Here is a 56,577-nt window from a genome sequence, read left to right as displayed (position 1 = left end):
GGCTGGGCGGCTGGCAGCTCCTCGTCCCGCAGGCCCTGATGGGGGTCGCCACGACCGCCGTGCTCTACGCGGCGGTCCGCCGCCACTTCGGCCCGGCCGCGGCCCTGCTCAGCGGCACCGTCTTCGCGCTGACCCCGGTCGCCGCGCTGATGTTCCGCTTCAACAACCCCGATGCGCTGCTGACGCTCCTGCTGACCGCCACCGTGTACTGCGTGCTGCGCGCCCTCGACGGCGCCCGCACCGGCTGGCTGGCGGCCGCCGGGGCGGTGGCCGGCCTCGCCTTCCTGACCAAGACCCTCCAGGCGTTCGTGATCCTGCCGCCGCTCGCCCTCCTGTACGCCGTCTGCGCCCCGACCCGGCTGCGCCGCAGGCTCGGGCAGCTGTCGGGGGCCGGGGCAGCCATGGCGGTGGCCGGCGGCTGGTGGGTGGCGGTCGTCGAGCTGTGGCCCGCCTCCTCGCGCCCGTACGTCGGCGGCTCGCAGACCAACTCCTTCCTGGAGCTGACCCTCGGCTACAACGGCCTCGGCCGGATCAACGGCAACGAGACCGGCAGCGTCGGCGGCGGCCGACCCGGCGGTGGCGGCTGGGGCGAGACCGGCATCGACCGGTTGTTCTCGGCCAATGTCGGCGGTCAGATCTCCTGGCTGCTGCCGGCGGCCCTGGCCATGCTCGCCGCGGGACTGGTGATCACCTGGCGGGCGGCCCGCCCGGTGGCCTCCGTGGAGTCCGCGGCCCGCGCCGCCTTCCTGGCCTGGGGCGGCCCGCTGCTGCTCACCGCGGCCGTCTTCAGCTCCATGCAGGGCATCTTCCACGAGTACTACACGGTGGCCCTGGCCCCGTTCACGGCCGCGCTGGTCGGGATGGGCACCGTCCTGCTGTGGGAGGAGCGGGGCAGCACGGCGGCAGCGGCCGCCCTGTCCGGCACGCTCGCCCTGACCGCCGGGTGGTCGTGGGTGCTGCTCGGGCGCTCCCCGGACTTCGTGCCCTGGCTGCGCTGGGCCGTGCTCGCCGCCGGTCTGGCGGCGGCCGCCGGTCTGCTCGTCGGCGCCCGCGCGGGCATCCGGTTCACGCGGGGCGCGGCGGCGCTGGGGCTCGGCGCGGCGCTGGCCGGGCCGTTCGCGTACTGCCTGGCCACGGTGGCGTCCCCGCACACCGGATCGATCGTGACGGCCGGCCCGGCGGTGGCCGGGGCAGGCCCGGGGGGCCGGGGGGCCTTCGAAGGCGCCGGCCTTCCGCCCGGCGCCGGCCCTCAGGGCGCCCTGCCGCCCGGGTGGCAGGGCATCGTGCCGGGCCGGGACGGGCGGCAGGCCCCCGGCCGGATGCTCCCCGGCGGCCAGGACGGTGCGCCCGCGGGTCCCGGAGGTCCGGCGGGCGGCGCGGGCGGGCCGCAGGGCGGCGGCCCCGGCGGCCCGGGAGGCGCGGGCGGCCTGCTGAACGGGACGAAGCCGAGCACGGAGGCCGTGGCGGCCCTCCGCGCGGGCGGGGACGCGTACACGTGGGCGGCCGCCGTCGTGGGGGCCCAGAACGCGGCGGGCTACCAACTGGCCTCCGGCGAGGCGGTGATGCCGGTCGGAGGGTTCAACGGCAGCGATCCCTCGCCCACCCTGGAGCAGTTCCGGCAGTACGTGCGGTCCGGCAGGATCCACTACTTCATCGCGGGCAGCGCAGGCCCCGCCGCCGGGGAGGGGGCCGGGGGCCGGCGCGGCGGCGGCCCGGGCGGCGCCACCAGCAGCGCGATCACGGAGTGGGTGGAGGCGAACTTCGCCGCCACGACGGTCGGCGGGGCGGTCCTCTACGACTTGACGGCCCCGGCGGGAGCCGCCTCCGGCGCGTCCTGATCCCGCCGGGACGGCCCGGCGCCCCTGCCAGTGCTGTGGCCGGGAGGGTTTGCCGGGTCGCGGTGTCCGGTGCGGTGCACCGCGAGGCGGAGGACTGCGGCGCGTACTGGGCATACGTGCGCGGTCCGACGACGCGGCGAGGTGCCGTGCCGGGCGCCGTGCCCCGGTGAACCTTCCCGGTCACAGCACTGGCATCGCGAGGGCGGCCGGGCGCCTACGGGCAGGGCCCGCCGCTGTGAGGAGGTGCCTCGTGGAGACCGCGGCCGAACCCGGCGACGACCGGACCAGCGTGTGGCTTTCCGGCAGACCGGCCGTACCCGCGCGGCGCCGCGGCGGGGGCGCGGCCGCCCTGGGCCGGGAGCGGATCACGGCGGCAGCCGTCGAGCTGCTGGACGCCGACGGGCCGGCCCGGTTCTCGTGCGGCGGCTCGCGGCCGGGCGCGGCGTCACCGCGATGTCCCTGTACCGGTACGTCGACACCAAGCGCGACCTGCTCGAACTGGCCCTGGACCGGGCGCTGGGCTGGGCTTGCGATGTCTCCCGGTCCGCATCCGCAGGGGCGTGAGGACTGGCCGGACCGGCTGCGGGCGCTGGCGTGCGGCTACCGGAAGGTGCTCGCCGACCATCCGTGGGTGGCCGCGCTGGCGGCCGCGTACCCGAACGCCGGCCCGCACGCCCGCGCCTTCGACGCGGCCCTGCACCGGCTGCCGGACTCCGCGGGCCTGGACGGGGCCGGCCGGGCCGGAGCCCATCTGGCCGTAAGGCAGTTCCTGCACGGCTGCGGCGGCCCCGTCCGGCCGGTTGCGGACGGGGACTTCTCCCGGGCCCTCGACGTGCTGATCGCGGGGATCTCGGCGACGGCCGCCGCGCCGCGGCCGGGGTCCGGGCCCGCCGCCGGGTAGCGGACGCGGCGGCATCCGCCTGCGTCGGCCCCTACTTCTGGGCGGCTGCCGCCGAACGGTCCCGCGCCGGGCCGGACTTCAGCGCGACCTCCTTGATGAACACGGCCAGGAGCAGCGCGAGGAGGGCCGAGGGGGCCGCGTACAGGAACACGTCGCCGACACCGTGCCCGTACGCGGACTCGATGACCGCGCGCAGCGGCGCGGGCAGGGCGTCGAGGTCGGGGATGCCTCCGCCGGCGGTGCCGCCGTGGCCCATCGCGGCCGCCTTCGGGCCGAGCGCGGCCAGCCCCTCCTCGACGTAGTGGCTGACCCGGTGGGCCATGACCGCGCCGAGCGCCGAGACGCCGACGGCGCCGCCGAGGGAGCGGAAGAAGGTGACGACGGAGCTGGCCGCGCCGAGGTCGCCGGGCGCCACCTGGTTCTGGGTGGCGAGGACGAGGTTCTGCATCATCATGCCGAGGCCGAGTCCGGTGAGCGCCATGTAGACGGCGATGTGCCAGTACGGGGTGTCGTGGCGCAGGGTGCCGAGGAGTCCGAGGCCCGCGGTCAGGAGCACGCCGCCGGAGACGATCCAGGCCTTCCACCGGCCCGTCCTGGTGATGACCTGGCCGGAGACGGTGGAGGAGACGAACAGGCCGCCGATCATCGGGATGGTCAGGATGCCGGACATCGTGGGGGACTCGCCGCGGGCCAGTTGGAAGAACTGGCTGAAGAAGACCGTGCCGGAGAACATCGCGATGCCGACGAACAGCGAGGCGGCCGAGGCGAGGGCGATGGTCTTGTTCCGGAAGAGCCGCAGCGGGATGACCGGGTCGGCCGCGTGGCTCTCGGCGAGGACAAAGAGCAGGCCGAGGACGGCGGCGCCGCCGGTCATGGCCAGGGTGGTCCAGGAGATCCAGGCGTAGGAGTCGCCGGCCTGCGTGACCCAGACGAGCAGCAGCGAGACGGCCCCGCTGACGAGGACCGCCCCGAGCCAGTCGACCTTGGCGTCGGCGCGGCGGACGACGGGCAGCCGGAGCGTCTTCTGCAGGACGACGAGCGCGATGACGGCGAAGGGGACGCCGACGTAGAAGCACCAGCGCCAGCCGAGCCAGTCGGTGTCGGTGATGACACCGCCGAGCAGCGGCCCGCCGACGGTGGCGACGGCGAAGACGGCGCCGAGGTAGCCGCTGTACCGGCCGCGCTCGCGCGGGGAGATCATGGCGGCCATCACGATCTGCGCGAGGGCGGACAGGCCGCCGACGCCGATGCCCTGGACGACGCGGCAGGCGATGAGCATGCCGGTGTTCTGGGACAGCCCGGCGACGACCGATCCGAGCACGTAGACGACGAGAGCGAGCTGCACCAGCAGCTTCTTGCTGAACAGGTCGGCGAGCTTGCCCCACAGGGGGGTCGCGGCGGTCATCGACAGCAGGGCGGCGGTGACGACCCAGGTGTAGGAGGACTGGGTGCCGCCCAGCTCGCTGATGATCTGGGGGAGGGCGTTGGAGACGATCGTCGACGACAGGATCGCCACGAACATGCCGAGCATCAGCCCGGAGAGCGCCTTCATGATCTGCGGGTGGGTCATCGGCACGGGCGCGGCGTCTGAGGGCGCCTGGTCGGACGGGGCCTGCGACGGGCCGCCTCCCTTCACCCGGGCGGGTGTGGTGGTGGTCATGGGGGGTTCCTTCGTCTAGGGGCTCTGCCGGAAGCCCGTTCGGACGCTCGTCCGGAGCCGGGCCAGCAGCGAGCACAGGGCGTCGACGTCGTGGGCGGACCAGTCGTCCAGGGCTCCGGCCAGTGCGCCGGTGTACCGGGCGGCGACCTCGGCGAGGAGGGCCGAACCGGCGGGGGTGAGCCGCAGGATGCGGCAGCGGCCGTCCCCCGGGTCGGCGTCCCGGGTGATCCAGCCGCGGTCGGCGACGTGGGTGACGTGGCGGCTGGTCACGGAGATGTCGATGCCCATGAGCTCGGTGAGGCGGCTGAGCCGCATCTCGCCGTGGCGGTCGAGGATCGTCAGGACGGCTGCGCAGGCCGGGGGGCAGTCCGGCGGGAGAAGGCGGGCGAGGTCCCGTTTGACCGCGCCGATGCTCCCGAGCTGCCGGGCCAGTTCCTCGTAGCGGTCCGCCGGGGCGGTCTGCGTCGGCACCTGGCCGCTCCTCCTCCGTTTGTCGTTGCTTCAGGCAACCATAGAAGCGCTTGGTTGCTACAGGCAAATGAATTGGGGGGTTCCGGCGGTAAAGGAATCCCAAAAGCCGCTAGGGTCCCCGCCATGTCTTCGCACCAGGAATCTCCGGCCGACGCCCCGCAGGACCCGGCGGCCAGTACCCAGATGTTCCGCGCGTTCGTCGAGGAGGGCGCCCGCGACCCCAAGGCCCCCGGCACTCCCGGCGCCGGAGGCCGGCGCGGCGCGGAGCGCCCGTCCAGGGGCGGGGGGAACCTCGCCGCGCTCGCCGCCGGGTTCGCCGCGGTCCTCGCCGCGGCGCTCTGGATCGTCCTGCGCTGACCGTACGCCGACACCCGCACCGGGTGCCGGCCGGGCGGCTCAGCTCCAGGCGGCGGCGGCCCGCCGGGTCTCCACGTGCATGCCGAGCGGGACCCGCCAGGCGTCCAGGCAGACCGTGTGCGTCTGCGTCCGCGCCGTGCCCGCGGCCAGCGGGGCGGGCAGGGGCCGGCTGGTCCTGACGGTGGCCCAGTCGATCCCGAGGGCGCCGATGACGTGCGTCTCGAAGGTGACCGTCCCCGAACGGACCTCCGTACCGCCCGTGTTGGCGATGCGGACGGTCACCTGCTCGCACCAGCGGTCCGCCGCCGGCGCGCGGACCGGGCTGCCCACGGTGACGTACGCCGGCCCGGGCGCGGGCGGCGGCTCAGGAGGCGGCGTGGTGCCCGGCGCCGGGGCGGGCGTGGCGCCCGGGGGGCTCCCGGGCGCCGTGCCGGAGGGCGCGGGGGCGGGCGGGTCCTGGCCGCCGGGAGTGCCGGGCGGCACGGCCTGTCCGCCGCTCCCGCCGGGTGCGCCCGCCCCGGGCCCGCCCGGGCTCCGGGCGCCCGGAGCCCCGGCTGCCGTACGGGCCGGTGGCGCGGGCCCGTCTCCGAGGGGCGGATCTTCGAGCTGGCGGAACTCGACCGGCCCCCGCGGGGCGACGTTGTCGCCGGCGCGCCGCTCCGGGCCGGGAGCCGCTGCCCCGGCGGCTGCGTAGCCTCCGGACGGGGTGCCGGCGCAGCCGGCCAGGCAGGCCGCTGCCGCGAACAGCGCGAGCAGCGCCGCGGCCCGCCCTCCGGGTGCGGGGCCGGGAGTGCGGGTGGGGCCGGGGCCGGGACCAGGGCATCCGTCGGGCACGCGCCGCAGTGTGGCTGACGTCCCCTCACATGTAAACCCCGCCGGCGCACACACGTGCGGCCGCCGGATCCGGCAGGAGCCAGGATCCGGCGGCCGCACGCGCGAGAAGCGCCAGTCCCCGATCAGTCCCCGATCAGTCCGACACGGAGCTGCGCGAGCGTGCGCGTCAGCAGCCGCGAGACGTGCATCTGGGAGATGCCGACCTCTTCGCCGATCTGCGACTGCGTCATGTTGGCGAAGAAGCGGAGCATGATGATCTGCCGCTCGCGGGGCGGGAGTTTGGCCAGCAGCGGCTTGAGGGACTCGCGGTACTCGACCCCTTCGAGCGCGGTGTCCTCGTAGCCGAGCCGGTCGGCGAGCGAGCCGTCGCCGCCCTCGTCCTCCGGGGAGGGCGAGTCGAGCGAGGAGGCGGTGTACGCGTTGCCGACGGCCAGTCCGTCGACGACGTCCTCCTCGGACACCCCGAGCACTGCGGCGAGTTCGGGCACGGTCGGGGAGCGGTCGAGCCGCTGCGCGAGCTCGTCGCTCGCCTTGGTCAGGGCCAGGCGCAGCTCCTGGAGGCGCCGGGGGACCCGGACCGACCAGGAGGTGTCCCTAAAGAATCGTTTGATCTCGCCCACGACGGTCGGCATCGCGAACGTCGGGAACTCCACGCCCCGCTCGCAGTCGAACCGGTCGATCGCCTTGATCAGGCCGATCGTGCCGACCTGGACGATGTCCTCCATCGGCTCGTTGCGGCTGCGGAAGCGGGCGGCGGCGTACCGCACGAGCGGGAGGTTCAGCTCGATCAGGGTGTCGCGCACGTAGGCCCGTTCGGGGCTGTCCGGGTCCAGGGCGGCGAGTCGCTGGAAGAGGGAGCGGGAGAGGGTGCGGGTGTCGATGGCTTCCGAGCGGTCGGTCACCGCGGGTGCAGTCGGCGCATCGCTCTTGACGAGCGTGAGCACCTTGGAGCTGCCCTGGTCTTCGGACATGCCACCCCCTTGAGGTCGCGGACGGTCGCGTACGGCGCGCCCGTCGGAGGAACGCAGCCTCAACCTGAATACCGGAGCCGGGGCTGCGGCAAACGCGGTTCCAGCAGAATGTCACATGTCGGCAACGCGCTGTAGCGCCAAGTCGACATATATCTCCAGCGATAGAGCGGATTGCGCCGGTTCTGTCGGGAAATCGCGCGGCCGGTATCACCCGATCCGGTTATGCCTCGATCCTGTTTGCGGATCGGAGTCGAGCGAAGCTCCGGGCGAGCAGCCGGGACACGTGCATCTGGGAGACCCCGAGCTCCGCGCTGATCTGCGACTGCGTCAGGTTGCTGTAGTACCGCAGCAGGAGGATCCGCTGCTCGCGCTCGGGCAGCTGGACGAGCAGGTGCCGGACGAGGTCGCGGTGCTCGACGCCGGCCAGCTCGGGGTCCTCGTACCCGAGCCGGTCGAGCAGGCCCGGCAGGCCGTCGCCCTCCTGGGCGGCCTCCAGCGAGGTGGCGTGGTAGCTGCGCCCGGCCTCGATGCAGGAGAGCACCTCGTCCTCGCTGATCCGCAGCCGCTCCGCGATCTCGGGGGTGGTGGGGGTGCGGCCGTGGAGGGTGGTGAGGTCCTCGGTGGCGGCGTTCACCTGGACCCACAGCTCGTGGAGCCTGCGCGGCACGTGCACGGTGCGGACGTTGTCGCGGAAGTATCGTTTGATCTCGCCCACGACGGTCGGCATGGCGAAGGTCGGGAACTGCACCCCGCGGTCCGGGTCGAACCTGTCGATCGCGTTGATCAGGCCGATGGTGCCGACCTGCACCACGTCCTCCATCGGTTCGTTGCGGCTGCGGAAGCGGGCGGCCGCGTACCGCACCAGCGGCAGGTTCGCCTCGATGAGGGCGCCGCGGACCCGCTCGTGCTCGCGGCTGCCGGGCTGAAGGCCCTTCAGCTGCCCGAAGAGGACCTGGGTGAGCGCCCGGGTGTCCGCGCCCCGGCTCTGCGGCCTGGCGGGCGCCGGGGCCTGCTCCTGGCCGTGCTGGGGGTCCTGCTGGGGTGGCACCTGAGGCGCAGTACTGGCCGGCACGGTCACGCCACCCCTTCAGGTCAACCACATCGACTCATCTGTCAAAAGCGGTCATAGCATCACAACACATGTGCACTGTATGCAAGCACCGTATATCGCCGTGTTGAGGGCAAGTTGGGCATAATGGGGCGTTCTTGGAGAAGTTGCCACGAGGGCGGGGAACACAAAAACCCCCACCCGTAGGAGTGGGGGGCCATTCGGCTTGGGGCCGCCTCGGCTTACGGGTTTCAGGTCACCAGTTCGGTCATGAACGCGCCGATGCCGTGGGCGGCGTCCGAGATGCCCTGGAAGCCGATCTTCACTATGTCGGCGGCCTTGACCGGCTGGGTGATGATCACGAAGAGCGCGAAGACGACAAGCCCTCCCGTGATCATCTTCTTGGTCTCCATGAGCGGTGTCGGCCTCCCCAACCGGTCCTGCCAGGTCGGGTGAGTCTATCGGGTCGGCCCGGCGCGCCGGCCTGCTCTTCGGGACCAATGGCCCCGCCCCGCGGGCCCTTTGCCGCACCGCACTCCGGGCGCGGCCCCGCAGGATGGAGGCGGGTCCGCCGGCTGCGGCAGGAGCCGGCGGCTCCTGCCCGGTGGGGCCGCCGCGGGCCGGGACCGCGCCTCCCCTGACTGCGTCCCGGCCCGCGGCCCCGCCGTGCGCTACTGGATCGCGCCGAGCAGCCCCAGGACCGGGGCGGCGGGCGCGACGACCGGCTCCAGGTGGTTCGGGAGCTCCGCCAGCTGGTTCAGCTCGTTGAGCTGCCCGCCGATCTCCTGGACGGAGCCCGGTGCGGCCCCCTCCGGCATCCCCGCGGGACGCGGCAGGTCCGGAAGGGTGAGGAGCGCCGGGGTCGCGGCGGAGGCGGCGGGCGCGGCGAGTCCCGCGGCCGCCCCCGCGAGGGCGATGGCGGCGAGCATGCGCTGGGTCTTGGTCATGCCGTGACAACGCCCGGCGGGCGGCACGGTCACGCGGCGGGCGCCGCGGGCGTCCCGCGCTCACCGGTGCGGAGTACGGGCCCGGGGCGCGGATCCGCGGAGTTTCGCCGCCGGTACGGGGCCGTGCCACCCCGGAAACCGCCGAGAGCCCCGGCCCTTGCGGGACGAGGCTCTCGATCGGAGCGGTAGCGGAGGGATTTGAACCCCCGATGGGTTGCCCCATACTCGCTTTCGAGGCGAGCTCCTTCGGCCACTCGGACACGCTACCGAGAGAGATCCTAGCCCAAGGTCGGCCCAGTTCCGAAATCCGCTTCCCGGACGGTCCCGCCGGAGGGGCTCACAGCTCCCGGAAGAAGTCCGTCAGCTGCCGCGCGCACTCCTCGGCGAGCACGCCGCGGACCACTTCCGGGCGGTGGTTGAGCCGGCGGTCCCGTACGAGGTCCCACAGGGAGCCGGCGGCGCCCGCCTTCTCGTCCGCCGCGCCGTACACGACCCGGGCCACCCGCGCCTGGACGAGCGCGCCCGCGCACATCACGCACGGCTCCAGGGTGACGACCAGGGTGCACCCCGGAAGCCGCCACTCCCCGAGCCGGGCGGCCGCCCGGCGCAGCGCCAGCACCTCGGCGTGCGCCGTCGGGTCGCCGGCGGCCTCCCGCTCGTTGTGCCCGGCGGCGAGCAGCTCCCCGTCCGGGCCGAGCACGACGGCGCCGACCGGCACGTCGCCGGCCGGCACCGCCCGTGCGGCCTCCCGCAGCGCCAGGCGCATGGGGTCCCGCCACGGGTCCCGTACGGGATCGGGGGCGGGGCCGGACCCGGAGGGGTGCGCGGGATGGTGCTCGGTGATCACTAGCGGACTGCCTCCAGCACCTCGGTGGCGCCGAGGGACTCGGCGATCTCCGAGAGGGCGTCCCCGTCGAGGGTCATCAGCTGCTTGTGGGTCACCCCGAGGTCGTCGAGCAGGCGGGGGTCGCCGAGCGGGCCGGCCGGTACGGGCTCGGCGACGGAACCGGCACCGTCGTCCCCGTCGTCCGCCCCGCCGTACGCGGTGATCGGCTCCTCCTCGCCGTCCTCGGTGCCGTCCAGGTCCAGTTCGTCGAGTTCGTCGTCCTCCTCGTCGCTGCCCAGCAGCTCGTCGGTCAGCATCGAGCCGTAGGAGCTGCGGGAGGCCGCGGCGGCGTTCGAGACGAAGTACCGCGGGTCCTCCTCGCCGTCCACGCGGACGACGCCGAACCAGGCGTCCTCCTGCTCGATGAGGGCGACCACCGTGTCGTCGTCGACAGCGGCGGCACGGGCGAGATCGATCAGATCACTGAGGGACTCGACGCCGTCGAGTTCCATGTCGCTCGCTTCCCACCCGTCTTCGGTGCGCGCGAGCAGTGCGGCGAAGTACACCGTGACTCTCCCACTGGTCATAGGCGTGCCGGTTGGAGGTCCCCCCGGCCGGAGGTGGGGAGGGTTGGAACGGCCGTGCTGCTCGCCGTTTCGTGCCCCGCCCAATCGGCATCGTGGCAGAAACAGCGGCTTTGCGAGAGGTCTTCCGCGCTTGCGTCGTGCCGTGCCGCCCACCGCGGCGGGCGCGGGGCGCCCCGTCGGCCGCGGCGCCGCGGGGCCGCGGGCGGTCCGGCCGACGCCGGGCGGGGGTGCGCGGCGTACGGCCGACCGGCGGTCGCCCGTGCGCGCGGCCCTGCCCTGGCCTGCGGGCGCGGCGTATTCCGCCTGGTGGTCACGGGCGCCACAGGGGTCCCTCCCGCCGCAGGCGTCACCGGCGGCGCGTGCGCGTCACCAGCGGAATGTGCGCATCCGCATCTGTTGGCGCATGCGCGCGGCGCGGGCCCGCCGGGGTTGGACGCGGTCGCGCAGGGCGCGCGCTTCCATCAGGTCGCGCAGGAACTGCGCGCGGCGCGCTCGGCGCTGCGCCGCCGTTTCGGGCGCGTCGTCCTCGCCGCTGTCACGGCTCGGCTGCGTGTCGGGCATCGGCCACCACCCACCCCGGCTGGTCAGGTCTTTCTCCTCCGCCGGTACGGAGGAAACCCCTCCGCACCCACCTTCCCCCCGCCGGCCCTCTTGACGCCACCCCCGTGCAGGTCAGACGTCGTCCGAGAGGGCCGGGACGACGGCCACCGGGCCGTGCGCGTGGTGCAGTACGGCGTGCGCGACGGAGCCGACCGCGAGGCCCCGGACGCTGTGCCTCGGGTGGTGGCGGCCCACCACCACGAGCGCCGCGGACCGCGAGGCCTCGACGAGGCCGCCCGCCGCGTCCCCGGGGACGGCTGCCTGGGCGACGGCGGTGTCCGGCGCGTGCTCCCGGTGCGGCGCCAGCCGCCGGCTCTGGGCGCGCAGCGTCTCCCGTTCGGCGGGGGCGGCGTCGGAGCCGTCCGTGAGCCCCTCCGGGGTGAGCACAGCGAAGGGGGTGTCGGCCACCACCACGGGTGACGGCGCGGCGGCGTACGCGGAGAGGACCTGGAGGCCGGTGCCCCGTGCGGCCGCCTCGGCGAAGGCGAAGGCGATGACGTCGTCCGGGGTCTCCGTGACGTGCAGCCCGAGCACCACCCGCCCGGCGGAGGGGCCCGCCGCCTCACCGGCGGCGGCGTCGCGGGCCTCGTGCGGGACGACGACGACCGGACAGGGCGCCGTGCCGGAGACGGCCCTGCTGTTCGAGCCGAGCAGCAGGGCGGCGAAGCCGCCGCGCCCGCGGGAGCCCATCACCAGCATCCGGGCGCCGGCGCCGATCACGCGCAGCGCCTCCGGGACGGAGCCGGTCAGGGACTCGTAGCGGACGTCCTGCGGGGCGCCGGGGGCCTCGGCGAGCAGGGTGCGGATCCGCTCCGCGACCGGGTCCTGCCATTGGGCGGGGGCGCCCGGATCGGCGAGGGAGGAGCGGCGGGCGACGTACAGCTGCGCGCTGTCGGGCAGCACGTGGGCGACGACGAGTCCGGTGCCGTGCCGCACGGCCGCGGCGCACGCCCAGTCGAGGGCGCGCAGGCTGTGCTCCGATCCGTCGACGGCCGCGATCACCGGTTCATTGGTCACCTGACCAGGGTGCTGGGCGCCCGCCCGGGCCGCATCCGGAGGGCCCGGGCGGGCGCCGGGGCGCACGGGGGTGCGCACACCGCGTAGCCTTTTGGGTGTGGGTCGCGAAAACGTGCGGCCGTTTTTTCTGGTCGCAGGTCGAGACCCGACTCTTGAGCCTTGGAGGATGCTGTGCGTTTGCAGGTCGTCGATCACCCGCTGGTGGCGCACAAACTGACCACCCTGCGCGACAAGCGCACCGACTCCCCCACCTTCCGCCGGCTCGCCGACGAGCTGGTGACGCTCCTCGCCTACGAGGCCACCCGCGACGTCCGCACCGAGCAGTCCGACATCGAGACGCCGGTCGCCCCGACCACCGGCGTGAAGCTGTCGCACCCGCGCCCGCTGGTCGTGCCGATCCTGCGCGCCGGCCTCGGCATGCTCGACGGCATGGTGCGGCTGCTGCCGACGGCCGAGGTGGGCTTCCTGGGCATGGTCCGCAACGAGGAGACCCTGGAGGCCTCCACGTACGCGACCCGCATGCCGGAGGACCTCTCCGGGCGCCAGGTGTACGTCGTCGACCCCATGCTGGCGACGGGCGGCACGCTGGTCGCGGCCATCCAGGAGCTGATCAAGCGCGGCGCGGACGACGTCACGGCCGTGGTGCTGCTGGCCGCGCCGGAGGGCGTCGAGGTCATGGAGCGCGAGCTCGCGGGTACGCCGGTGACGGTCGTGACGGCCGCGGTGGACGAGCGGCTCAACGAGCACGGCTACATCGTCCCGGGCCTGGGCGACGCGGGCGACCGCATGTACGGCTCGGCCGAGTAGCAGTTCACAGGCCCCGGTGCCGTGCGGCGCCGGGGCCTTCTCCTGCCCACGTCCGGGCTGCCGGCCTCCCGGCCCGCCGCGGGGTCAGCAGGCCGGTGCGGCCGCCGGCTCGGGGTGGGCCAGCAGCGCCAGCTCCTGGTCCGCGGTCGCCTTCGGGCTCAGCTCCGTGAACGCGTCGCCGAGGATCAGGTCGATGTCGGCGCCCTCGCGGGCGTCGCTCTGCAGGGTGTCCCCCGCGAGCTGCGTGCCGAGCACCGAGTAGGCCGCCTTGTCGGTCTTGGGCGAGCCGAGCAGTATCCCCGTCCCGGGGACCTTCTTGTCGAAGTCGGCGGGGGCGTTGCCGACCTGGCCGACCGTGAACCCGCGCGCCTTCAGCTCGTCCCCGACGGCCTTCGCCAGGCCCGCGCGCGGGGTGGCGTTGTAGACGTTGACGGTGATGTCGGCGGGCTGCGGCAGGACCACCGCGGGGGCGCTGGCCGGGGCGGCGGAGGCCGCCCCGCTGCCCTTGTCGGGGCACTTGCCGCCGGCGGCGGCGCGCTGTCCGCCGCCGGCGCCGCGGAATACCTGGATGAGCTGCAGGCATCCGTAACCGATCAGGGCGATCCCGAGGACCGCGCCGAACACGGCGAACACGATCCGGCGGCGGCGCGGGCGCCGGCTCAGGCGGGGGTAGGCCGCTCCCGTGACGCGGTACTTTCCGCCCATGCCGGGGGGAGTGAGCATGCTCATGGGCGCAGCGTAATACCGGGCGGAGTGGTTGCCCACCGGATGATCTGCTGATAGGGCAAGACCGACCCGAAAGGCGCAATTCGCCACAAGCGGGAGGCGGGAGGGGGCGGGACGGGCCCCCGCGGCTGTCGCACGGGCCCGCTCGGCGCGGCTTCGCGCCCCGCGGTCAGTCCATTTCGAGGACGCGCGCGTGCAGGACCTGGCGCTGCTGCAGGGCCGCCCGGACCGCGCGGTGCAGGCCGTCCTCCAGGTACAGGTCGCCCTGCCACTTCACGACGTGGGCGAAGAGGTCCCCGTAGAAGGTCGAGTCCTCGGCGAGCAGCGTCTCGAGGTCCAGCTGCCCCTTGGTCGTCACCAACTGGTCGAGCCGGACCGGGCGCGGGGCGACATCCGCCCACTGCCGGGTGGTTTCCCTGCCGTGGTCGGGGTACGGCCGCCCGTTTCCGATGCGCTTGAAGATCACACGGAAAGCCTACCGGGCCCGCGCCTGCGGGCGCAGCCTCATGCCTTCGGCGCAAAAGTGGCGTACAGGGTCAATACGGAGGGCCGTATGAAGCGAGAGCGCCGTCCCGGAAGCGCCGGCCGACCGGATCGCCGCCGGGTACGCCTTCACCGGTCCGGCGCCGGAACCGGGCCTCTGCTGTGGGACGGGGCCTGCCTGCCGGACCGGCGCGTCCGCGTCCCGCTCGCCGTGCTCGGCCGCCACGGCCTGATCGCCGGCGCGACCGGGACCGGCAGGGCGAAGACCCTCCAGCTCATCGCCGAGCAGCTGTCCGCCAACGGCTTCCCGGTGTTCCTCGCCTGCCAGGGCGCTCAAGGCGGCGGAGAAGACCCACCCCCGTTCGGAGTACGACCTGGAGGAACTCCTGACGGGTCTCGGGCCGGCGAGGCCGTCGTCACCGTGCCCGACGAGAGGGCGTCCCGACCCCGCCCGCGGCGACCCGGCTGCGGGGCCCCGCAGCCGCTGACGGCGCCGGTCGGGACGGAGGCGCTCGACGGGGCGGCGGTGCACGCCTCGCCGCTGTACGCCCGTTGCGCGGAGGCGGCGGCGGAGGCGGAAGCGGAACGGGGAGAAGCGGAACGGGCGGAGGCGGAACGGGCCGGGCGCGCGGGCGGAGGCGCCGCCCCGCCGGGACCGGGCGCCGGCCCGCCGAGGCGCCCTCGCCGGTGCAGCAGGTGATGGGGAGCGGGGTGTTCCGCTCGCTCGCCCGGTCGGCCGGCACCCAGCCGGGCCGGGAGATCTCCCGCATTCTCTCCGGGACGGCCCGGCGCCGCAGGTGACGGATGGCGGTCCCGCCGGGTGACGCACCGGCCGCCCCCGCTGCCAGACTCGACCCATGCGGACCGAACTCACCGACACCACGTCCAGCAAGGTCGACCGGGCCCTGCTCGAAGCCCGGCGGGCCATCGGCAGCCCCGCCACGGGCCTGGTCCTGACCCTCGTCATCGCCACCGACGAGGAGAACGCCTACGACGCGATCCGCGCGGCCACGGAGGCCTCCCGGGAGCACCCCTGCCGCATCATCGCGGTGGTCAAGCGCACCTCGCGCGGCCCGAACCGGCTCCGCCAGACCCGGTTGGACGCCGAACTGCGGGTCGGCTCGGACGCCGGGACCGGCGAGGTCGTCGTACTGCGGCTGCACGGCGCGCTCACCGAGCAGGCCGGGTCCGTGGTGCTGCCGCTCCTCGTCCCCGACGCCCCGGTCGTCGCCTGGTGGCCCGCCGACGCGCCCGCCCACCCGGCCCGCGACCCGCTGGGCGCGCTGGCGCAGCGCCGGATCACCGACGCCGAGGCGGCCGCCGACCCGCTGGCCGCCCTGGCCGGGCAGGGGGCCGCGTACACCCCGGGGGACACCGACCTCGCCTGGACCCGGCTCACCCCCTGGCGGGCGCTGCTCGCGGCGGCGCTGGACCAGAAGCTGCTGCCGGTGACCGGCGCGGCAGTCGAGAGCGAGGCCGGCAATCCGAGCGCGGAGCTGCTCGCACGGTGGCTGGAGGACCGGCTGGGCGTGGCGGTCGAGCGGATCGCCACCGGCGGACCGGTCATCACCGGGGTCCGGCTGGCGACCCCCGAGGGCGACATCCGCGTGGACCGGCCCGACGGGGTGCTCGCCACGCTGAGCCTGCCGGACAGCCCCGACCGCACCGCCGCCCTGAAGATCCGCAGCACGGCCGAGCTGTTGTCCGAGGAGCTGCGGCGGCTGCACGCGGACGAGGTCTACGCCGCCGCCCTGCGCCGCCGCCCTGCTCCGGCCGGGGCCGGGGCTCCCGCGTAGCGGCAGGCCGGCCGGGCCGCCCGGGCCGCGGCCGGCTCAGCCGCCGCGCGCCTTGGCGGCCTTCGCCGCGGCCTTCAGCTCCTGCTTGTGCGCCCGCACCCGGGCCAGCGACTCCGGCCCGGTGATGTCCGCCGCCGAGCGGTACACGTCCGCCTCCCCGTATCCGCCGGCCGCCTCCCGCCAGCCCTCCGGCCGTACGCCGAGCTGCTTGCCCAGCAGCGCCAGGAAGATCTGCGCCTTCTGCTCGCCGAAGCCCGGCAGCGCCTTCAGCCGGTCCAGCAGCTCCGCCCCGGTCCCGACCCCGTCCCACAGCGCCGCCGCGTCCCCGTCGTAGTGCTCGACGAGATACGCGCACAGCTGCTGCACCCGCTTCGCCATCGACCCCGGATAGCGGTGGACGGCCGGCTTGCGCGCCAGCAGAGCGGCGAACTCCTCCGGGTCGCGGGCGGCGATGGCACGCGCGTCGAGATCGTCCGCGCCGAGCCGCCGCGCGATCGTGTACGGCCCGGCGAACGCCCACTCCATCGGCACCTGCTGGTCCAGCAGCATCCCGACGAGCGCGGCGAGCGGGCTGCGCCCGAGCAGCTCGTCCGCCTCCGGGTGCTGCGCCAGCCGCAGGGTGATGTCCATGGCTCCAGCCTCTCGCGCGGCCGCGCTCCGCGCGCGGGCGGCGCACCGCGCGCCTAGCGTGGAACACCGGACGGAGCCCACGACACAGGAGTCGATCGACCATGGCGGAGTTCTCGGAGGGCGCGCCCTGCTGGGCGGACGCGATGTTCAAGGACGTCGAGGCGGCGAAGGCCTTCTACGGGGAGGTGCTGGGCTGGACCTTCGGCGAGGCGGCGAGCGAGTACGGCAACTACACGCAGGCGTACTCGGACGGCAAGGCGGTCGCCGCCGTCGTCCCGCCGATGCCGGGCACCGATGCCCCGTCGCAGTGGTGCCTGTACTTCGCGTCGCCCGACGCGGCGGCCACCGCGGAGAAGATCAGGTCGGCGGGCGGCGAGGTGATGATGGGCCCGATGCAGGTCGGCACGTACGGCACCATGCTCATCGCGAAGGAGCCGAGCGGCGCGGTCTTCGGCGTCTGGCAGCAGGGCGAGCACCGGGGCTTCGAGAAGATGGGCGAGCCGGGCTCCTACACGTGGGCCGAGGTCTTCACCCGCGACCCGGAGCGGGCGGACGCCTTCTTCCCGCAGGTCTTCCCGTACGGCGCCCAGCAGATGCAGCCCGACGGCAGCCCCGAGGAGGCCGGAATGGACTTCCGGGTCTTCAGCGCGGGCGGACCGCAGAACCCGGTGCTCGGCCGGATGGCGATGGGCGCGGACTTCCCGCCGGAGGTCCCGCCGTGGGTGCAGGTGTACTTCGCGGTGCCGGACTGCGACGAGGCCGTGGCCAAGGCGAAGAAGCTCGGCGGCACCCTGCACTTCGGGCCGATGGACAGCCCGTTCGGCCGGTTCGCGGCGCTGGCGGACCAGCAGGGCGCGGCGTTCGCGGTCATCGACACCTCGACCACCCAGGGCGACATGCCCGGCATGACGGACGTCTAGCCGTGCACCTCAGCATCCGGAACCGCCTCGTCGGCCGGGTGACGGCGGTGGCCGGCGGCGATGCCATGACGACCGTCGGGGTCAGGCTGGAGGGCGGCGCGGACATCGTCGCGGCCATCACGAGCGACGCCGCCCGGGAACTCGACCTGAGCCCCGGCGCGGCGGTGACCGCCCTGGTCAAGGCCACCGACGTGGCGCTGGCGTCGGGCGCCGTCGAGGGGATCAGCATCCGGAACCAGATCTCCGGCACGGTCGCCGGCATCACCGGGGGCGGCGCCATGGCGTCGGTGCGCGTCGTCGTCAACGACGGCGAACTGACCGCCGTCGTCACCCGGGACGACATCGAGGCGCTCGCCCTCGCCCCCGGCTCGCACGTGGTCGCGCTGATCAGGTCCACGGACGTGGCCCTGGCAACGGTCTGACCGGCACGCGCCGCGCGCCCGCCATCCCGCAGGTCGGCAAGGCGGCCACCGGAGGCCGCGCACTCGCCGAGCCGGCGGATCACTCGCTGCCCGCCGCATCGCCGTAGCGGACACCGGCGTGGCCACCGGGATCACCACCCGGCCGGAGTGCGCCGTGGCGCGCACCCCCGCCACAGCGGCTTCGCGGGATGTCCGCCGCCGGGCGCGCAGGGCCGAGGAAGACCTCGCCGGTGTGCCAGGAGCGGTGGTGAGCCGCCACGGGGCGGACGCCCGGCTGCGGGCCGATGAGCGGGCGGCCTGCGAGGGCTGTGACGTGCTCGCGGGCCGCCGGGCTGCGCCCCACGAAGTGCCGGGAGACGAGGATGCGGTGGCCGTCGCCGAGACCGAGCACGCCCTTGTCGAAGAGCTTGTGGTGCAGTGCGCACAGGCACAGGCCGTTGTCCACGTCGTCCGGGCCGCCGAACGCCCACCAGCGCACGTGCGCGGCCTCCAGCCCGACCGGCGCCGCGCCGATCCGGCCGTCGTAGCCGCAGAAGGCGCACTGGTACTCGTAGGCCGTCAGCACCAGCTCCCGCATCCGCCGGTCCCGCTGCCGTCGGGCGGACGGCCCCCGTCCGGTCTCCGCGGGCTCCAGCTCAAGCCCGATCGCCTCGCAGAGTTCGCCGTGCAGGGAGGGCGGGAAATGCCGGTCGAGCAGGACGCGCGCCATTCGGCCCAGCAGCGACGGCTCCCGTCGCAGTGCCGTCCGCAGTTCCGGCGCCAGCCGCCCCGCAGCCCGGGCCGCCCGGAGGTCCCGCACTCCGCTCCCGGGACTGCCCGGCCCGCGGTCGGTGCGCACCTCCCACACGCCGTCGCTGGTCAGATGGTGGAAGGGGTACGCGGGTGTCGTCCTGCGGGGCGGCCCGTACTCGGCCAGCAGCCGCTTCAGGTCCTCTTCCACCGCGCTGTAGACCAGCTCGCCGTCGGCGTCCTCCTGGAACCGGCCGAGGGCGTACAGCAGGAGGAGCGGCTTGTGCGGAGCGCGCGCCCCGCCCTTCGTCCACTGCCGCAACGTCGCGGTCCGCTCGAGCCAGTCCACGATCGGCGATCGTAGTGCGCGCCACTGACGAGGAACTCCTCGGCGAGGGCGGACGCGCGAGCAACGGTATCGGCGCTCGTTATCCGGATACGGCGCTCATGACGCTGCGGATGCGGGAGAGCGTGAAAACACGCTCGTCGTCCCGGAGGTGGCACCAGGCTTCGAGGAAGGGCGGATCGAGGTCCAGGCGGCTGAGGGTGCGTACGGTCCGGTTGCCCGAGGCGGCGACGTACTCGACGGCGATGGCCTGGCCTGTGTCGATGGCGTGGGCGAGCTGGCGGACGTCGCTGTACGGCAGGCGCTTGGCCCACCCCGCGACGATCTCCTCGGTGTCCGTGGCGAAGGGCGCTCCTCCGGTGTACGGCGCCGGTTCCGCATCCATGACCGGGGAGGCCAGCAGCCGGGTCGCCAACGTCCTCGGGCCGAGGGGTGCGGATCGCTCCGCCGTGCTCGCGGCAGCGGGCCGGCCGCTCCTCTCCCGGGGGCCGCGCGGAGCCGGAACGGCAGGGGCGGCCCGCCGTGCCCGGACCTTCTCGATGCGTACGGTGCCCTCGGCCGTCTCGGCGACGGGGGCGTATCCCTCGGCCCGGAGCGCGGCGAGGGTCGCGTCGAGCGGGCTGTGGCTGATCAGCACCGTCGGTGCCAGTTGCCGCAGCCCGAGCTTGGCCAGCTTGCGGTGGGCGGCGAGTTCGGCGAGGAGCGCCGGCTCGTCGCCGTGGAGGACGCAGACCGCGGGGGCGACGCGCACGCGCCCGTGGCCGCGCGCCGTGTCGGCGATCAGGTACGAGAGAGGCTGCGGCAGCGGTCCGGCCGCGATGGCGGCCAAGTCGGCTGTGATGTCCTCGCAGCCTCGGCCGGCGTCGAGCGCCCGGCGGACGCTGCCGGCGCTGAACCGCCACACCGACGCCGTACCGCTGGCTTCCCGGTCCGCGACGGAGTCCAGGAACGCGGCCAGCCGCGCGGACGGTGTGCCGGTGACGACAGCGGTGAGGTCGGCCCCGATCCGGGCCGTCGAGGCGGCCGAGGGCAGCAGCCGGCGGCATTCGCTGTCCAGGAGCTCGGTGTCGCCGGTCACCAGGTGGATGCCGATGGCGGACAGGGCGCCGCGTGCGAGCACGCCCAGGAGCTCGGCCTCGCGGATCACGGTGGCGAACGGGGGCTCGTCCGGCGCCGAGTCGGCCAGGGGCCGGTGCCAGGCGACCAGCGGCCCCAGGTCCGACGCGACCCGCGCGCCCTGTCCGGCCGGGAGGGACGAGGCCGCGGCCAGCAGCCCGTCGCGGGCCTGCGTACAGCCGCTGCACGGCGGAGCGCCGGCCAGCGCCGGGAGTGCCTTGCCGTCCTCGTCGCGCGCCCGGGTGGGGGTGAGCGGCAGGTCGCGCCATGCCCGGAGCAGCACGGCGAACCGGTCTGCCGGCTCCTGCTCCGCCCAGGTGTCGTAAGCCTCGGCGGCGGACACGTGATCGCCGTCCCGGGCCAGCAGCCCGGCGGCATACGCGGTCTCCAGGGTGAGGCGTACGACGGCGTCGCCTGCCTGGGCCGCCTTGCCGATCCGAGCCAGTTCGCGCGCCCCGACCCCGCCGGACTTGAGCCGGGCCGGCGGGGTCGCCGAGCAGACCGACAGGACCGAGGCGGCGCCGGCGGCGAACGCCGAGGCGGCGGCTGACGCCTCGGCGTCGACCTCCCTCGCGGTGACGGATACCCGTCCCACGGGAGGCGGAACGGGCTGGAACGGAGCGTGCCAGCCGTGCCCGCGCAGCGCGAGCGCCACCTCGGTGGGCATGCGGGCCGGGCCGTAGGAGTGACGGTCCCGGACCAGGAGCCCCCGGTCCAGCGCCCACCGAGCGCCCGGTTCGGGATCGGGGCCCGGACTCCCGAACACGATGAACGGTGCGGGCCTCGCCGGCTCGGCTCCCGCCCGGTCTTCGAGCAGCTTCCGGGTCGCCGCAGGGGCCTTGGCGGCCACGGAGAGGATCCGCTCCGGGTCGCTGTGGTGCTCCACCAGCGCGGCCAGACGCTGTGCCTTGCTGCCCGGCGGCCTGACGCCCAATGCCGACAACATCTGGCGCAGCTCGTCGGAGGTCGCACCGGCGAGCAGCTCCTCCAGAGGGGCATCCAGACCCAGGGGCGCGTCCCACGCCTGCCGCAGCGGTCCGGCCATGCGGAGCCTCCCCGCGCCGTCCGGCCAGACCAGAGCATGATCGGCCAGAGCCTCCAGTACGGCCTCCAGCTCGCGGGCGGTACCGTCGTCGGCCGCCCCCAGCAGTTCGGCCAGGGCATCGCCCGAGGCGCGCCCGCGCAGCGCGGCCAGCGCCTCGGCGACCTGGAGATGCGGCAGCGCGAGCCGTCGCAGGGAAAGCACCACCGACCCCGGGCGCTGCAGGCGGTCGGCAAGCTCCCCCACCGAACGCGGCTCCGGAGGGGACGCCGTGTCGCTCCGCGCCTCGAGCACGCGTGCCAGACGGCAGGCGTCGAGACCGCCCAGCCACGTCGCCAGCGTCGATCGGGACTCCATACGGGGCACCTCGTGTGATCAGGACCATGGCCGCGGGGGTGTCGCCGCGGAATCCAAGGATCTCGCACCTCTGTGATCCCCGGAGGCCGTACAGACGGGACTGCTTTCGAGGGTGTACAGGAAGAGCAGCGGCTTGCCTGCACGTGCCGGACGCCGCGGTGAAGGACGTGGCCCGGAAGATCGCGGATGCCCTCTGGGGCCCTCGGGAACCCCCGCAGTGGACAACAACCAGGACAACGGCGACTGAGGACAACGGCGAAGGGCCCCGCTGATGATCAGCGGGGCCCTTCGTCTCGCCTGTTCAGGCGGCTGCGGAGGATACGAGATTCGAACTCGTGAGGGGTTGCCCCCAACACGCTTTCCAAGCGTGCGCCCTAGGCCTCTAGGCGAATCCTCCGCGACGAACAATACAAGACGATGAGGGGTGCTAGCGAACTCGATACCCGGGGCCTCCATCCGCTAGGGTGGGGGCAGCCCCTCACGTGGCGCTATCTCACCCAACTCCCCCAGGGCCGGAAGGCAGCAAGGGTAAGTGGGCTCTGGCGGGTGCGTGGGGGGCGTTTGCGTTCCCGGGGCCGGGCGGGCGGGCGCCGGATGTGCGGCGGGGCGGTTTGTCGGCGGGCCCGGATAACCTCGTAGACGTGTCGTCCCTTGCGCTGTACCGCCGCTACCGCCCCGAGTCGTTCGCCGAGGTCATCGGCCAGGAGCATGTCACCGCTCCGCTGATGCAGGCTTTGCGGAACAACCGGGTCAACCACGCGTACCTGTTCAGCGGGCCCCGCGGCTGTGGCAAGACCACCAGCGCGCGCATCCTGGCCCGGTGCCTGAACTGTGAGCAGGGTCCCACTCCCGATCCCTGCGGGGAGTGCCAGTCCTGCCGGGACCTCGCGCGCAACGGCCCGGGGTCGATCGACGTGATCGAGATCGACGCCGCCTCGCACGGCGGTGTCGACGACGCCCGCGACCTGCGGGAGAAGGCGTTCTTCGGGCCGGCGTCCAGCCGCTACAAGATCTACATCATCGACGAGGCCCACATGGTCACCTCGGCGGGCTTCAACGCCCTCCTGAAGGTGGTCGAGGAGCCGCCGGAGCACCTGAAGTTCATCTTCGCGACCACCGAGCCCGAGAAGGTCATCGGGACCATCCGGTCGCGGACGCACCACTACCCGTTCCGGCTGGTGCCGCCCGGGACGCTGCGCGACTACCTGGGCGAGGTGTGCGGCCGGGAGGGCGCCAAGGTCGAGGACGGCGTGCTGCCGCTCGTGGTGCGGGCCGGCGCGGGCTCCGTGCGCGACTCGATGTCCGTCATGGACCAGCTGCTCGCGGGCGCCGCCGACGAGGGGGTGACGTACGCCATGGCGACGTCCCTGCTCGGCTACACCGACGGGTCGCTGCTGGACTCCGTCGTGGACGCGTTCGCCGCGGGGGACGGGGCCGCCGCGTTCGAGGTCGTCGACCGGGTCGTCGAGGGCGGGAACGACCCGCGCCGGTTCGTCGCGGACCTGCTGGAGCGGCTGCGGGACCTCGTGATCCTGGCCGCCGTGCCCGATGCGGCGGAGAAGGGGCTGATCGACGCCCCCGCCGACGTGCTGGAGCGGATGCAGGCGCAGGCCTCCGTCTTCGGGGCGGCCGAGCTCAGCCGCGCCGCCGACCTGGTGAACACCGGTCTGACCGAGATGCGGGGCGCCACCTCGCCGCGGCTCCAGCTGGAGCTGATCTGTGCGCGCGTGCTGCTGCCCGCCGCGTTCGACGACGAGCGGTCCTTCCAGGCCCGCCTGGAGCGGCTGGAGCGGGGCGGTGCCCTCATGGCGGGGGCCGCCGCGCTCGGGACGCCCCCCGCCGCGCCCGTGCCCCCGACCGCGGCCGTGGCCCCGACCGCGGCCGTGGCCGCGCCGCCGGTCGTGCAGCCTGCGGCGCCGCAGCCCGCCATGGGGTACTCGCCGGGTCCCGAGGCGCACGCCATGGTGCCGGTGGCGGCCCCGCCCGCACCGCCGGCCGCCCAGCCCGCCGCGCCGGCCGCGGAGGCTCCGGCGGCGCCCGGCGCGTGGCCGGGGGCAGCAAAGCCCGGCTCCGGGGTGCGGGGCGCCTGGCCCACCGCGGCCGCGCCCGGGCAGGGCGCCCCCGCCCCGGCCTCGGCCGCCCCGGCACCGGAGGCCCCTCCCGCTCCCGCTCCCGCTCCCGCCCCGGCCGCCGCGGCGGCTCCGGCCGCGCAGCCCTCCCCGGGCATGGCGGCGGGCGCCGGGCAGGTCCAGGCGATGTGGCCCGGCATCCTGGAGGCCGTCAAGAACCGCCGCCGCTTCACCTGGATCCTGCTCAGCCAGAACGCCCAGGTCACCGGCTTCGACGGAACCACCCTCCAGCTCGGCTTCCCGAACGCCGGAGCCCGCGACAACTTCGCGAGCAGTGGCAGCGAGGACGTGCTCAAGGCCGTCCTGGCCGAGCAGTTCCAGGTCAACTGGAAGATCGACGCCGTCGTCGGCGGCGGCCAGCCCGCCCCGCAGCCGTCCGCGTACGGCGCCCCGGCATACGGGGCCCCGGCTCCCGCCTACAGCCCGCCCCCGGCGGCTCCGGCGGCCGCCCCGCCCTCCGCCCCCGCGGCCCCGGCGGCCGCCCCGCAGTCCGCCGGCCCGCCCCGGCAGCAGCCCCCGCAGGCCGCGGCCGCGCCGCAGGCGCCCGTACGGCAGGCGCCGCCGCCGGTCGCGCCCGAGGACGACGTACCGGAGGAGGACGACCCCGACCTCGTCGAGAGCGCGCTGACCGGCCACGACCTCATCGTGCGGGAGCTCGGAGCGACCGTTGTGGAGGAATACACGAACGAGTAGGGGCCCGTTTTCGGGTGGCCGCACAAAGGGCCGGCGCGCGAGCGGGCTAGGCTGCATGGCGTGAAGGTCCTCGTCATCGGCAGCGGCGCCCGCGAACACGCCCTGTGCCGCTCCCTGTCCCTCGACCCCGCCGTCGACGCGCTGTACTGCGCACCCGGCAACGCCGGCATCGCCGAGGTGGCGGAGCTGCGCCCGGTCGACGCCCTCGACGGCGCCGCCGTGGCCGGCCTCGCCGCCGAGCTCGGCGCCGGCCTGGTCGTCATCGGCCCCGAAGCGCCCCTCGTCGCCGGCGTCGCCGACGCCGTCCGCGCCGCCGGCATCCCCGTCTTCGGGCCGTCCCGCGAGGCGGCGCAGCTGGAGGGGTCCAAGGCGTTCGCGAAGGACGTCATGGCCGCGGCCGGCGTCCCGACGGCGCGCAGCTACGTCTGCACCACGCCCGAGGAGGTCGACGAGGCGCTCGACGCCTTCGGCGCCCCCTACGTCGTCAAGGACGACGGCCTCGCGGCAGGCAAGGGCGTCGTCGTCACCGACGACCTGGAGGCCGCCCGCGCCCACGCGCTGGCCTGCGACCGCGTCGTCATCGAGGAGTACCTCGACGGCCCCGAGGTCTCCCTCTTCGCCATCACCGACGGCGTCACCGTGGTCCCGCTGCGCCCCGCGCAGGACTTCAAGCGCGCGCTCGACGGCGACCAGGGCCCCAACACCGGCGGCATGGGCGCCTACTCGCCGCTGCCGTGGGCCGACCCCAAGCTGGTCGACGAGGTCATGGCGACGGTGCTCCAGCCGACCGTCGACGAGCTGCGCCGCCGCGGCACGCCCTTCTCCGGGCTGCTGTACGCCGGCCTTGCGATCACCTCGCGCGGCGTCCGCGTCATCGAGTTCAACGCCCGCTTCGGCGACCCCGAGACCCAGGTCGTCCTGGCCCGGCTGAAGACCCCGCTGGCGGGCGTGCTGCTGAACGCCGCCAACGGCACCCTGGACGCGGAGCCGCCGCTGTCGTGGCGCGACGACGCCGCCGTCACGGTGGTCATCGCCTCGCACAACTACCCCGGTACGCCGCGCACCGGCGACCGGATCGAGGGCCTGGACGAGGTCGCCGCCGAGGACGGCCCCGACGCGTACGTGCTGCACGCGGGGACCCGCCGCGAGGGCGACGCCGTCGTCAGCGCGGGGGGCCGCGTCCTGTCGGTGACCGCCACCGGCGCCGACCTCGCGGAGGCCCGCGAGAAGGCGTACCGGGCCGTCGCGCGGATCCGGCTGGACGGCTCCCAGCACCGTACGGACATCGCCGCCAAGGCGGCCGCGGGTAGCTGAGCAGCCCGATCCGCGACGCGGGCCCGGTGCGCGAGACGGCGCGCACCGGGCCCGCGCGCGTGTGCGCAGCAGCCCTTGACGGTCAAGGGCTGGTCGGCGCGCACCGGCCCGCGCGCGTGTGCGTGTGCGAGTGCCTCCGGCCGCGTTCGAACGCAGCAGCTTTACCCAAAGCCATTCCATCGGGTGATCGTCATACTGTCCGGCTGACTGCCGGCCGCTCCCCAACTAGGGTGCGGCGCAAGCATTCCGGCACTTGGCCCACCGGCATTGCGATGTCAGTGGCGGGTGTCACAGTGGGGGAGTGAGCGAAACCGCCGCAGGGCAGAGGGGGTGAGGTCCGGCCGTGTCCGGAACCGGTTCGTATCGGGAAGGCGGCGCGCCGTCCGCGCGCTCCCGGGCCCTGGCCGTGCTCCGCGTGCGGAGCAGGGCGCTGGCCGTCTGCCTGCTGCCCGCCGCCGCGGCGGTCGTGCTGGTGACCGCCCGCATGACGGGCCGGCTCGCCGGCGACCCCTGGCCGCTGGTGACCCTGGTCGTCTGCGCCGTCGCCGCCGTGGTGCTGCTCGCCGCGGGCGTCTTCGCCGCCGTGGTGCTGCGGGCCGGCCCGCCCGTGACCCCGACCGTGCCGCTGGCCGAGTCGGACGCGCCCGACCTGTACCGGCTCGTGCGGGACCTGGCCGACCGGATGGAGGTGCCGCCGCCGTCGGCGATAGCGCTCGCGCCGGACTGCGACAGCTGGCTGGAGGACCGCACGCATGCGGCCCACCGCCGGCGGGGCGCGGCCGCCGGCCCGGGCGGGGAGCCCGGCGCCGCGCCGGTGCTGGTGATCGGCTCCCCGTTCCTGTGGTGGATGCGGGTGGCGGAGCTGCGGGCGGTGCTCGCGCCGGTCGTCGCCGGTACGGGGCCCTCGGCGCATCCGGACATAGCCGACGCCCGCAGCTTCGTGCGCGGGCTCGACGCCGCCGCCGACGTGGGCAGCCGGCCCGGCCTCGGCTGGATCGGCCGCCCGGCCCGCCTGCTGCTGCGGCTCTGCCGGGACGACGCCGCCGAGATGGAGCGCGGTGTCGCCGCCGCGGCGTCCGCGCGGGCGGAGCGGGTCGACTACGGGCTCCGGATCACCGCCCAGGAGCAGGTCGGCCTCGCCTACGCGGGCTGGGACCGGCTGCTGACCAGGGTGGCGCTGCCCGCCTGGCGGATGGGCCGCTGGCCCTCCCACCTCGACGCGGGGGTCGTCTCCGCGCTGACCGAGCTGTCCCGGCGGGACCGGCTGGCCGACGGGTTCGCCTCCCGGCTGGGCGAGCGGCCCGCCTGCGACCTGCTGGAGAGGCCGGGCGCGGTGGACGAGGCGGCCTCACTGCTCGCCGCGCGGCTGTTCCACGGCGGCCCGGCCGAGCCGGGGCCGCGGTGGTCGCCGGTGGACTGGGCCGCGTACCCGGAGGAGGTCGTGGACCGGAAGTGGCGCCAGGAGGCGGCCCGGCTGCATGCCGCGCTGGACGCCCTCGCGGCGCCGGCCGGCACGGGGCCCACCCTGGACCGGGTCCTCGGCTACCTGGCGGGCGGGGGCGGCGAAGGCAGCCGCGGGGAGGCCCTCGCCGGGCGCCTCAGCGCCGCCGTGGCCCGGGAGGAACGTTCCGCGGAGCACCGCACCGAGCCGGCGTGCGGGGCGGACGCGGTGCCGCTGTTCCCGCTCCAGCCGCAGCGCAGCGGCCGCGACCTGCTCGCCGACCACGTGACGGCCGCGGTGTGCTGCGCCGCCGTCGACGGCGTGGGCGCCGGCCCGGGCCTGGACTGGCTGGACGGCCCCGTCCTCCTGGTCGCCGGGGAGCGCCGCAAGGACCTCGCCCCCCGCGTCCTGAGCCTCGTGGAGGACGGCGACCCGGACCCCCTCCGCGACTGGCTCGCCGCCCTGGGCATCCGCCCGGAGAAGCCGATCCGCCTCCTCTGACCGCCCCGGCCGTTCCGCGCCCTCCGGGGCCGGTGTCCCGACCCGCCCCAGCCCGGCCCGGCGGCACCCTGCACCACTCACGTCCCACCGGTCACTCCCGTTCGCAGACCCGCGTCGGCTCGCTTTTTCGGGCTGGTGGCCGGTTGTGGCGAACGGTGACGGAATCAGCGCGTTATGTGATGTGCTGGGACCGGCCGCGGTCGGTCGCCCGGGCAGCCGAGCCGTGCCGGCATGCAGCAGAGGACCGTACGGGGGAGCGAGGGAGGGGCGCGGAATGGGTTCGGACCAGATCCGGCGGTGGGAGTCGGGGGCACTCGCCCATGCGGTGAACGACCCCTTCGGGCAGGGGCCCCTGCCGTGGTTCCGGGGCAGCGAGGTGTACTTCGGCGACACCGGGCAGGTCGTGCCCTGGTATGTCGACCCGGCCGTCGCCTCCGGCGGGCCGGCCCGCCGCACCGGCGGCCCCCGCACCGCGGACGACGTGCACCGGCAGATCAAGGGGTTCGCCTCCACCGGCGCGGTGGCCCCGGGCGAGGCCATCGACTTCCACATCACGGTCGACCCGCCGCAGCAGTTCTCGGTCGACGTCTACCGCATCGGCCACTACGGCGGCGACGGCGCCTCGAAGATCACCACCAGCCCGCGCCTCTCCGGGATCGTCCAGCCGCCCCCGCTCACCGCCGACCGGACCGTCTCCTGCCACCACTGGTGGCTGTCGTGGCGGCTGCAGATCCCGTCGTACTGGAACCTCGGCGCCTATGTGGCCGTGCTGACCACCGCCGACGGCTACCGGTCCCACATCCCGTTCACCGTCCGCGACGAGCACCCCGCCGACCTGCTCCTGCTGCTGCCGGACATCACCTGGCAGGCGTACAACCTGTACCCGGAGGACGGCCGCACCGGCGCCAGCCTGTACCACGCGTGGGACGCGGACGGCCGGCTGCTCGGCGAGCGGGACGCGGCGGTCACCGTCTCCTTCGACCGCCCCTACGCCGGCGCGGGGCTCCCGCTCCACGTCGGCCACGCCTACGACTTCATCCGCTGGGCAGAGCGCTACGGCTACGACCTCGCCTACGCCGACACCCGGGACCTGCACGCCGGCCGCGTCGACCCCGCCCGCTACCGCGGCCTCGTCTTCCCCGGCCACGACGAGTACTGGTCGGCGGCCATGCGCCGCACCGTCGAGCAGGCCCGCGACCACGGCACCTCCCTCGTCTTCCTCTCCGCCAACACCATGTACTGGCAGGTCGAGCTGGGCCCCTCCCCCTCCGGCGTCCCCGACCGGCTCCTGACCTGCCGGAAACGCCGTGGACCGGGCCGCCCCTGCCTGTGGCGGGAGGTCGACCGCCCGGAGCAGCAGCTCCTCGGCATCCAGTACGCGGGCCGGGTCCCGGAGCCCGCCCCGCTCGTCGTCCGCAACGCCGCGCACTGGCTGTGGGACTCCACCGGCGCGGGCGAGAACGACGAGCTGCCCGGCCTGGTCGCGGGCGAGGCAGACCGGTACTTCCCGCGCACCCAGCTGCCCGAGCACCACGACCGGATCCTCCTCGCGCACTCCCCGTACCTCGACGGGGACGGGGTGCGGCGGCACCAGGAGACCTCCCTGTACCGGGCCCCCAGCGGGGCGCTCGTCTTCGCGTCCGGGACCTTCGCGTGGTCCCCGGCGCTGGACCGCCCCGGCCACGTCGACGAGCGGATCCAGCGGGCCACGGCGAACCTCCTCGACCGGATCTGCAAGAGGGACTGAGCCGGGCGCCGCACCCCGGTCGGCCCGACCCTCGTCGGCTCCCGCGCGGCCGGTGCGGGAGAATGGGGCTGCGCTCGTACAGAACCACAGGGAGACCCCGTGTCCGGATTCGTCGAAAAGCCCGAGCCGGTGCAGGTGCCGGGCCTCGTCCACCTCCACACCGGCAAGGTGCGGGACCTCTACCGCGACGGGGACGGCAACCTCGTCATGGTCGCCAGCGACCGCATCTCCGCCTTCGACTGGGTGCTGCCCACCGGCATCCCGGACAAGGGCCGCGTCCTGACGCAGCTGTCGCTGTGGTGGTTCGACCAGCTCGCCGACCTCGTCCCCAACCACGTCATCGGCACCGACCTGCCCGCCGGCGCCCCCGCCGACTGGGCGGGCCGCACCCTCGTCTGCAAGGACCTGGAGATGGTCCCGGTCGAGTGCGTGGCCCGCGGCTACCTCACCGGCTCCGGCCTCGCCGAGTACCGGCAGACCCGTACGGTGTGCGGGCTCGCCCTGCCCGAGGGGCTCGTCGACGGCTCGGAGCTGCCCGCGCCGATCTTCACGCCGGCGGCCAAGGCCGAGGTCGGCGAGCACGACGAGAACGTCTCGTACGAGGAGGTGGCCCGCACCACCGGTGCCGAGACCGCCGCCCTGCTGCGCCGGACGACCCTGGACGTGTACGGCCGGGCCCGGGACATCGCCCGCGAGCGCGGGATCATCCTCGCGGACACCAAGTTCGAGTTCGGTTTCGACCGCGATGGGACGCTGGTCGCCGCCGACGAGGTGCTGACCCCCGACTCCTCCCGCTTCTGGCCGGCCGACCGGTGGGAGCCGGGCCGCGCCCAGCCCTCCTTCGACAAGCAGTTCGTCCGCGACTGGCTGTCCTCCCCGGCCTCCGGCTGGGACCCCAAGGGCGAACTGCCGCCGCCCGCGCTGCCGCAGGACGTCGTCGAGCAGACCCGCGCCAAGTACGTCGAGGCGTACGAGCGGCTCACCGGCCTGTCCTGGTCCTGAACGGGTTCCCCCGGCCGGGCCGGGGGATACGCCGGAAGCCCCCGGTCGGTGACCGGGGGCTTCCCTGTGGAGCGGACAACGAGACTCGAACTCGCGACATCCACCTTGGCAAGGTGGTGCTCTACCAACTGAGCTATGTCCGCAGGCGCCGTGGCGCGGGCACCACTATACCCAACCCCGCTCCCTGGCGAGACGCACGGCGGTGTGCCGGTTCTCGGCGCCCAGCTTCGAGGCCGCCGACGACAGGTAGTTGCGTACGGTGCCCTGCGACAGGCCGGCCCGTTCCGCGATCTCCGCGATCGGCGCGCCGTCCCCGGCGAGCTCCAGCACCTCGGCCTCGCGGGCGGTCAGCGGGGAGTCGCCCGCGCTGATCGCATCGGCCGCCAACTCGGGGTCGACGTACCGGCCGCCTGCGTGCACGGTGCGAATGAGCTCGGCGAGGCGCTGCGCCGAGACGGTCTTCGGGGCGAACGCCCGCACGCCCGCGGCGAGGGCCCGCTTCAGGTGGCCGGGCCGCCCGTGACTGGTGACGATCATGGTCCGGCAGTCGGGGAGCTCGGCCTTCAGGGACGTGGCGACGCTCACGCCGTCCGCCCCCGGCATCTGCAGGTCGAGCACCGCCACGTCGGGCCGGTGCGCCCGGGCCATCGCCAGCGCCTCCGGCCCCGATGCCGCCTCGGCGACGACCAGCAGGTCGTCCTCCAGGGCGAGCAGGGCGGCGAGGGCGCCGCGGATCAGGTGCTCGTCGTCGGCCAGCAGTACGCGCACGGGGCTCATGCCCGCACCTCCAGTCCTCGCAGTTGGCGCCCGGGGATCCGGGCCCGCAGCCGGAACCGGCCGTCGCCCAGCGGGCCGGCCTCCAACGTGCCGTCCAGGGCGGCGAGCCGCTCCCGCAGCCCGGCGAGCCCCGACCCGGGCGGCCCGGCGGGGGCGTCGGGGGCTCCGTCGTTCTCCACGTCCAGGGTGAGCGCGCCGTCCCCGGCCGCCGCGCCGCCGGCGCCCGCGGCGGGGACGGTGAGGCGGATCACGCAGGTGCGGGCGTCGCCGTGCCGCAGGACGTTCGTGGTGGCCTCGCGGACCACCCAGCCGAGCGCCGACTGCACCTCGGGGCGCAGGACCCGCCCGGCCTCCACCTCGACCCTGCAGTCCATGCCGGCCGCGGCGAGGACGCCGCGGGCGCCCTCCAGCTCGACCGTGAGGTCGGCCTCCCGGTAGCCGCGGACGACGTCGCGGACCTCGCGCTGCGACTCCCGGGCGATCCGCTGGACCTCGATCATCTGGTCGACGGCCTCGGGGCGCTCGCGGCGGGCCAGCTGCACGGCGAGTTCGCTCTTCAGGGCGATGACGGCGAGGTTGCGGCCCATGACGTCGTGCAGGTCCCGGCCGAAGCGGAGGCGCTCCTCCGCGACGGCGAGCTGCGCCTGGAGTTCGCGGGCGCGGTCGAGTTCGTAGACGGTCTTGAGCAGCCAGGCGGAGAAGCCGTAGGTGAAGGTGAGGAGCAGGCTGGTGGCGAAGACCCCGGTGGCGTACCCGGCGGCCTCCGCGGGGGGCCGCAGGGCCCCGGCCGGCAGCCCGGCGAGGACCCCTGCCGCGACGGGCAGGCACGCCATGTGGCGGATCCTGTCCACGGCGAGGGTGAGCGCGCCCGTGGCGAAGGCGGCCGTGTTGACCACGATGAGCGGGGTGGAGTTGGCGTTGCCGACCAGGCCGACGGAGTGCAGCGCGAGCAGGGCGGCGGCGATCGCCACGGTCAGGGCGGCGACGGCGGCGGCCTGCCGGGTGGGGCGCTCGCGGCGGCCCAGGATCCAGTCCACCGCCCTGGCGGACAGCACCCCGCACAGGACGGGGTGGGCCACCACGGGCAGCAGGAGGGACAAGGCGACGGACTGCGGCATCGGGCCCAGCGCGCTGAGGAGGGCGAGCGCCTCGATCGCCATGAAGAAGTGGAACGACCAGCGCGTGTACAGCTCGACCTTGGCCGCGCTGCTGCGGTTCCTCCACCATCCGGTCAGTCTCGACACGGTCCCCGTCCGTCCCCCCGGCCGCCCTCCGCCGGGCGCCTTCCACGGTCCAAGCCTGGCGGCGGGCGGGCCGCAGCACCAGTGCACGTGATCATCGTCGAGGATGACATTTGTCAGGGGCCGGAGGCAGGAGCGCATACGGCGAAGGGCCCTGATCAATGATCAGGGCCCTTCGCAGCTGAGCGGACGACGAGACTCGAACTCGCGACATCCACCTTGGCAAGGTGGTGCTCTACCAACTGAGCTACGTCCGCATGCCCGCCTCGGCACGGTGGCCGCGCGATGCGTGCATCACTCTACCCGATCCACCGGAGTGGTGGGTAAAGCCTGCGAGCGGGTGACAGGGATCGCACACTGCGCCTTCCCCCTGGAAGGGGGATGTTCTACTACTGAACTACACCCGCACGACCTTCGGGGCTCTGACCTGCGGCCTCGCCCCTCGGCGTGATCCACACACTAGCGGACGACAGGGGGTGGATGCCAAATCCGCCCCCGCGCCGTCCCCCGCCCCGTCTTCCGTCCCTCCCGCGGTGCCCCTCAGTGCCCCTCAGTGGGCCTGCTCGTACGCCTCGTAGACGCGCTTGGGGATCCGGCCGCGCGGGGGCACGTCGAAGCCGTGCGACCGCGCCCAGGCGCGGACGACCGCCGGGTCGGGGGCGAGGGAGGTGTGCTTGAAGGCCCGCCCGGAGCGGGACTGCCGGCGGCCGGCGGCCACGTACGGGGCGAGGCTCTTCCGGAGTTTCTTCGCGTTGGCCGGATTGAGATCGATCTCGTAGGACTTCCCGTCCAGGCCGAACGTGACGGTTTCCGCCGCTTCTCCGCCGTCGATGTCGTCGGAGAGAGTGACCACTACGCGCTGCGCCACGGGTCTCGATCCCTTCGTGGGCCACTCGCCGCCGTCCGTTGACGTGCGGGGATGTCGCCTGTGTGGATGTTTCGGAGCAATGCGGTTTTCCGGCCCCGAAGTGGGGCGGCAAATCCCGCTCGCTCGGGGATTCCTTTGTACCGCGATTGCCATTGCATGGCGAAGCCCAGTTAATTGTCTGCGCGTGTCCCGCCGCAATGCCGAGTCGGGGGTTTTCCGGCGGATTTTGCGAAGCGTTGGTGAAGGGCGAACGGGGCCCGTACGGCCCGCCCCCGAAATCTACCCGCGTAGAAATTTCGGGCGGGTACGCTGAAGGAACCGCCTTGCACCAACCACCCATCGGGAGTGCCAGTGGCACGCGTCGTAGTCGACGTCATGCTCAAGCCGGAGATCCTCGACCCCCAGGGCCAGGCGGTGCAGCGTGCACTGCCGCGCCTGGGCTTCGAGGGCATCGCCGACGTCCGCCAGGGGAAGCGCTTCGAGCTGGAGGTGGAGGGTCCGGTCGACCAGACCGCCCTCGACCGGATCCACAAGATGGCCGAAACGTTCCTCGCCAACACCGTCATCGAAGACTTCACCGTGAAGGTAGAGGACTGACCGGTGACCACTCGCATCGGTGTCGTCACGTTCCCCGGAACGCTCGACGACCGTGACTCGCTGCGCGCCGTTCGCCTCGCGGGGGCCGAGCCGGTCTCGCTGTGGCACCGCGACAAGGACCTGCACCAGGTCGACGCGGTCGTCCTCGCGGGCGGCTTCTCCTACGGCGACTACCTGCGCGCCGGAGCCATCTCCCGGTTCTCGCCGGTGATGGAGACCATCATCGAGCAGGCCAGGGGCGGCATGCCGGTCCTCGGCATCTGCAACGGCTTCCAGATCCTCACCGAGGCCCACCTGCTGCCGGGGGCGATGCTCCGGAACAACCACCTGCACTTCATCTGCCGCGACCAGAAGCTCCGCGTCGAGAACGCGGACACCTCCTGGACCGGCGACTACGAGCAGGGCCAGGAGATCTCCGTCCCGCTCAAGAACATGGACGGCCGCTACGTCGCCGACCAGCGGACGCTGGACGAACTGGAGGGCGAGGGCCGTGTGGCCTTCCGGTACCTCGACTTCAACCCCAACGGCTCGCTGAACGACATCGCCGGCATCACCAACGCCGCCGGCAACGTCGTCGGCCTCATGCCGCACCCCGAGCACGCGGTCGAGCCGCTGATCGGGACCGGCCGCACCGACGGCCTCGGATTCTTCACCTCGATCCTGAAGAAGCTGGTCTCCGCATGACTCTGGACACCGTCAAGCACGCCGCCGAGACCCCGGACGCGGCGCAGCCCTGGAAGGAACTCGGCCTCAAGGAGGACGAGTACCAGCGCATCCGCGAGATCCTGGGCCGCCGTCCCACGGGTGCCGAGCTCGCCATGTACTCGGTCATGTGGTCCGAGCACTGCTCGTACAAGAGCAGCAAGGTCCACCTGCGCCAGTTCGGCGAGAAGGCCCCGGCGAACGACGCCATGCTCGTCGGCATCGGCGAGAACGCCGGCGTCGTCGACGTCGGCCAGGGCTACGCGGTCACCTTCAAGGTCGAGTCGCACAACCACCCCTCCTACATCGAGCCCTACCAGGGCGCGGCCACCGGCGTCGGCGGCATCGTCCGCGACATCCTCGCCATGGGCGCCCGCCCGGTCGCGGTCGTGGACCCGCTGCGCTTCGGCGCCGCCGACCACCCCGACACCAAGCGCGTCCTGCCGGGCGTCGTCGCGGGCATCGGCGGCTACGGCAACTGCCTCGGCCTGCCCAACATCGGCGGCGAGGTCGTCTTCGACGCCTGCTACCAGGGCAACCCGCTGGTCAACGCCGGCTGCATCGGCGTGATGAAGCACGAGGACATCCACCTCGCCAAGGCCTCCGGCCCCGGCAACAAGGTGATCCTCTACGGCGCCCGCACCGGCGGCGACGGCATCGGCGGCGTCTCGGTCCTCGCGTCCGAGACCTTCGACGACACGAAGCCCACGAAGCGCCCCGCGGTCCAGGTCGGCGACCCGTTCCAGGAGAAGCTCCTCATCGAGTGCACCCTGGAGATCTTCAAGGAGAAGCTGGTCGCGGGCATCCAGGACCTCGGCGGCGCCGGCCTGTCCTGCGCCACCTCCGAGCTGGCCTCCGCAGGCTCCGGCGGCATGCGCGTCGAGCTCGACACCGTCCCGCTGCGCGACGCGACGCTCTCGCCCGAGGAGATCCTCATGAGCGAGTCGCAGGAGCGCATGTGCGCGATCGTCGAGCCGCAGCACGTCGACCGCTTCATGGAGATCTGCGAGAAGTGGGACGTCATCGCCACGGTCATCGGCGAGGTGACCGACGGCGAGCGCCTGGAGATCTTCTGGCACGGCGAGCAGATCGTGGACGTGCCCCCGGGCACCGTCGCCCACGAGGGCCCGGTCTACCAGCGTCCGTACGCCCGCCCCGACTGGCAGGACGCCCTCCAGGCCGACGACGCGGGCAAGCTGGCCCGCCCGCGGACCTCCGAGGAGCTCCGCGCGCAGGTCCTGGCGCTGGTCTCCTCCCCGAACCAGGCCTCGAAGTCCTGGGTCACCGACCAGTACGACCGCTTCGTGCAGGGCAACACCGTCCTCGCGCAGCCCGAGGACGCGGGCATCGTCCGCATCGACGAGGAGTCGAACCTCGGCGTGGCCATGGCAACGGACGGCAACGGCCGCTACGCCAAGCTCGACCCGTACACGGGCGCGCAGCTGGCCCTGGCCGAGGCGTACCGCAACGTCGCCGCGACCGGCGCCAAGCCGCTGGCCGTCTCCGACTGCCTGAACTTCGGCTCGCCCGAGGACCCGGGCGTCATGTGGCAGTTCGCCGAGGCCTGCCGCGGTCTCGCGGACGCCTGCCTGGAGCTGGGCACGCCGGTGACCGGCGGCAACGTCTCGCTGTACAACCAGACCGGCGACACCGCGATCCACCCGACCCCGGTCGTGGCGGTCCTCGGCGTCATCGACGACGTCAACCGGCGCACGCCGATGGCGTTCTCCGAGCCCGGCCAGCTGCTGTACCTGCTCGGCGACACCGCCGAGGAGTTCGGCGGCTCCGCCTGGTCGCAGGTCGTCCACGACCACCTCGGCGGCCTCCCGCCGAAGGTGGACCTGGGCCGCGAGAAGCTGCTCGCCGAGATCCTGATCGCCGCCTCGCGCGACGGCATGGTCGACGCGGCGCACGACGTCTCCGACGGCGGCGTCGTCCAGGCGCTCACCGAGTCCTGCCTGCGCGGCGGGAACGGCGCCCGGATCGTGGTCCCCGAGGGCCTGGACGCGTTCACCTTCCTGTTCTCCGAGTCCGCGGGCCGGGCCGTCGTGGCCGTCCCGCGCAGCGAGGAGCTCCGCTTCACCGACATGTGCGGCGCGCGTGGCCTGCCCGCCACCCGCATCGGTGTCGTGGACGGCGAGGAGATCGAGGTCCAGGGCGAGTTCACGATCCCGCTCGCCGAGCTCCGAGAGGCCCACGAGGCGACGATCCCCGGCCTGCTGGCCTGATCTCCGCCCCACCCGCGGCACGGCGGGCGCCCCACCGGGCGCCCGCCGTGGCTGCGGCCGCCGCGGCCCATCGGGCACACTCGCCGCATGGCACCCAGGACCCGTCGCAAGCGCACCTACGACGCCGTGAAGATCCGAGCCGCCGTCACGGCGCAGTTCGGCCACATCGCCGACGCGGTCCGCGAACTGACGCCGGAACAGCTCGCCCGCCCCACCGGTCTCGGCGCGTGGACCGTCGCCGACCTCGCCGCGCACGTCGCCTGGATCGCCGACTCGCTCGCCGCCGGACTGGCCCGCCCGCCGGCCGCCGTCCCCGAGCTCACGGCCGTCGAGTGGCCCTCGGCGACCGCCTCGCTCGCCGGGAAGATCGCGGAGGCCGCCAAGGAGACCGTCGGGGGCGCCCCACTCGGCGAGATGTACGGCCGGGCCGGGGCCCGCATGGCGGAGCAGCTCGCGGCGAACCCGGTCGGCGGCCGGGTCCTGCACCTGTGGGTCGGGGACATGACGCTGGCCGACTTCCTCGTCACGCGGGCCGTGGAGCTCACCGTCCACACCGACGACCTGAACCGGGCCGCCGGCCTGGACATCCCGATCGACCGGCAGGCGCTCGCCGCGACCGTGCGGCTCCTCGCCGACGCCCTCGCGCTCGCCGCGCCGGGCGGCGCGGTGGAGGTGCGGATCCCGCCGTTCGCGGTGGTCCAGTGCATCGAGGGCCCCCGGCACACCCGCGGCACACCCCCGGGCGTCGTCGAGACCGACCCGTTGACGTGGATCCGGTTGGCCACCGGGCGAACGCAGTGGGCGGAGGCCCTCGCCGACGCCCGGGTGACGGCCAGCGGCGAGCGGGCCGACCTCGCGGCGCTGCTGCCGGTCATGAGCTGAATCAGGCCACCACGGCAGCGGATGCCGACAAGGCCGGCCCGCCGCCCGCGGAACCGGTCCGGCCCGCCGCCCGTCCCACCGGCATGCGAACGCTCCGGAACCACCCCGCAGCCCTCGTCGCCCTCCTGGCCCTCGCCGCGACCTCCGCGTGCGGCGGCGGCGCCTCCCCCGGCGCCTCCGCGGGCCCCGACTTCGCCGGCAACTGGTCCGTGCGGAGCCTGACGGCCGGCGGCCGCACCCTGACCGCACCGCCCACCGCGCACCTGGACTTCGAGGCCGGCGCCCCCGGCCGGGCCGAGGCCAAGGGCAACTACGGCTGCAACGGCTTCACCGCGGACGTCGCCCACGAGGCCGCCGGGCGCCAGGCCACCGCCCTGACCGTGGAGCCCGGCGCCTCGACCACCATGGCCTGCGAGCACAGCGCCTTCGAGGCGGAGTTCGCCAAGGTGCTCCGCGGGCGCCTGGAGGCCCGGCGCGGCCCCGAGGACAGGCTGACCCTGAAGGCCGCCGACGGCAGCACCGTCGAACTGGTGCTGCGCGCCCCGGTGCCGGACGCCCCGCTCACCGCCACCCAGTGGACCGTCACCGCCCTGCTCGACGGCGGTACGGCGGCCTCCGTCCCGGCCCCCGCGGCCGGCCGGGCCGTCCTGCGGATCGGCCCCGACGGGACCGCGGACGGCAACCTGGGGTGCAACCGGTTCAGCGCACCGGCCGCCGTCGAGGGCGACCGGGTCACCTTCGGCGAGCTGACCTCGACCCGGGTCGCCTGCACCGGCCCCGCGGGCGACCTGGAGCGCGCCCTCACCGGGCTCCTCGGCAGCGGCTCCCTCACCTGGCAGGTCCGGGCGCACACCCTCACGCTGACCGCGCCCGACGGCCGCGGGCTGACGGCCGAGGCGGCCTCCGCCGCCGAGTGATCCGTACGAACGCACGGGAAAAAGGGAAAGAAAAGGAAAAGAAACACGGCGTTCCCGGCGGCCCCGCCAGGCCCCTCCCGCGGAAAGCGGAGCGACATCCGCCGACCGCCGCCCCGGCACCGCCGGGCCGCGGTCGGCCGAGTCCGCCGCACTCCTGCCGCGACACCGCAGGAAGCGCGGCCATTGGATCGGCAGGTGCGTGTCAACCACCGCATTTGCGGATATCGGGCCCGTCACCCTCCGCAGGGGTTACCCGACTGTCCGCACTGTGACTTTTACCGTCAGTCCCCAATTCGGACCAGTGGTCGATCTCGCCTACACTCGGTGGCGTGCCTCGTGGTGATGGACGACTCAACCACGACCTGCTCCCCGGCGAAAAGGGCCCCCAGGACGCTTGCGGCGTCTTCGGTGTCTGGGCTCCGGGTGAAGAGGTCGCCAAGCTCACCTACTTCGGACTGTATGCACTGCAGCACCGTGGACAGGAGTCCGCGGGCATCGCTGTGAGCAACGGTTCCCAGATCCTCGTCTTCAAGGACATGGGACTCGTGTCCCAGGTCTTCGACGAAACCTCCCTCGGATCGCTCCAAGGTCATATCGCGGTCGGTCACGCCCGCTACTCGACCACCGGCGCGTCCGTCTGGGAGAACGCCCAGCCGACCTTCCGCGCGACCGCCCACGGCTCCATCGCCCTGGGCCACAACGGCAACCTGGTGAACACCGCCGAGCTTGCCGAGATGGTCGCCGACCTCCCCCGACAGGACGGCCGCGCCACCCAGGTGGCGGCCACCAACGACACCGACCTCGTCACGGCCCTCCTGGCCGGCCAGACGGACGACGAGGGCCGCGCCCTGACCGTCGAGGAGTCGGCCGCCAAGGTCCTCCCGCAGGTCAAGGGAGCCTTCTCGCTCGTCTTCATGGACGAGACCACCCTCTACACCGCCCGCGACCCGCAGGGCATCCGCCCGCTGGTCCTCGGCCGCCTGGAGCGCGGCTGGGTGGTCGCGAGCGAGACCGCCGCCCTCGACATCGTGGGCGCCAGCTTCGTCCGCGAGGTCGAGCCCGGCGAGCTCATCGCCATCGACGAGAACGGCCTTCGCACCTCCCGCTTCGCAGAAGCGAAGCCCAAGGGCTGTGTGTTCGAGTACGTCTACCTGGCGCGCCCGGACACCGACATCGCCGGCCGGAACGTCTACCTCTCGCGCGTCGAGATGGGCCGGCGCCTCGCCAAGGAGGCCCCGGTCGACGCCGACCTGGTGATAGCGACGCCGGAATCCGGCACGCCCGCCGCGGTCGGCTACGCCGAGGCGAGCGGGATCCCGTACGGCTCCGGCCTGGTCAAGAACGCCTACGTCGGCCGGACCTTCATCCAGCCCTCGCAGACGATCCGCCAGCTGGGCATCCGCCTCAAGCTCAACCCCCTCAAGGAAGTCATCCGGGGCAAGCGCCTGGTGGTCGTCGACGACTCGATCGTCCGCGGCAACACGCAGCGCGCGCTGGTCCGCATGCTCCGCGAGGCCGGTGCGGCCGAGGTCCACATCCGGATCTCCTCGCCGCCGGTGAAGTGGCCGTGCTTCTTCGGCATCGACTTCGCCACCCGGGCCGAGCTGATCGCCAACGGCATGAGCGTCGAGGAGATCGGCACCTCGCTGGGCGCGGACTCCCTCGCGTACATCTCCCTCGACTCCATGATCGAGGCGACGACCATCCAGAAGCCGAACCTCTGCCGCGCCTGCTTCGACGGCGAGTACCCCATGGAGCTGCCCGACCCGCAGCTGCTGGGCAAGCAGCTCCTGGAGACCGAGCTGGCCGGCGGCACCGACGCCGCCGACGCGCTGCGCCGCCCGTAGCCCGCACTCCGGCTCAACCTGCGCCGGGCCCTGTCTTTCAAGCTTTTCCCAGGGCCCGGCACTCCACGCAGTAACGACACGAAAGCTCTCTCCTGTCATGACAGAGAAGACCACCGGTGCCAGCTACGCCGCGGCGGGCGTCGACATCGAAGCGGGGGACCGCGCCGTCGAGCTGATGAAGGAGTGGGTGAAGAAGACGCAGCGCCCCGAGGTCCTCGGCGGCCTCGGCGGCTTCGCCGGCCTCTTCGACGCCTCCGCCCTCAAGCGCTACGAGCGCCCCCTGCTGGCCTCTGCCACCGACGGGGTGGGCACGAAGGTCGACATCGCCCGCCAGATGGGCGTCTACGACACGATCGGGCACGACCTGGTCGCCATGGTCATGGACGACATCGTGGTGTGCGGTGCCGAGCCCCTCTTCATGACGGACTACATCTGTGTGGGCAAGGTCCACCCGGAGCGCGTCGCGGCCATCGTCAAGGGCATCGCCGAGGGCTGCGTCCTGGCCGGCTGCGCCCTCGTCGGCGGCGAGACCGCCGAGCACCCGGGCCTGCTGGGCCCGGACGACTTCGACGTGGCGGGCGCGGGCACCGGTGTCGTCGAGTACGACGCCCTGCTCGGCGCGGATCGCATCCGTACGGGTGACGCGGTCATCGCGATGGCGTCGTCCGGCCTTCACTCGAACGGGTACTCGCTCGTCCGGCACGTCCTCTTCGACCGGGCCGGGATGTCGCTCGACGCCCACGTCGAGGAGCTCGGCCGGACCCTCGGCGAGGAGCTGCTGGAGCCCACCAAGATCTACTCGCTGGACTGCCTGGCCCTCACCCGTACGGCCGAGGTCCACGCCTTCTCGCACATCACCGGCGGCGGCCTCGCGGCGAACCTGGCCCGGGTGATCCCGGACCACCTGCACGCCACGGTCGACCGGTCGACGTGGACGCCCGGCGCGATCTTCGACCTCGTCGGCACGGCCGGCCGGGTGGAGCAGCTGGAGCTGGAGAAGACCCTGAACATGGGCGTCGGCATGATGGCCGTCGTCCCGCAGGAGTCGGTGGACGTGGCGCTGACCGCGCTGGCCGACCGGGGCGTCGACGCCTGGGTCGCGGGCGCCGTCACCGAGCGCGGCGAGCACGCCTCGGGCGCCGAGCTGACCGGGTCCTACGCAGGCTGAGGGATGCACGGAAACCCGGTCCGGGGCGGGGCCCCGGACCGGGTTTCCTGTGCTGTCACACCTGCTCGGCCGCGTGGGTGGCCGGCTGAGGCATAGGCGTCAAGCGCCGCGACGCTGCGCGGACGGGCCGGACTCGTCGTCCTCGTCCTCGTCGTCGTCGTTGTACATCTCCGCGTACTTGGCGTACGGGTCGTCGTCGTCCAGCTCGTCATCGACGTCGACCGGCTCGCTGACAGGCAGCAGCGGCGCCGTCGGCGATGCGCCCAGCTCGTTGGCCAGACGCGCAAGGTCAGTGCCGCCGCTGTTGTACTTCAGCTGGCGGGCGACCTTCGTCTGCTTGGCCTTGGCCCGGCCGCGCCCCATGGCTCGACCCCCTCGGTGACGGGGCTCGACGGCCCCAGAGTCTGACACGCGTTCATGGTTCGGAGCGGGCTCTCCTCGGAGAGACCGTCCGTAGGGGTTTAACGGTACCTGCTTCCGCGGCCATACGGTACGCCGCCCGCATCACGCGCCCCGGTGCAGGACCATCGAGGCGCCCCGTCCTCGCTGGTCAGCTGCGATTTTAACTCTTTCCCGGCGGGCGACCCGCCGAAGCGCAGTGAGTTCCGTCTCGCCGCGCCCCGGCGGGCCCGCCCGTCAGGGGGTCAGGAGGCCTTCGCCGCCTTGGCGGCGCGGGCGTCGGCCATGCGCTGCTCGGCGATGCGGTCGGCCGCAGCGGCCGGCGGAATGCCGTCCGACTTCGCACGTGCGAAGATTTCGAGCGTGGTGTCGAAGATCTTCGTGGCCTGGGCCTTGCAGCGGTCGAAGTCGAAGCCGTGGAGCTCGTCGGCGACCTGGATGACGCCGCCCGCGTTGACCACGTAGTCCGGGGCGTAGAGGATCCCGCGGTCCGCGAGGTCCTTCTCGATGCCGGGGTGGGCGAGCTGGTTGTTCGCCGCGCCGCAGACGATCGTGGCGGTGAGCGCCGGGACGGTGTCGTCGTTGAGGGCGCCGCCGAGCGCGCAGGGGGCGTAGATGTCCAGGCCCTCGGTGCGGATCAGCGCGTCCGTGTCGGCGACGGCGACGACCTGCGGGTGCTTGTCCAGGATCCGGCGGACGGACTCCTCGCGGACGTCGGTGATCACGACCTCGGCGCCGTCCTCCAGGAGGTGCTCGACCAGGTAGTGGCCGACCTTGCCGACGCCGGCCACGCCGACCTTGCGGCCGCGCAGGGTGGGGTCGCCCCACAGGTGCTGGGCGCTGGCGCGCATGCCCTGGAAGACGCCGAAGGCGGTGAGGACGGAGGAGTCGCCGGCGCCGCCGTTCTCCGGGGAGCGGCCGGTGGCCCAGCGGGTCTCGCGGGCGACGACGTCCATGTCGGCGACGTAGGTGCCGACGTCGCAGGCGGTGACGTAGCGGCCGCCGAGGGACTCCACGAAGCGGCCGTAGGCCAGCAGGAGCTCCTCGGTCTTGATGACGTCCGGGTCGCCGATGATGACGGCCTTGCCGCCGCCGAGGCCGAGGCCGGCCATGGCGTTCTTGTAGGACATGCCGCGCGAGAGGTTCAGCGCGTCGAGGACGGCCTCCTCGTCGGAGGCGTACGCGTGGAAGCGCGTGCCGCCGAGGGCGGGGCCCAGGGCGGTGGAGTGGATGGCGATGACGGCCTTGAGTCCGGTGGCCCGGTCCTGGCACAGCACGACTTGCTCGTGGCCGCCCTGCTCCGTGCGGAACAGGGTGTGCAGGACGCCGTCGGTCATTTCGGTCACGGTGGTGACTCCCATGGAAGAGATGCGGCGGAATGACGCCCGCCCTGCGGGTGGGGGAGGGCGTGCTGGGAGCAGAGTAAGTCCAAAGCGCCGTGTGCAGATCCCCTGTCCGGGGATCGAAACACTCCCGGAGTACGGGCGGGCGCTCCGCTGCCCGGGGCGGCGGCCCGCGCAGGGGGCGGAGTAGCCCCGGGCGGGGCGGGGGAGTACGGAAGCGTGAGTGCATCCCGCGACCCCCGGCCGCCGTCCGAGCGCCCGGCGCCGACCGTCCCGTACGCGTCCTACCTGCGTGTCTACGAGCCGCTGGGGGCCTTCGCCGAGCCGGAGCGCACGCACTGGGCGGCATACGCCCGGCGCGGGGCGGGGCCCACGGCCCAGGACGAACTGCGCCGGTCGCTGGCCGAGTTGGTGCGCGTCCCGGTGGCGGCGGTGCCGCCGCGGGAGAGCTCGGACGCCTTCACGGCGGAGGTGGACGGGGTGCTGCTGGTCTGCCCGTGGCGGACCCGGCTGCGGGGCTGGCTGGCGCTGAAGGAACTCGCCGAGGAGTTCCCGGCGCCGGTGCTGGACGCGGCGCTGCCCCCGGAGTCGCGGCGGCGGGCGTCCGAGGAGTACGAGCGCTGGCGCGAGCGGAATCCGGACGCGCGGCCTTGGATCCGGACCTCGGTGTGGCAGGTGCCACTGCGCTGGTTCGTGCTCGTGTCGGACGATGAGCGGGAGTACCTGCCGGGCGAGCGGCTGCGGTACCGGACGCCGATGGTCCAGGCGCGGCGGCGGCTGGCCCGGGGGCTGCGGACGCTGCGCGAGGCGGAGGGGTACGAGATGCTCGCGGACGGGCTCGTCGGGGTGGGGAGCTGGCTGGAGGAGTTCCATCCGCGGTCGATGGTCGAACTGGACTACGGCGGGCTGGTGCACGCGCTGCCGGCGGAGCGGCTGGCGGCGGACCGGTCGGCCCGGGACGTCGCGGCCGGGCTCGCGGCGCTGCGGTCCGGGGACGCGGCCGCGGCGGCGGAGGCGTACGCGGAATTGGGGGAGCGCTGGCGGGCGGTACGGGAGAGACTGTTCGCCAACTAGGGGAGCCCGCGCACCCGTATCGGGGTCGAATGGTCGGGACCTACGTCCCGATCCGGGCCATTGCCTCAAGCGTGACGGACTGCACTAAACACACCCTTGCGCCGTTCCCCTACCCTCGTGCCAAAATAGGACAAGGAGTCCGGGGAGGGTTCCTTCCGCCCAACTGAGGGCGGAATGCTCGGCATTGCACGCTACGGGGGGTCCTGGAGACTCCTGATCGCTCTGTGACTGATCGTTACAGTGGGGTGACTGTCCGCTATGGGGCGGTCCATCGGGTTCCGACCGCTGATGAACACCTCGGAGGGCAATTCCGTCGGTTTGGCCGTCGCGGCTGGACGGATGGTGTAGTTGTAGTGCCGAGGACAAGCCGTTCGTCCTATAACCGACTCGGCCCGCGTATGTCCATTTCGGGCAACGCGGGCCAAGGTGCAGAATTTAGAGGAAAGAACCGAGATGGTTCGGTTCTCCCGAGGAGGCCGCTCATGACCGCTCGCACCCCTGATGCCGAGCCGCTGCTGACCCCGGCTGAGGTCGCCACGATGTTCCGCGTGGACCCGAAGACGGTGACCCGCTGGGCCAAGGCCGGCAAGCTGACGTCCATCCGCACCCTGGGTGGGCACCGCCGCTACCGCGAGGCCGAGGTCCGCGCCCTGCTCGCGGGAATTCCGCAGCAGCGCAGCGAGGCCTGAGGTCGCGTTCATCACCCCGCTTTGAACGGGTAGGCATCGGATCCCCCAATCCGGTGAAACCCACTGTGCTTCATTCGGCCGGACCTGCCCCAACAGGTACCCGGCCGTTCGGTCGCGCTGGACTCCGCCGGGTCCAGCGCGATCTTTTTTGTGCCCGCGGGCGGGGGCGGCGGGGAGTGCCGGGCCGCCTCCCCGGGGAGGTGCCATTGCACATATTAAATTGACCGGACGTATAGGCGCGATAAAAGTACGACTCCCGAAAACTCGTGTGGTGACTCCTGTCACAGGCTGTGACTCTTGTGTGGGAGCCAATGCACACGTAAAGGGATGTCCCGCGCAGAGCGGTCTCGCCTGAGGGGCGATTTTCGCGGAAGGATGGCATCCGCGGATGGCGGACGGGTGAATTCGATCGGCCGAACGGGCGGAGTACCGGCCGATGCCTCCCGGAGGGGCGGTCCGCCCCGGACGGGCGGTGCGCCCCGATGGCGGGGTACGCCGGCCCGCCCGGGGTGCGCGCGGACGCCGACATGCGGAAGGGCCCGCCATCCGGTGGGATGCGGGCCCTTCTCCTGCTGCGATCCTGACGGGACTTGAACCCGCGACCTCCACCTTGACAGGGTGGCGAGCTAACCAACTGCTCCACAGGACCTCGATGTGCAGCCGTTTTCCCTTGGCTGCGCATCAGACTGTACAGCAGCCCGGGGGGTGCGGTCGAACCGGCGGGCGCCCCGTCACGGGGCCGCCGCGTCCACCGCCTTCACGATGCGCTTGTCGGAGACCGGGTACGCCGTCCCCAGCGAGTGCGCGAAGTAGCTGACCCGCAGCTCCTCGATCATCCAGCGGATGTCCGTGACCGCCTCGGGCACGGGCCGGCCCTTGGGCAGCTGCTCCAGCAGCCAGGCGTACTCGTCCTGCATCTCGTGGATCTTCTGCATGCGCGTGGTGTCCCGCTGGACTGCCGTGGGCATCTGCTGGAGCCGCCGGTCGGCCGCCACCAGGTACCGCATCAGGTCCGGCAGCCGCCGCAGCCCGGTCCGGGTGACGAAGCCGGGCGGCATGAGGGCCGCCAGCTGCGCCCTGACGTCCTGGAGGTTCGCCAGCAGGGCGGGGCTCTGCGCGCCCTTCAGGCGCCGTTCGCAGGCCTGCCAGGCCGCCAGGACCTGCTGCACCTGCCCGACCGCTCGGACGGTGGTGTCCACCAGGTCGGCGCGCACGGCCTCGTACAGCCGCCGGTAGCCCGCCTCGTCCCAGGCGGGGCCGCCGTGGTCGGCGATCAGCCTGTCCGCCGCGGCCGTCGCGCAGTCGTCGAACAGCGCCTGCACGGAGCCGTGCGGGGTGCGCGACAGGGACAGCTTCTGCTGGTTGCTGAGCCGGTCCGAGGCGAACTTGGCAGCGTTCACGGGGATGTTCAGCAGGATCAGCCGGCGTGTGCCGAGCCACATCGCCTGCTGCTGCTCGGCCTCGGTGTCGAAGAGCCGTACGGAGACGCTCGCCCCCTCGTCGACCAGCGCCGGGTACGCCTTCACGGGCTGGCCGGCACGCCGTGTCTCGAAGACCCGGCTCAGGGTGCCGATCGTCCAGTCGGTCAGCCCGGAGCGCTCCACCGACTCCCCGCCCGAGCGCTCCGCGGTGGCCGCGGCGGCCTTGGAGAGGGCCTGGCGGGCCTTCGGCTTGAGCTGCAGGCGCAGCGCCTCCAGGTCCTTGTCCTCCGCGATCTTGCGGCGCCGCTCGTCGACGATCCGGAAGGTGATCTTCAGGTGGTCGGGGATCCTGGACGGGTCGAAGTCGTCGGCGGTGACCGGGACGCCCACCATCCGGTGCAGTTCGCGCGCCAGCGTGGCCGTCAGCGGCTCCTGGAGCGGCACCGCCGTGTCCAGGAAGCGGGCCGCGTAGTTCGGCGCGGGCACGTAGTGGCGGCGGATCGGCTTGGGCAGCGACCGGATCAGCTCGGTCACCACCTCCTCCCGCAAGCCCGGGATCTGCCAGTCGAAGCCCTCCCCGGTCACCTGGTTGAGCACCTGGAGCGGGATGTGGACGGTCACGCCGTCCGCGTCCGCGCCCGGCTCGAACTGGTAGGTGACCCGGAACGTCAGCTGCCCCTGCCGCCAGGAGTCCGGGTAGTCGGCCTTGGTGACGCCGGCCGCCTTCTCCGTCAGCAGCATCTCGCGCTCGAAGTCGAGGAGTTCGGGCTCCTCGCGGCGCTTGTGCTTCCACCAGGAGTCGAAGTGCGCCCCCGACACCACGTGCTCGGGGATCCGCTGGTCGTAGAAGTCGAAGAGGGTCTCGTCGTCGACGACGATGTCGCGGCGCCGCGCCCGGTTCTCCAGCTCCTCGACCTCGGTCAGCAGCTTGCGGTTGTCGGCGTAGAACTTGTGGTGGGTCCGCCAGTCGCCCTCCACCAGGGCGTGGCGGATGAACAGCTCGCGCGAGACCTCCGGGTCGATCCGCCCGTAGTTGACCTTGCGCTGGGCGACGATCGGCACGCCGTACAGCGTGACCCTCTCGTACGCCATGACGGCCGCCTGGTCCTTCTCCCAGTGCGGCTCGCTGTAGGTGCGCTTGAGCAGGTGGCCGGCGAGCGGCTCGACCCACTCCGGCTCCACCTTGGCGTTGACGCGGGCCCACAGCCGGGACGTCTCCACCAGCTCGGCGGACATCACGAACTTCGGCTGCTTCTTGAAGAGCGCCGAGCCCGGGAAGACCGCGAACTTGGCGCCCCGGGCACCGAGGTACTCGTTCTTGTCGGTGTCCTTCAGGCCGATGTGCGACAGCAGGCCGGCGAGCAGCGACACGTGCACGTGCTGCTCCGGGGCGTCCGCCTCGTTCACGTGGAGGCCCATGCCCTTGGCGACCGTGCGCAGCTGCGAGTAGATGTCCTGCCACTCCCGGATCCGCAGGAAGTTCAGGTACTCCTGCTTGCACATCCGGCGGAAGGAGGAGGAGCCGCGCTCCTTCTGCTGCTCCCGGACGTAGCGCCACAGGTTCAGGAAGGACAGGAAGTCGCTGGTCTCGTCCTTGAAGCGGGCGTGGTGCTGGTCGGCCTGGGTCTGCTTGTCGGACGGGCGCTCGCGCGGGTCCTGGATCGACAGCGCGGCGGCGATGACCATGACCTCGCGGACGCAGCCGTTGCGGTCGGCCTCCAGGACCATGCGGGCCAGCCGCGGGTCCACGGGCAGCTGGGAGAGCTTGCGGCCGAGCGGGGTGAGCCGCTTGCGGGGGTCCTTCTCGGCCGGGTCGAGCGCGCCGAGCTCCTGGAGGAGCTGGACGCCGTCCCGGATGTTGCGGTGGTCCGGCGGGTCGATGAACGGGAACTTCTCGATCTCCCCGAGCCCGGCCGCGGTCATCTGGAGGATGACGGACGCGAGGTTGGTGCGGAGGATCTCCGCGTCGGTGAACTCCGGTCGGGCGTCGAAGTCGTCCTCGGAGTAGAGCCGGATGCAGATGCCGTCGCTGGTGCGGCCGCAGCGGCCCTTGCGCTGGTTGGCGCTGGCCTGCGAGATCCGCTCGATCGGCAGCCGCTGGACCTTGGTGCGGTGGCTGTAGCGGGAGATGCGGGCGGTGCCCGGGTCGATCACGTACTTGATGCCGGGGACGGTCAGCGAGGTCTCGGCGACGTTCGTGGCGAGGACGATGCGGCGGCCGGTGTGCTGCTGGAAGACCCGGTGCTGCTCGGCGTGCGAGAGCCGGGCGTACAGCGGCAGGACTTCCGTGAAGCGCAGCTTCTTCTTGATCAGCGCGTCCGCGGTGTCGCGGATCTCGCGCTCGCCGGAGAGGAAGACCAGGATGTCGCCCGGCCCCTCGGCCTGGAGCTCGTCCACCGCGTCGCAGATCGCGGTGATCTGGTCGCGGTCGCTCTCCTCGGAATCTTCCTCCAGCAGCGGCCGGTAGCGGACCTCCACGGGGAAGGTGCGGCCGCTGACCTCGACGATCGGGGCGTCGCCGAAGTGGCGGGAGAACCGCTCCGGGTCGATGGTCGCGGAGGTGATCACGACCTTGAGGTCGGGGCGCCGGGGCAGCAGCTGGGAGAGGTAGCCCAGCAGGAAGTCGATGTTCAGGGACCGCTCGTGGGCCTCGTCGATGATGATCGTGTCGTAGGCGCGCAGCTCGCGGTCGGTCTGGATCTCCGCGAGGAGGATGCCGTCCGTCATCAGCTTCACGAACGTCGCGTCCGGGTCGACCTGGTCGGTGAAGCGGACCTTCCAGCCGACCGTGCCGCCGATCTCGCACTTCAGCTCCTCGGCGATCCGCTCGGCGACCGTGCGGGCCGCGATACGGCGGGGCTGGGTGTGCCCGATCATGCCGCGGACGCCGCGGCCCAGCTCCATGCAGATCTTCGGGATCTGCGTGGTCTTGCCGGAACCGGTCTCACCGGCGACGATCACGACCTGGTGGTCGCGTATCGCCTCGGCGATCTCGTCCTTCTTCTGGCTGACGGGCAGGTTCTCGGGGTAGGTGACCTCAGGCATGCGCGAGGCGCGGCCGGCCAGCCGCGCGGCGGCCTTCTCGGCCTCCGCGGCGATCTCGTCGAGCACGGCCTGCCTGGCCTCGGGCTTGCGGATGCGGCGGGCGCCTTCGAGGCGGCGGCCGAGGCGGTGCGCGTCGCGGAGGGAGATCTCACCGAGAAGCGTCTGCAGGGCGGCGAAGGAAGTAGACATACCTGCTCGAGGATCTCACCCCGGTGCGCCGGGTGGCGAACGCATTTGTCGGGGGGACCCGTACCATTTCGGGACGATCCCCCGCCCCTTCCCGCGTGAGAGGCCCCACGTATGCCGAGCAGTGCGCACCGATACGGGCGCGGCGTGCTGCTCGCGGCGCTGCTGGCGCTGCTGTGCGTCCTCGCGGGGGGTGCCGTCGGCGCCGGTCAGGCGGCCGCTACGGCTTCCGGCGGCCGTGCCCCCGACCGGGCTCCCGCGGCCGGTTCCGGCTGGGTGTCAGCTCCGGCTTCCGGGGACGTCTCCCGGCGGGCTGCCGGCCGGGTCCCCGCGGACGCTGCAGGGCGGGTGTCCCGCCGGGCCTCCGAAGACGTTGCGGGGCGGGCGTCCGGCCCCGCCTCCGCGGACGGTTCCCGGCGGGCGGCGTTCGCAGCCGCCGATGCGGGCGAGGTCGTACGGGCCTCCGCCGGGGACGGCGGGGGGCGGGGGCCGCGGTGCGGGCCGGGGCCCGCCGGACCCGAGCGGACGCCGGCCGTGCCGGCCCGCGCCGGCGCACAGGGCGACCACGTCCTCGCCGCCTGCACCCGCCCCTTCCCCGGCTGCGGGACGCCCCCGCCCCGCGCCGTGTACGGGCCGCCGGGAGGGGCGCGCGCCCCCGACCGGCCCGCTCCCGGGCCGCTGGAGCTCTCCGTGATGCGGGTGTAGGAGGGCCCGCCCGGCCCCGAGCGGCCGGACCACCGCCCTCCTCTTCCACCACCTCGTCCGGAGCATCCGTATGCCTTCTTCCTCCCGTCCTTCCCGACCCTCCTCCCGCTCCACCGGCAAGACGCTGCTGGCCTGCGCGGGCGTCCTCCTCGCCGCGGCCGCGCTGGGGCTGGCGTCCTGGCAGGCCACCGCCCCCGACGACCGCCCGGCGCGGGCCGGCGGCGCCGTGTCGCAGCCGCGGGCCGAGGACTCCGGCGCCCGCGCCGAGCTGCTGAAGCTCGCCCGCCGCGAGGCCGGCGACCGGCTCGCCGTCGGCCGGGCGGACGCCCCGGTCGTGCTGATCGAGTACTCCGACTTCAAGTGCGGCTACTGCGGCAAGTTCGCCCGGGACACCGAGCCCGAGCTGATCCGGAAGTACGTCGAGGACGGCACGCTGCGCATCGAGTGGCGCAACTTCCCGATCTTCGGCGAGGAGTCCGAGGCCGCGGCGAAGGCCGCCTGGGCCGCCGGGCAGCAGGACCGCTTCCAGCAGTTCCACGCCGCCGCGTACGCGCCCGGCGCCAAGGAGAAGGGCTTCGGCGCGGAGCGCCTGCTGGAGCTGGCCCGCGAGGCCGGCGTCCCCGACCTGGAGCGCTTCTCCCGGGACATGGCCGGCGAGGCCGCCGCGGCGGCGCTGGCCCGGGACCGGGAGGAGGGGAGCCGCATCGGCGTCGCCTCCACCCCGTCCTTCCTGGTCAACGGCCGGCCGATCGCCGGCGCCCAGCCGTACGGCACGTTCGCCGCGGTGATCGACGGGGCCAAGGCCGAGGCGGCCCGGTGACGGGCATCGGCTACCTGGCCGCCCTGCTCGGCGGGCTGCTGGCGCTGCTCAGCCCCTGCAGCGCCCTGCTGCTGCCGGCGTTCTTCGCGTACTCGATCGACTCGCCGTCCCGGCTGCTGGCACGGACCGGGATCTTCTACGCGGGCCTCGCGACGACCCTGGTGCCGCTGGGCGCGGCCTCCTCGACGGCCGGCCGGTTCTTCCACGGCCACCGCGACGCGCTCGTCCTGGCGGGCGGCTGGCTGATCATCGCCCTGGGAGTCGCACAGGTCCTCGGCAAGGGCTTCGCCCCGCGGCGGATCTCGGAGCTGTCGGGGCGGATCCGGCCGACGACCGCGCTGTCGGTGTACGCGCTGGGCGCCGTGTACGGGCTGGCCGGCTTCTGCGCCGGGCCGATCCTGGGCAGCGTCCTGACGGTGGCGGCCGTCGGCGGCAGCCCCGTCTACGGGGGCCTGCTGCTCGCGGTGTACGCGCTGGGGATGGCCGTACCGCTGTTCGTGCTGGCCCTGCTGTGGGAGCGCTTCGACCTGGGGCGGCGGCGGTGGCTGCGCGGCCGGCCCGTCCGGCTGGGGCGGCTGGAGGTGCACAGCACGTCGCTGCTCTCGGGGTTGTTCTTCGTCCTGCTGGGGGCGCTGTTCCTGGCGTACGACGGGGCGAGCGCGCTGCCGGGGCTCCTGGACACCGACGACTCGTTCGCGGTGGAGCAGCGGGTGCGGGAGATCGCGGGCGCGGTCCCGGACGCGGTGCTGCTCGGCGCGGCCGCGGCGGCAGTCCTCGCGGTGCTGCTGGTGCGCCGGCTGCGCGGCGGCCCGGCCGGGGCGGACGGGGCGGACGCGCCGGAGCCGGCGGAGGCGCGGGAATGACGCGGAAGGCCCCGTCCGAGGGACGGGGCCTTCCTTTTGTGGCTGGGGCCGGGGTCGAACCGGCGACCTATCGCTTTTCAGGCGATCGCTCGTACCAACTGAGCTACCCAGCCACGAGACCGTTTCCGGCCTCAGCGATCCTGACGGGACTTGAACCCGCGACCTCCACCTTGACAGGGTGGCGAGCTAACCAACTGCTCCACAGGACCATGCAGTGTGCGAGACAAGTCTTGCACACGGTAATGCGTACCCCCAACGGGATTCGAACCCGTGCTACCGCCTTGAAAGGGCGGCGTCCTGGGCCACTAGACGATGAGGGCTAAAGGCCCGCCGGGGCGCTTTCCAGCGCGTCGGGGACGTGAGAAGCATATGGGATGCGGGGAGGTAACGCCAAAACGGTTTCCCCCGGCAGGCTGCGTGCGCCCGGCGCGGAGGGACAATGACCGGGTGCTGGAGATGACACGCGAGGAGTTCGAGGAGCTCGTCGCCGAGGCCCTGGACCGCATCCCGCCGGAGCTGACGCGGCTGATGGACAACGTGGCGGTGTTCGTCGAGGACGAGCCGCCGGCGGACGACCCGGAGCTGCTCGGCCTCTACGAGGGGACTCCGCTGACGGAGCGCGGCGAGTGGTACGCGGGCGTGCTGCCGGACCGGATCACCGTCTACCGCAACCCGACCCTGCGGATGTGCGAGGACCGGGAGGACGTGATCGCGGAGACGGAGATCACCGTGGTTCACGAGATCGCCCACCACTTCGGCATCGACGACGCCCGGCTGCACGCCCTGGGCTACGGGTGAGCGGGCCGGTCGGCCCCGTCGACCCGGATGTCGACCTGCACGTGCCGGCGCAGCGCGCCGAGCCGCTGGGGCCGGTCCTCGCGGCGGTCGCGGCGGGCGCCGCGGTGGGGGCTTCGGCCCGGTACGGGCTGGCGCTGCTGTGGCCGGCGGGTCCGGCGGGCTTCCCGTGGGCGACGTTCTGGACGAACGCGGCCGGCAGTGCGCTGATCGGGGTGCTCATGGCGCTCATCGCCGAGGGCGGCCGGACGCCGCCGCACCCGCTGCTGCGGCCGTTCGCGGGGGTTGGCGTGCTCGGCGGGTTCACCACGTTCTCCACGTACGCGGGGGACTTCACCCGGCTGTGGGAGGCGGGCGAGGCGGGGCGTGCGGTGGCGTACGCCGGGGGCACGGTCGCGGCGGCCCTCGGCGCGGTGTGGGCGGGGGCCGCGGTGACGCGGCTCGCGGTGCGCGGGGGGCGCGGGTGAACTGGCTGCTGGTGGTGGCGGGCGCGGTGGTCGGGGCGCCGCTGCGGTACCTGGCGGACCGGGCGGTGCAGACGCGGCACGAATCGGTGTTCCCCTGGGGGACGTTCGCGGTGAACGCGGCCGCCTGCCTGCTGCTGGGACTGCTGACCGGGGCGGCGCTGGCGGGGGCGGCGTCCGGGCGGTGGCAGCTGCTGCTGGGGACGGGGCTGTGCGGGGCGCTGAGCACGTACTCGACGTTCTCGTACGAGACGCTGCGGCTGGCGGAGCGGGGGCGGTTCGGGCCGGCCGCGGCGAACGCGGCGGGGTCGGTCCTGGTCGGCTTCGGGGCGGTGGCGCTCGGGTCGCAGGCGGCGGCCGGGCTGTGGGGCTGAGGGCGGGGCGCCGGCGGGCCGGGGGTCCGGCGGGCGCCGGCGGCGGGTGTCCTTCCGGGGCGTGTCCCTTGCGGTGCAAAGGGAGTTGGGCACATCGACCCGCTCACCGCGGACTCTGACCGCCCACCCGGAGGTGCACCGTGCGCCAGTTGTCCGCTTCCCTCCGCCTGGCCGTCACCGCGCTCGCGGTCGCGGCCACGGCGGGCTGCATGAGCGTCGGCGGGGACGCCGCGAAGCCGGGGCCGTCGGCCTCGCCGGGCCGCAAGCAGGCGGCGGACGCGGGCCGGGGCGCCGCGTCCGGGCGGGGCGCGGGCGCGCACGAGGCGGGCCAGGGCGGCAGGGTCTCCGCGGGGATCCAGGCGGGCAAACCCGTTGAGGACGGCAAGGCGTCCGGCGCGACGGGGGCTTCGGCCAGCCCGGGTGCGCCGGCCGGGCGGCCCGGGGCGCCGTCGCCGTCGGCCGGGCCGGGGGGCGGCGCGGGCGGGCAGGGCCCCCAGGAGCCGCCGCCGGGCCAGGGCGGAACCGGTGGTTCGGGCGGTTCCGGCGGGACGAAGCCCACGCCTCCGGCGCAGTCGCCGACCCCGGAGCCGCCCGTGACGCCCCCGGCCTCGACGCCCACCCCGCCGCAGCCCGACCCGACGCCCACGCCCACCGGTTGAGGCCCGGCCGCGGCGGCCGGGCGGGCCGATCGTCACAGGTCAGGGCGGATCGGGCGGGATCGACTTGCCAGACCCCCCAAGGGGTGCGTATGGTTATAGATCGTTTGATCCCATTGCCCGGCGCCGATCCGAAGCGCGCCGCGTGGCGCGTTTCTCCCTAGCCGTGGCTGACCGCATTGAGGCGGTCGAATTGCGATTCACGGAGTTTGGGCGCGTGCCGAGACTCCGGAAGGTTTCGCATTTCGCATGTCCATTTCCAGTTCTGACCGTGCCGTCATGCCCGAGAACGACTCCCACGAGATCGTGGACGCCGTCGAGGCCCTCGTGGTGACGGAGGCCATGGAGGCCGCCGAGGCCGACGAGATCATCGAGGCCCTCGAGGCCGACGTGGCGGGCGACCGCGACGCCGACGACGACGAGCCCGAGATCACCTTCGCCGACCTGGGCCTGCCCGAGGGCGTCGTCCGCAAGCTCGCCCAGAACGGTGTCACCGTCCCGTTCCCGATCCAGGCCGCGACCATCCCGGACGCCCTGGCCGGCAAGGACATCCTCGGCCGCGGCCGCACCGGCTCCGGCAAGACCCTCTCCTTCGGCCTGCCGACCCTGGCGCGCCTGGCGGGCGGCCACACCGACAAGAAGAAGCCCCGCGCGGTCATCCTCACCCCGACCCGCGAACTCGCGATGCAGGTCGCGGACGCCCTCCAGCCGTACGGCGACGTCCTCGGCCTGAAGATGAAGGTCGTCTGCGGCGGCACCTCCATGGGCAACCAGATCTACGCACTGGAGCGCGGTGTCGACATCCTCGTCGCCACCCCGGGCCGCCTGCGCGACATCATCAACCGCGGCGCCTGCTCCCTGGAGGACGTCCAGGTCGCGGTCCTCGACGAGGCCGACCAGATGTCCGACCTGGGCTTCCTGCCCGAGGTCACCGAGCTCCTCGACCAGGTCCCGGCCGGCGGCCAGCGCATGCTGTTCTCCGCCACCATGGAGAACGAGATCTCCACCCTGGTCAAGCGCTACCTCACCGACCCGGTCAGCCACGAGGTCGACAGCGCCCAGGGCAACGTCACGACCATGTCGCACCACGTGCTCGTCGTGAAGCCGAAGGACAAGGCGCCCGTCACGGCCGCCATCGCCGCCCGCAAGGGCCGCACCATCATCTTCGTCCGCACCCAGCTGGGCGCCGACCGCATCGCCGAGCAGCTCGTCGAGGCCGGCGTGAAGGCGGACGCGCTGCACGGCGGCATGACGCAGGGCGCCCGTACCCGCGTCCTCGCGGACTTCAAGGACGGCCACGTCAACGCGCTCGTCGCCACCGATGTCGCCGCCCGCGGCATCCACGTCGACGGCATCGACCTGGTCCTCAACGTGGACCCGGCCGGCGACCACAAGGACTACCTGCACCGCTCGGGCCGCACCGCCCGCGCCGGCAGGTCCGGTGTCGTCGTCTCCCTGGCGCTGCCGCACCAGCGCCGCCAGATCTTCCGCCTGATGGAGGACGCCGGCGTCGAGGCCTCGCGCCACATCGTCCAGGGCGCCGGCGCCTTCGACCCGGAGGTCGCCGAGATCACCGGCGCCCGCTCGCTGACCGAGGTCCAGGCCGACTCCGCGAACAACGCCGCCAAGCAGGCCGAGCGCGAGGTCGCCGAGCTGACCCGCAGCCTGGAGCGCATGACCCGCCGCGCCGCCGAGCTGCGCGAGGAGGCTGACCGCCTCGTCGCCCGCTCCGCCCGCGAGCGCGGCGAGGACCCGGACGCCGCGATCGCCGAGGCGGCCGAGGCCGCCCAGGCCGAGGTGGCCGCCCAGGTCGCCGCAGCCGCGGCGGCCGAGGAGCGCCGGGAGCGCACCGAGCGCCGCGACGACCGCGGTGACCGGGGCGGCGACCGTGGCGGCTTCCGCCGGGACGACCGGGGTGACCGCGGTGGCGAGCGTGGCGGCTTCCGCCGTGACGACCGCCCGTCCTTCAACCGCGACGACCGCGGTGACCGGGGCGGCGACCGCGGTGGCTTCCGCCGGGACGACCGGGGTGACCGCGGTGGCGAGCGTGGCGGCTTCCGTCGCGACGACCGCCCGTCCTTCAACCGCGACGACCGCGGTGGCGACCGTGGCGGCTTCCGCCGGGACGACCGCCGTGACGGCGAGCGTGGCGGCTTCCGCCGTGACGACCGCCCGTCCTTCAACCGCGACGACCGCGGTGGCGACCGTGGCGGCTTCCGCCGGGACGACCGCCGTGACGGCGAGCGTGGCGGCTTCCG

51 protein-coding genes, 9 tRNA genes, 1 other RNA gene and 1 pseudogene (1 of these 62 only partly in view) are annotated in these 56,577 nt (G+C 73.8%); 31 read left to right on the top strand and 31 right to left on the bottom strand.

Annotated features, from left to right (window positions below; genetic code table 11):
* Both ACZ462_RS10545 and ACZ462_RS10540 read left to right on the top strand, forming a co-directional pair.
* A protein-coding gene (locus tag ACZ462_RS10545) for a glycosyltransferase family 39 protein (RefSeq protein WP_467805752.1) crosses the window boundary here: on the top strand, positions 1-1,838 show its 3' portion. The gene continues 322 nt to the left of window position 1, outside the view; only the last 1,838 of its 2,160 coding nucleotides appear in the window; the start codon falls outside the window, past its left edge; it ends in the stop codon at positions 1,836-1,838.
* 532 nt (positions 1,839-2,370) lie between these two features.
* A complete protein-coding gene (locus tag ACZ462_RS10540) occupies positions 2,371-2,739 on the top strand; it encodes a TetR/AcrR family transcriptional regulator C-terminal domain-containing protein (protein WP_467805753.1) in 369 nt (122 codons plus the stop codon).
* 31 nt (positions 2,740-2,770) lie between these two features.
* Here ACZ462_RS10540 and ACZ462_RS10535 read toward each other — a convergent pair whose 3' ends face one another.
* A complete protein-coding gene (locus tag ACZ462_RS10535) occupies positions 2,771-4,309 on the bottom strand; it encodes an MDR family MFS transporter (RefSeq protein WP_467805817.1) in 1,539 nt (512 codons plus the stop codon).
* Positions 4,310-4,414: 105 nt separating this feature from the next.
* A complete protein-coding gene (locus tag ACZ462_RS10530; protein ID WP_467805755.1) occupies positions 4,415-4,870 on the bottom strand; it encodes a MarR family winged helix-turn-helix transcriptional regulator in 456 nt (151 codons plus the stop codon).
* A gap of 123 nt (positions 4,871-4,993) precedes the next feature.
* On the opposite strand from ACZ462_RS10530, the gene ACZ462_RS10525 reads away from it, so the two are divergent.
* Entirely contained in the window at positions 4,994-5,227 is a 234-nt protein-coding gene (locus tag ACZ462_RS10525) for a hypothetical protein (protein WP_467805756.1), read from the top strand.
* Between the two features lie 39 nt (positions 5,228-5,266).
* Here the strand turns inward: ACZ462_RS10525 and ACZ462_RS10520 are convergent, their stop codons facing one another.
* The 10 genes from ACZ462_RS10520 to ACZ462_RS10475 form a co-directional block, all read right to left on the bottom strand.
* Positions 5,267-6,061: a hypothetical protein gene (locus tag ACZ462_RS10520; RefSeq protein WP_467805757.1), complete on the bottom strand. Its 795-nt coding sequence runs from the start codon at positions 6,059-6,061 to the stop codon at positions 5,267-5,269.
* Positions 6,062-6,183: 122 nt separating this feature from the next.
* On the bottom strand, positions 6,184-7,032 hold the full coding sequence (locus ACZ462_RS10515; protein ID WP_467805758.1) for an RNA polymerase sigma factor SigF: 849 nt from the start codon (positions 7,030-7,032) through the stop codon (positions 6,184-6,186).
* 220 nt (positions 7,033-7,252) lie between these two features.
* Entirely contained in the window at positions 7,253-8,104 is an 852-nt protein-coding gene (locus ACZ462_RS10510) for an RNA polymerase sigma factor SigF (RefSeq protein ID WP_467805759.1), read from the bottom strand.
* 227 nt (positions 8,105-8,331) lie between these two features.
* The gene (locus ACZ462_RS10505) at positions 8,332-8,493 is read right to left on the bottom strand and encodes a hypothetical protein (protein ID WP_185902808.1); all 162 of its coding nucleotides are present in this window, start codon (positions 8,491-8,493) and stop codon (positions 8,332-8,334) included.
* A 258-nt stretch (positions 8,494-8,751) separates the two neighbouring features.
* The gene (locus ACZ462_RS10500) at positions 8,752-9,027 is read right to left on the bottom strand and encodes a hypothetical protein (protein ID WP_467805760.1); all 276 of its coding nucleotides are present in this window, start codon (positions 9,025-9,027) and stop codon (positions 8,752-8,754) included.
* 183 nt (positions 9,028-9,210) lie between these two features.
* Positions 9,211-9,295, bottom strand: a tRNA-Ser gene (locus ACZ462_RS10495).
* Positions 9,296-9,364: 69 nt separating this feature from the next.
* A complete protein-coding gene (gene tadA, locus ACZ462_RS10490) occupies positions 9,365-9,793 on the bottom strand; it encodes a tRNA adenosine(34) deaminase TadA (protein ID WP_467805818.1) in 429 nt (142 codons plus the stop codon).
* Positions 9,794-9,873: 80 nt separating this feature from the next.
* Entirely contained in the window at positions 9,874-10,419 is a 546-nt protein-coding gene (locus ACZ462_RS10485; RefSeq protein ID WP_467805820.1) for a tRNA adenosine deaminase-associated protein, read from the bottom strand.
* 387 nt (positions 10,420-10,806) lie between these two features.
* On the bottom strand, positions 10,807-11,001 hold the full coding sequence (locus ACZ462_RS10480) for a hypothetical protein (RefSeq protein ID WP_114058232.1): 195 nt from the start codon (positions 10,999-11,001) through the stop codon (positions 10,807-10,809).
* A gap of 111 nt (positions 11,002-11,112) precedes the next feature.
* Complete coding sequence (locus tag ACZ462_RS10475) at positions 11,113-12,057, bottom strand: universal stress protein (RefSeq protein ID WP_467805761.1); 945 nt, start codon at positions 12,055-12,057, stop codon at positions 11,113-11,115.
* A 171-nt stretch (positions 12,058-12,228) separates the two neighbouring features.
* Here ACZ462_RS10475 and upp point away from each other — a divergent pair, with 171 nt between their 5' ends.
* Complete coding sequence (upp, locus tag ACZ462_RS10470; protein ID WP_114058231.1) at positions 12,229-12,864, top strand: uracil phosphoribosyltransferase; 636 nt, start codon at positions 12,229-12,231, stop codon at positions 12,862-12,864.
* 84 nt (positions 12,865-12,948) lie between these two features.
* On the opposite strand, the gene ACZ462_RS10465 is transcribed toward upp, so the two are convergent.
* The gene (locus ACZ462_RS10465; protein ID WP_467805762.1) at positions 12,949-13,593 is read right to left on the bottom strand and encodes a LytR C-terminal domain-containing protein; all 645 of its coding nucleotides are present in this window, start codon (positions 13,591-13,593) and stop codon (positions 12,949-12,951) included.
* 166 nt (positions 13,594-13,759) lie between these two features.
* Positions 13,760-14,056, bottom strand: a complete 297-nt coding sequence (locus ACZ462_RS10460) for a type II toxin-antitoxin system VapB family antitoxin (RefSeq protein WP_114058229.1) — start codon at positions 14,054-14,056, stop codon at positions 13,760-13,762.
* Positions 14,057-14,183: 127 nt separating this feature from the next.
* Between ACZ462_RS10460 and ACZ462_RS10455 the strand changes: the two are divergent.
* Positions 14,184-14,395: pseudogene (locus ACZ462_RS10455) on the top strand (helicase HerA-like domain-containing protein); the annotation flags it as partial.
* Positions 14,396-14,930: 535 nt separating this feature from the next.
* Positions 14,931-15,869 (top strand): glucose-6-phosphate dehydrogenase assembly protein OpcA, encoded by a 939-nt coding sequence (opcA, locus tag ACZ462_RS10450; protein ID WP_467805763.1) that lies wholly within the window; start codon positions 14,931-14,933, stop codon positions 15,867-15,869.
* Positions 15,870-15,905: 36 nt separating this feature from the next.
* Here opcA and ACZ462_RS10445 read toward each other — a convergent pair whose 3' ends face one another.
* On the bottom strand, positions 15,906-16,499 hold the full coding sequence (locus ACZ462_RS10445; protein WP_467805764.1) for an HhH-GPD-type base excision DNA repair protein: 594 nt from the start codon (positions 16,497-16,499) through the stop codon (positions 15,906-15,908).
* A 101-nt stretch (positions 16,500-16,600) separates the two neighbouring features.
* Between ACZ462_RS10445 and ACZ462_RS10440 the strand changes: the two genes are divergently transcribed.
* A complete protein-coding gene (locus ACZ462_RS10440) occupies positions 16,601-17,419 on the top strand; it encodes a VOC family protein (protein WP_467805765.1) in 819 nt (272 codons plus the stop codon).
* Positions 17,420-17,421: 2 nt separating this feature from the next.
* Entirely contained in the window at positions 17,422-17,841 is a 420-nt protein-coding gene (locus ACZ462_RS10435) for a TOBE domain-containing protein (protein ID WP_467805766.1), read from the top strand.
* Positions 17,842-17,920: 79 nt separating this feature from the next.
* Here the strand turns inward: ACZ462_RS10435 and ACZ462_RS10430 are convergent, their stop codons facing one another.
* The 3 genes from ACZ462_RS10430 to ACZ462_RS10420 all read right to left on the bottom strand — a co-directional run bounded on the left by ACZ462_RS10430 (position 17,921) and on the right by ACZ462_RS10420 (position 21,828).
* Positions 17,921-18,919: a phosphorothioated DNA-binding restriction endonuclease gene (locus ACZ462_RS10430; protein ID WP_467805767.1), complete on the bottom strand. Its 999-nt coding sequence runs from the start codon at positions 18,917-18,919 to the stop codon at positions 17,921-17,923.
* A gap of 79 nt (positions 18,920-18,998) precedes the next feature.
* A complete protein-coding gene (locus ACZ462_RS10425) occupies positions 18,999-21,431 on the bottom strand; it encodes a helicase-associated domain-containing protein (RefSeq protein WP_467805768.1) in 2,433 nt (810 codons plus the stop codon).
* Positions 21,432-21,743: 312 nt separating this feature from the next.
* Positions 21,744-21,828, bottom strand: a tRNA-Ser gene (locus ACZ462_RS10420).
* Positions 21,829-21,900: 72 nt separating this feature from the next.
* Here ACZ462_RS10420 and ffs point away from each other — a divergent pair.
* The 6 genes from ffs (at position 21,901) to ACZ462_RS10390 (ending at position 30,258) form a co-directional block, all read left to right on the top strand.
* Positions 21,901-21,999, top strand: an RNA gene (gene ffs, locus ACZ462_RS10415) — signal recognition particle sRNA small type.
* Positions 22,000-22,072: 73 nt separating this feature from the next.
* Positions 22,073-24,253 carry a DNA polymerase III subunit gamma and tau gene (locus tag ACZ462_RS10410; protein WP_467805769.1) on the top strand — a complete coding sequence of 727 codons (2,181 nt, stop codon included), beginning with the start codon at positions 22,073-22,075 and terminating at the stop codon, positions 24,251-24,253.
* Positions 24,254-24,313: 60 nt separating this feature from the next.
* A complete protein-coding gene (purD, locus tag ACZ462_RS10405) occupies positions 24,314-25,567 on the top strand; it encodes a phosphoribosylamine--glycine ligase (RefSeq protein ID WP_467805771.1) in 1,254 nt (417 codons plus the stop codon).
* A gap of 343 nt (positions 25,568-25,910) precedes the next feature.
* On the top strand, positions 25,911-27,509 hold the full coding sequence (locus ACZ462_RS10400) for a M48 family metalloprotease (protein WP_467805772.1): 1,599 nt from the start codon (positions 25,911-25,913) through the stop codon (positions 27,507-27,509).
* Positions 27,510-27,783: 274 nt separating this feature from the next.
* Positions 27,784-29,256 (top strand): N,N-dimethylformamidase beta subunit family domain-containing protein, encoded by a 1,473-nt coding sequence (locus ACZ462_RS10395; RefSeq protein ID WP_467805774.1) that lies wholly within the window; start codon positions 27,784-27,786, stop codon positions 29,254-29,256.
* 99 nt (positions 29,257-29,355) lie between these two features.
* On the top strand, positions 29,356-30,258 hold the full coding sequence (locus ACZ462_RS10390; RefSeq protein WP_467805775.1) for a phosphoribosylaminoimidazolesuccinocarboxamide synthase: 903 nt from the start codon (positions 29,356-29,358) through the stop codon (positions 30,256-30,258).
* Between the two features lie 67 nt (positions 30,259-30,325).
* Here the strand turns inward: ACZ462_RS10390 and ACZ462_RS10385 are convergent.
* The 6 genes from ACZ462_RS10385 to ACZ462_RS10360 all read right to left on the bottom strand — a co-directional run bounded on the left by ACZ462_RS10385 (position 30,326) and on the right by ACZ462_RS10360 (position 33,144).
* A tRNA-Gly gene (locus tag ACZ462_RS10385) sits at positions 30,326-30,401 on the bottom strand.
* Between the two features lie 22 nt (positions 30,402-30,423).
* Positions 30,424-31,035: a response regulator transcription factor gene (locus ACZ462_RS10380; protein ID WP_114058212.1), complete on the bottom strand. Its 612-nt coding sequence runs from the start codon at positions 31,033-31,035 to the stop codon at positions 30,424-30,426.
* Complete coding sequence (locus ACZ462_RS10375; RefSeq protein ID WP_467805776.1) at positions 31,032-32,279, bottom strand: sensor histidine kinase; 1,248 nt, start codon at positions 32,277-32,279, stop codon at positions 31,032-31,034. The genes ACZ462_RS10380 and ACZ462_RS10375 overlap by 4 nt, the downstream gene beginning before the upstream one ends.
* Before the next feature lie 181 nt (positions 32,280-32,460).
* Positions 32,461-32,533, bottom strand: a tRNA-Gly gene (locus tag ACZ462_RS10370).
* Between the two features lie 78 nt (positions 32,534-32,611).
* Positions 32,612-32,683 (bottom strand) — tRNA-Gly (locus tag ACZ462_RS10365).
* Positions 32,684-32,826: 143 nt separating this feature from the next.
* On the bottom strand, positions 32,827-33,144 hold the full coding sequence (locus tag ACZ462_RS10360) for a histone-like nucleoid-structuring protein Lsr2 (RefSeq protein ID WP_467805777.1): 318 nt from the start codon (positions 33,142-33,144) through the stop codon (positions 32,827-32,829).
* A 345-nt stretch (positions 33,145-33,489) separates the two neighbouring features.
* Here ACZ462_RS10360 and purS point away from each other — a divergent pair, with 345 nt between their 5' ends.
* The 7 genes from purS to purM all read left to right on the top strand — a co-directional run bounded on the left by purS (position 33,490) and on the right by purM (position 41,485).
* Positions 33,490-33,741, top strand: coding sequence for a phosphoribosylformylglycinamidine synthase subunit PurS (gene purS / locus ACZ462_RS10355; RefSeq protein ID WP_114058209.1), 252 nt, complete (start codon positions 33,490-33,492; stop codon positions 33,739-33,741).
* Positions 33,742-33,744: 3 nt separating this feature from the next.
* Entirely contained in the window at positions 33,745-34,425 is a 681-nt protein-coding gene (gene purQ / locus ACZ462_RS10350; RefSeq protein WP_114058208.1) for a phosphoribosylformylglycinamidine synthase subunit PurQ, read from the top strand.
* Entirely contained in the window at positions 34,422-36,671 is a 2,250-nt protein-coding gene (gene purL, locus ACZ462_RS10345) for a phosphoribosylformylglycinamidine synthase subunit PurL (RefSeq protein ID WP_467805779.1), read from the top strand. Before purQ ends, purL begins: the two co-directional genes overlap by 4 nt.
* Before the next feature lie 87 nt (positions 36,672-36,758).
* On the top strand, positions 36,759-37,553 hold the full coding sequence (locus ACZ462_RS10340) for a maleylpyruvate isomerase family mycothiol-dependent enzyme (RefSeq protein WP_467805780.1): 795 nt from the start codon (positions 36,759-36,761) through the stop codon (positions 37,551-37,553).
* 83 nt (positions 37,554-37,636) lie between these two features.
* Complete coding sequence (locus ACZ462_RS10335) at positions 37,637-38,470, top strand: META domain-containing protein (RefSeq protein ID WP_467805782.1); 834 nt, start codon at positions 37,637-37,639, stop codon at positions 38,468-38,470.
* A gap of 329 nt (positions 38,471-38,799) precedes the next feature.
* Positions 38,800-40,317 carry an amidophosphoribosyltransferase gene (purF, locus tag ACZ462_RS10330; RefSeq protein WP_467805784.1) on the top strand — a complete coding sequence of 506 codons (1,518 nt, stop codon included), beginning with the start codon at positions 38,800-38,802 and terminating at the stop codon, positions 40,315-40,317.
* A gap of 97 nt (positions 40,318-40,414) precedes the next feature.
* Entirely contained in the window at positions 40,415-41,485 is a 1,071-nt protein-coding gene (gene purM, locus ACZ462_RS10325) for a phosphoribosylformylglycinamidine cyclo-ligase (protein ID WP_467805785.1), read from the top strand.
* A gap of 99 nt (positions 41,486-41,584) precedes the next feature.
* Here the strand turns inward: purM and ACZ462_RS10320 are convergent, their stop codons facing one another.
* Positions 41,585-41,896 carry a DUF3073 domain-containing protein gene (locus ACZ462_RS10320; RefSeq protein WP_229884581.1) on the bottom strand — a complete coding sequence of 104 codons (312 nt, stop codon included), beginning with the start codon at positions 41,894-41,896 and terminating at the stop codon, positions 41,585-41,587.
* Between the two features lie 233 nt (positions 41,897-42,129).
* Positions 42,130-43,230: a Leu/Phe/Val dehydrogenase gene (locus ACZ462_RS10315; RefSeq protein WP_114058202.1), complete on the bottom strand. Its 1,101-nt coding sequence runs from the start codon at positions 43,228-43,230 to the stop codon at positions 42,130-42,132.
* Positions 43,231-43,446: 216 nt separating this feature from the next.
* Between ACZ462_RS10315 and ACZ462_RS10310 the strand changes: the two genes are divergently transcribed.
* Together ACZ462_RS10310 and bldC are read left to right on the top strand one after the other, a co-directional pair.
* Entirely contained in the window at positions 43,447-44,301 is an 855-nt protein-coding gene (locus ACZ462_RS10310) for a DUF8083 family protein (RefSeq protein ID WP_467805787.1), read from the top strand.
* Between the two features lie 482 nt (positions 44,302-44,783).
* The gene (bldC, locus tag ACZ462_RS10305; protein WP_003949541.1) at positions 44,784-44,990 is read left to right on the top strand and encodes a developmental transcriptional regulator BldC; all 207 of its coding nucleotides are present in this window, start codon (positions 44,784-44,786) and stop codon (positions 44,988-44,990) included.
* Positions 44,991-45,565: 575 nt separating this feature from the next.
* On the opposite strand, the gene ACZ462_RS10300 is transcribed toward bldC, so the two are convergent.
* Together ACZ462_RS10300 and hrpA are read right to left on the bottom strand one after the other, a co-directional pair.
* Positions 45,566-45,639: transfer RNA gene (locus ACZ462_RS10300), tRNA-Asp, on the bottom strand.
* An 82-nt stretch (positions 45,640-45,721) separates the two neighbouring features.
* Positions 45,722-49,645 carry an ATP-dependent RNA helicase HrpA gene (gene hrpA, locus ACZ462_RS10295; RefSeq protein ID WP_467805789.1) on the bottom strand — a complete coding sequence of 1,308 codons (3,924 nt, stop codon included), beginning with the start codon at positions 49,643-49,645 and terminating at the stop codon, positions 45,722-45,724.
* Between the two features lie 531 nt (positions 49,646-50,176).
* Between hrpA and ACZ462_RS10290 the strand changes: the two genes are divergently transcribed.
* The 3 genes from ACZ462_RS10290 (at position 50,177) to ACZ462_RS10280 (ending at position 52,030) form a co-directional block, all read left to right on the top strand.
* Complete coding sequence (locus tag ACZ462_RS10290) at positions 50,177-50,347, top strand: hypothetical protein (RefSeq protein WP_468251751.1); 171 nt, start codon at positions 50,177-50,179, stop codon at positions 50,345-50,347.
* A gap of 70 nt (positions 50,348-50,417) precedes the next feature.
* Positions 50,418-51,167, top strand: a complete 750-nt coding sequence (locus ACZ462_RS10285; protein WP_467805791.1) for a DsbA family protein — start codon at positions 50,418-50,420, stop codon at positions 51,165-51,167.
* Positions 51,164-52,030, top strand: a complete 867-nt coding sequence (locus ACZ462_RS10280; RefSeq protein ID WP_467805792.1) for a cytochrome c biogenesis CcdA family protein — start codon at positions 51,164-51,166, stop codon at positions 52,028-52,030. Before ACZ462_RS10285 ends, ACZ462_RS10280 begins: the two co-directional genes overlap by 4 nt.
* A gap of 39 nt (positions 52,031-52,069) precedes the next feature.
* Here ACZ462_RS10280 and ACZ462_RS10275 read toward each other — a convergent pair.
* The 3 genes from ACZ462_RS10275 to ACZ462_RS10265 all read right to left on the bottom strand — a co-directional run bounded on the left by ACZ462_RS10275 (position 52,070) and on the right by ACZ462_RS10265 (position 52,350).
* Positions 52,070-52,143: transfer RNA gene (locus ACZ462_RS10275), tRNA-Phe, on the bottom strand.
* A gap of 22 nt (positions 52,144-52,165) precedes the next feature.
* A tRNA-Asp gene (locus tag ACZ462_RS10270) sits at positions 52,166-52,239 on the bottom strand.
* A 38-nt stretch (positions 52,240-52,277) separates the two neighbouring features.
* A tRNA-Glu gene (locus ACZ462_RS10265) sits at positions 52,278-52,350 on the bottom strand.
* 127 nt (positions 52,351-52,477) lie between these two features.
* Here ACZ462_RS10265 and ACZ462_RS10260 point away from each other — a divergent pair.
* The 5 genes from ACZ462_RS10260 to ACZ462_RS10240 form a co-directional block, all read left to right on the top strand.
* On the top strand, positions 52,478-52,828 hold the full coding sequence (locus tag ACZ462_RS10260) for a metallopeptidase family protein (RefSeq protein ID WP_216827118.1): 351 nt from the start codon (positions 52,478-52,480) through the stop codon (positions 52,826-52,828).
* Positions 52,825-53,292 carry a fluoride efflux transporter FluC gene (locus tag ACZ462_RS10255; protein WP_467805793.1) on the top strand — a complete coding sequence of 156 codons (468 nt, stop codon included), beginning with the start codon at positions 52,825-52,827 and terminating at the stop codon, positions 53,290-53,292. The genes ACZ462_RS10260 and ACZ462_RS10255 overlap by 4 nt, the downstream gene beginning before the upstream one ends.
* The gene (crcB, locus tag ACZ462_RS10250; RefSeq protein WP_467805794.1) at positions 53,289-53,663 is read left to right on the top strand and encodes a fluoride efflux transporter CrcB; all 375 of its coding nucleotides are present in this window, start codon (positions 53,289-53,291) and stop codon (positions 53,661-53,663) included. Before ACZ462_RS10255 ends, crcB begins: the two co-directional genes overlap by 4 nt.
* Positions 53,664-53,812: 149 nt before the next feature.
* Complete coding sequence (locus tag ACZ462_RS10245) at positions 53,813-54,322, top strand: hypothetical protein (RefSeq protein ID WP_467805796.1); 510 nt, start codon at positions 53,813-53,815, stop codon at positions 54,320-54,322.
* A gap of 246 nt (positions 54,323-54,568) precedes the next feature.
* On the top strand, positions 54,569-56,577 hold a 2,009-nt coding region (locus tag ACZ462_RS10240; protein WP_467805797.1), incomplete at its 3' end, for a DEAD/DEAH box helicase.

Source organism: Streptomyces sp. NPDC031121 (assembly GCF_055570615.1).
Note: the sequence above shows the minus strand (reverse complement) of the source record. Positions and strands in the feature narration are given on the sequence as shown.

Bases quoted from the DNA above. Each gene is read 5' to 3' on its own strand.
- ACZ462_RS10540 (WP_467805753.1), top strand. From the start codon at position 2,371: ATGTCTCCCGGTCCGCATCCGCAGGGGCGTGAGGACTGGCCGGACCGG.
- ACZ462_RS10535 (WP_467805817.1), bottom strand. From the start codon at position 4,309: ATGACCCACCCGCAGATCATGAAGGCGCTCTCCGGGCTGATGCTCGGC.
- ACZ462_RS10525 (WP_467805756.1), top strand. From the start codon at position 4,994: ATGTCTTCGCACCAGGAATCTCCGGCCGACGCCCCGCAGGACCCGGCG.
- ACZ462_RS10515 (WP_467805758.1), bottom strand. From the start codon at position 7,032: ATGTCCGAAGACCAGGGCAGCTCCAAGGTGCTCACGCTCGTCAAGAGC.
- ACZ462_RS10505 (WP_185902808.1), bottom strand. From the start codon at position 8,493: ATGGAGACCAAGAAGATGATCACGGGAGGGCTTGTCGTCTTCGCGCTC.
- ACZ462_RS10500 (WP_467805760.1), bottom strand. From the start codon at position 9,027: ATGACCAAGACCCAGCGCATGCTCGCCGCCATCGCCCTCGCGGGGGCG.
- tadA (WP_467805818.1), bottom strand. From the start codon at position 9,793: ATGCGCCTGGCGCTGCGGGAGGCCGCACGGGCGGTGCCGGCCGGCGAC.
- ACZ462_RS10480 (WP_114058232.1), bottom strand. From the start codon at position 11,001: ATGCCCGACACGCAGCCGAGCCGTGACAGCGGCGAGGACGACGCGCCC.
- ACZ462_RS10465 (WP_467805762.1), bottom strand. From the start codon at position 13,593: ATGAGCATGCTCACTCCCCCCGGCATGGGCGGAAAGTACCGCGTCACG.
- opcA (WP_467805763.1), top strand. From the start codon at position 14,931: ATGCGGACCGAACTCACCGACACCACGTCCAGCAAGGTCGACCGGGCC.
- ACZ462_RS10445 (WP_467805764.1), bottom strand. From the start codon at position 16,499: ATGGACATCACCCTGCGGCTGGCGCAGCACCCGGAGGCGGACGAGCTG.
- ACZ462_RS10440 (WP_467805765.1), top strand. From the start codon at position 16,601: ATGGCGGAGTTCTCGGAGGGCGCGCCCTGCTGGGCGGACGCGATGTTC.
- ACZ462_RS10425 (WP_467805768.1), bottom strand. From the start codon at position 21,431: ATGGAGTCCCGATCGACGCTGGCGACGTGGCTGGGCGGTCTCGACGCC.
- ACZ462_RS10395 (WP_467805774.1), top strand. From the start codon at position 27,784: ATGGGTTCGGACCAGATCCGGCGGTGGGAGTCGGGGGCACTCGCCCAT.
- ACZ462_RS10380 (WP_114058212.1), bottom strand. From the start codon at position 31,035: ATGAGCCCCGTGCGCGTACTGCTGGCCGACGACGAGCACCTGATCCGC.
- purL (WP_467805779.1), top strand. From the start codon at position 34,422: ATGACTCTGGACACCGTCAAGCACGCCGCCGAGACCCCGGACGCGGCG.
- ACZ462_RS10340 (WP_467805780.1), top strand. From the start codon at position 36,759: ATGGCACCCAGGACCCGTCGCAAGCGCACCTACGACGCCGTGAAGATC.
- ACZ462_RS10335 (WP_467805782.1), top strand. From the start codon at position 37,637: ATGCGAACGCTCCGGAACCACCCCGCAGCCCTCGTCGCCCTCCTGGCC.
- purM (WP_467805785.1), top strand. From the start codon at position 40,415: ATGACAGAGAAGACCACCGGTGCCAGCTACGCCGCGGCGGGCGTCGAC.
- bldC (WP_003949541.1), top strand. From the start codon at position 44,784: ATGACCGCTCGCACCCCTGATGCCGAGCCGCTGCTGACCCCGGCTGAG.
- hrpA (WP_467805789.1), bottom strand. From the start codon at position 49,645: ATGTCTACTTCCTTCGCCGCCCTGCAGACGCTTCTCGGTGAGATCTCC.
- ACZ462_RS10285 (WP_467805791.1), top strand. From the start codon at position 50,418: ATGCCTTCTTCCTCCCGTCCTTCCCGACCCTCCTCCCGCTCCACCGGC.